This is a genomic window from Halanaerobium sp. ST460_2HS_T2 (assembly GCF_003337665.1).
Taxonomy (GTDB): domain Bacteria; phylum Bacillota; class Halanaerobiia; order Halanaerobiales; family Halanaerobiaceae; genus Halanaerobium; species Halanaerobium kushneri.
The window spans coordinates 1-57,671 of record NZ_QPJF01000022.1 but is presented as its reverse complement, the minus strand read 5'-3'; the positions used below and the strand labels follow the sequence as shown (position 1 = coordinate 57,671).

General features: G+C 30.5%; 60 protein-coding genes and 1 pseudogene (1 of these 61 running past the window's edge). 55 read left to right on the top strand and 6 right to left on the bottom strand.

Annotated features, from left to right (window positions below; genetic code table 11):
- The 4 genes and pseudogenes from DFR80_RS11370 to ahpC form a co-directional block, all read left to right on the top strand.
- Positions 1 to 262: pseudogene (locus DFR80_RS11370) on the top strand (AAA family ATPase); its annotated part reaches 74 nt to the left of the window's first position; the annotation flags it as partial.
- Between the two features lie 34 nt (positions 263 to 296).
- The gene (locus DFR80_RS15220) at positions 297 to 440 is read left to right on the top strand and encodes a hypothetical protein (RefSeq protein ID WP_158537711.1); all 144 of its coding nucleotides are present in this window, start codon (positions 297 to 299) and stop codon (positions 438 to 440) included.
- 182 nt (positions 441 to 622) lie between these two features.
- Positions 623 to 859 carry a hypothetical protein gene (locus DFR80_RS11365; protein ID WP_114490024.1) on the top strand — a complete coding sequence of 79 codons (237 nt, stop codon included), beginning with the start codon at positions 623 to 625 and terminating at the stop codon, positions 857 to 859.
- A 157-nt stretch (positions 860 to 1,016) separates the two neighbouring features.
- Positions 1,017 to 1,580, top strand: coding sequence for an alkyl hydroperoxide reductase subunit C (ahpC, locus tag DFR80_RS11360; RefSeq protein ID WP_114490023.1), 564 nt, complete (start codon positions 1,017 to 1,019; stop codon positions 1,578 to 1,580).
- Between the two features lie 185 nt (positions 1,581 to 1,765).
- Here ahpC and DFR80_RS11355 read toward each other — a convergent pair whose 3' ends face one another.
- A complete protein-coding gene (locus tag DFR80_RS11355) occupies positions 1,766 to 2,416 on the bottom strand; it encodes a hypothetical protein (protein WP_114490022.1) in 651 nt (216 codons plus the stop codon).
- Between the two features lie 259 nt (positions 2,417 to 2,675).
- Between DFR80_RS11355 and DFR80_RS11350 the strand changes: the two genes are divergently transcribed.
- The 13 genes from DFR80_RS11350 to DFR80_RS11290 all read left to right on the top strand — a co-directional run bounded on the left by DFR80_RS11350 (position 2,676) and on the right by DFR80_RS11290 (position 12,977).
- Positions 2,676 to 3,617: a 5'-nucleotidase C-terminal domain-containing protein gene (locus DFR80_RS11350; RefSeq protein ID WP_114490021.1), complete on the top strand. Its 942-nt coding sequence runs from the start codon at positions 2,676 to 2,678 to the stop codon at positions 3,615 to 3,617.
- Between the two features lie 7 nt (positions 3,618 to 3,624).
- A complete protein-coding gene (locus DFR80_RS11345) occupies positions 3,625 to 5,406 on the top strand; it encodes an ATP-binding protein (RefSeq protein WP_114490020.1) in 1,782 nt (593 codons plus the stop codon).
- 75 nt (positions 5,407 to 5,481) lie between these two features.
- Complete coding sequence (locus DFR80_RS11340) at positions 5,482 to 6,042, top strand: response regulator transcription factor (RefSeq protein ID WP_369862753.1); 561 nt, start codon at positions 5,482 to 5,484, stop codon at positions 6,040 to 6,042.
- A 268-nt stretch (positions 6,043 to 6,310) separates the two neighbouring features.
- On the top strand, positions 6,311 to 6,856 hold the full coding sequence (locus DFR80_RS11335) for a site-specific integrase (RefSeq protein WP_114490019.1): 546 nt from the start codon (positions 6,311 to 6,313) through the stop codon (positions 6,854 to 6,856).
- A 104-nt stretch (positions 6,857 to 6,960) separates the two neighbouring features.
- Positions 6,961 to 7,209, top strand: a complete 249-nt coding sequence (locus DFR80_RS11330; protein ID WP_114490018.1) for a ribbon-helix-helix protein, CopG family — start codon at positions 6,961 to 6,963, stop codon at positions 7,207 to 7,209.
- Positions 7,190 to 7,606 carry a type II toxin-antitoxin system VapC family toxin gene (locus DFR80_RS11325; protein WP_114490017.1) on the top strand — a complete coding sequence of 139 codons (417 nt, stop codon included), beginning with the start codon at positions 7,190 to 7,192 and terminating at the stop codon, positions 7,604 to 7,606. Before DFR80_RS11330 ends, DFR80_RS11325 begins: the two co-directional genes overlap by 20 nt.
- A 41-nt stretch (positions 7,607 to 7,647) precedes the next feature.
- Positions 7,648 to 8,070, top strand: coding sequence for a nucleotidyltransferase domain-containing protein (locus tag DFR80_RS11320; RefSeq protein WP_114490016.1), 423 nt, complete (start codon positions 7,648 to 7,650; stop codon positions 8,068 to 8,070).
- Between the two features lie 2 nt (positions 8,071 to 8,072).
- Complete coding sequence (locus DFR80_RS11315) at positions 8,073 to 8,486, top strand: DUF86 domain-containing protein (RefSeq protein ID WP_114490015.1); 414 nt, start codon at positions 8,073 to 8,075, stop codon at positions 8,484 to 8,486.
- Between the two features lie 26 nt (positions 8,487 to 8,512).
- Positions 8,513 to 9,355 (top strand): HepT-like ribonuclease domain-containing protein, encoded by an 843-nt coding sequence (locus DFR80_RS11310; RefSeq protein WP_158537710.1) that lies wholly within the window; start codon positions 8,513 to 8,515, stop codon positions 9,353 to 9,355.
- A gap of 268 nt (positions 9,356 to 9,623) precedes the next feature.
- Entirely contained in the window at positions 9,624 to 9,848 is a 225-nt protein-coding gene (locus tag DFR80_RS11305) for a hypothetical protein (RefSeq protein WP_114490014.1), read from the top strand.
- A complete protein-coding gene (locus tag DFR80_RS11300; protein ID WP_199505812.1) occupies positions 9,848 to 10,231 on the top strand; it encodes a type II toxin-antitoxin system VapC family toxin in 384 nt (127 codons plus the stop codon). The genes DFR80_RS11305 and DFR80_RS11300 overlap by 1 nt, the downstream gene beginning before the upstream one ends.
- 146 nt (positions 10,232 to 10,377) lie before the next feature.
- The gene (locus DFR80_RS11295; RefSeq protein WP_114490012.1) at positions 10,378 to 11,448 is read left to right on the top strand and encodes a glycerol dehydrogenase; all 1,071 of its coding nucleotides are present in this window, start codon (positions 10,378 to 10,380) and stop codon (positions 11,446 to 11,448) included.
- Between the two features lie 272 nt (positions 11,449 to 11,720).
- The gene (locus tag DFR80_RS11290) at positions 11,721 to 12,977 is read left to right on the top strand and encodes a hypothetical protein (RefSeq protein ID WP_114490011.1); all 1,257 of its coding nucleotides are present in this window, start codon (positions 11,721 to 11,723) and stop codon (positions 12,975 to 12,977) included.
- A 30-nt stretch (positions 12,978 to 13,007) separates the two neighbouring features.
- On the opposite strand, the gene DFR80_RS11285 is transcribed toward DFR80_RS11290, so the two are convergent.
- Positions 13,008 to 14,531, bottom strand: coding sequence for an AAA family ATPase (locus DFR80_RS11285; protein WP_114490010.1), 1,524 nt, complete (start codon positions 14,529 to 14,531; stop codon positions 13,008 to 13,010).
- 234 nt (positions 14,532 to 14,765) lie between these two features.
- Here DFR80_RS11285 and DFR80_RS11280 point away from each other — a divergent pair, with 234 nt between their 5' ends.
- The 3 genes from DFR80_RS11280 to DFR80_RS11270 are packed head-to-tail and all read left to right on the top strand — an operon-like array spanning position 14,766 to position 15,953.
- Positions 14,766 to 15,065 carry a nucleotidyltransferase family protein gene (locus tag DFR80_RS11280; protein WP_114490009.1) on the top strand — a complete coding sequence of 100 codons (300 nt, stop codon included), beginning with the start codon at positions 14,766 to 14,768 and terminating at the stop codon, positions 15,063 to 15,065.
- Complete coding sequence (locus tag DFR80_RS11275; RefSeq protein ID WP_114490008.1) at positions 15,062 to 15,397, top strand: DUF86 domain-containing protein; 336 nt, start codon at positions 15,062 to 15,064, stop codon at positions 15,395 to 15,397. The genes DFR80_RS11280 and DFR80_RS11275 overlap by 4 nt, the downstream gene beginning before the upstream one ends.
- Positions 15,398 to 15,443: 46 nt before the next feature.
- A complete protein-coding gene (locus DFR80_RS11270; RefSeq protein ID WP_114490007.1) occupies positions 15,444 to 15,953 on the top strand; it encodes a winged helix-turn-helix transcriptional regulator in 510 nt (169 codons plus the stop codon).
- Positions 15,954 to 16,021: 68 nt separating this feature from the next.
- Here the strand turns inward: DFR80_RS11270 and DFR80_RS11265 are convergent, their stop codons facing one another.
- The gene (locus DFR80_RS11265) at positions 16,022 to 17,068 is read right to left on the bottom strand and encodes a Fic family protein (RefSeq protein WP_114490006.1); all 1,047 of its coding nucleotides are present in this window, start codon (positions 17,066 to 17,068) and stop codon (positions 16,022 to 16,024) included.
- Positions 17,069 to 17,429: 361 nt separating this feature from the next.
- On the opposite strand from DFR80_RS11265, the gene DFR80_RS11260 reads away from it, so the two are divergent.
- Genes DFR80_RS11260 through DFR80_RS11240 form a run of 5 tightly spaced genes read left to right on the top strand, consistent with a single transcriptional unit; the run spans position 17,430 to position 21,782 of the window.
- A complete protein-coding gene (locus tag DFR80_RS11260) occupies positions 17,430 to 18,050 on the top strand; it encodes a nucleotide exchange factor GrpE (RefSeq protein WP_114490005.1) in 621 nt (206 codons plus the stop codon).
- Positions 18,050 to 19,918 (top strand): Hsp70 family protein, encoded by a 1,869-nt coding sequence (locus DFR80_RS11255; RefSeq protein WP_114490004.1) that lies wholly within the window; start codon positions 18,050 to 18,052, stop codon positions 19,916 to 19,918. Before DFR80_RS11260 ends, DFR80_RS11255 begins: the two co-directional genes overlap by 1 nt.
- A 6-nt stretch (positions 19,919 to 19,924) precedes the next feature.
- A complete protein-coding gene (locus DFR80_RS11250; protein WP_114490003.1) occupies positions 19,925 to 21,301 on the top strand; it encodes a DnaJ domain-containing protein in 1,377 nt (458 codons plus the stop codon).
- Positions 21,302 to 21,354: 53 nt separating this feature from the next.
- A complete protein-coding gene (locus tag DFR80_RS11245) occupies positions 21,355 to 21,561 on the top strand; it encodes an antitoxin (RefSeq protein ID WP_114490002.1) in 207 nt (68 codons plus the stop codon).
- A gap of 17 nt (positions 21,562 to 21,578) precedes the next feature.
- Positions 21,579 to 21,782 carry a PIN domain-containing protein gene (locus DFR80_RS11240; protein WP_114490001.1) on the top strand — a complete coding sequence of 68 codons (204 nt, stop codon included), beginning with the start codon at positions 21,579 to 21,581 and terminating at the stop codon, positions 21,780 to 21,782.
- A 290-nt stretch (positions 21,783 to 22,072) separates the two neighbouring features.
- Here the strand turns inward: DFR80_RS11240 and DFR80_RS11235 are convergent, their stop codons facing one another.
- Complete coding sequence (locus tag DFR80_RS11235) at positions 22,073 to 22,288, bottom strand: antitoxin VbhA family protein (protein WP_147270188.1); 216 nt, start codon at positions 22,286 to 22,288, stop codon at positions 22,073 to 22,075.
- Between the two features lie 67 nt (positions 22,289 to 22,355).
- On the opposite strand from DFR80_RS11235, the gene DFR80_RS11230 reads away from it, so the two are divergent.
- Entirely contained in the window at positions 22,356 to 22,835 is a 480-nt protein-coding gene (locus DFR80_RS11230; protein WP_114489999.1) for a UPF0175 family protein, read from the top strand.
- 56 nt (positions 22,836 to 22,891) lie between these two features.
- Here DFR80_RS11230 and DFR80_RS11225 read toward each other — a convergent pair whose 3' ends face one another.
- The gene (locus DFR80_RS11225) at positions 22,892 to 24,466 is read right to left on the bottom strand and encodes an AAA family ATPase (RefSeq protein WP_114489998.1); all 1,575 of its coding nucleotides are present in this window, start codon (positions 24,464 to 24,466) and stop codon (positions 22,892 to 22,894) included.
- A gap of 155 nt (positions 24,467 to 24,621) precedes the next feature.
- Positions 24,622 to 25,620 (bottom strand): Rpn family recombination-promoting nuclease/putative transposase, encoded by a 999-nt coding sequence (locus tag DFR80_RS11220; RefSeq protein ID WP_114489997.1) that lies wholly within the window; start codon positions 25,618 to 25,620, stop codon positions 24,622 to 24,624.
- Between the two features lie 750 nt (positions 25,621 to 26,370).
- Here DFR80_RS11220 and DFR80_RS11215 point away from each other — a divergent pair.
- From DFR80_RS11215 to DFR80_RS11070, 29 genes are all read left to right on the top strand, one after another.
- A complete protein-coding gene (locus tag DFR80_RS11215) occupies positions 26,371 to 27,744 on the top strand; it encodes an oligosaccharide flippase family protein (protein WP_114489996.1) in 1,374 nt (457 codons plus the stop codon).
- 23 nt (positions 27,745 to 27,767) lie between these two features.
- Positions 27,768 to 28,658 (top strand): glucose-1-phosphate thymidylyltransferase RfbA, encoded by an 891-nt coding sequence (gene rfbA, locus DFR80_RS11210; RefSeq protein ID WP_114489995.1) that lies wholly within the window; start codon positions 27,768 to 27,770, stop codon positions 28,656 to 28,658.
- Positions 28,659 to 28,671: 13 nt separating this feature from the next.
- Positions 28,672 to 29,223, top strand: a complete 552-nt coding sequence (gene rfbC, locus DFR80_RS11205) for a dTDP-4-dehydrorhamnose 3,5-epimerase (RefSeq protein ID WP_114489994.1) — start codon at positions 28,672 to 28,674, stop codon at positions 29,221 to 29,223.
- Between the two features lie 20 nt (positions 29,224 to 29,243).
- A complete protein-coding gene (gene rfbB / locus DFR80_RS11200; protein ID WP_114489993.1) occupies positions 29,244 to 30,275 on the top strand; it encodes a dTDP-glucose 4,6-dehydratase in 1,032 nt (343 codons plus the stop codon).
- Positions 30,275 to 31,117: a dTDP-4-dehydrorhamnose reductase gene (gene rfbD, locus DFR80_RS11195; RefSeq protein ID WP_114489992.1), complete on the top strand. Its 843-nt coding sequence runs from the start codon at positions 30,275 to 30,277 to the stop codon at positions 31,115 to 31,117. The genes rfbB and rfbD overlap by 1 nt, the downstream gene beginning before the upstream one ends.
- Before the next feature lie 21 nt (positions 31,118 to 31,138).
- Positions 31,139 to 32,062, top strand: a complete 924-nt coding sequence (locus tag DFR80_RS11190) for a hypothetical protein (protein WP_114489991.1) — start codon at positions 31,139 to 31,141, stop codon at positions 32,060 to 32,062.
- Between the two features lie 17 nt (positions 32,063 to 32,079).
- Positions 32,080 to 33,339 (top strand): O-antigen polymerase, encoded by a 1,260-nt coding sequence (locus DFR80_RS11185; protein ID WP_114489990.1) that lies wholly within the window; start codon positions 32,080 to 32,082, stop codon positions 33,337 to 33,339.
- Complete coding sequence (locus DFR80_RS11180) at positions 33,329 to 34,216, top strand: glycosyltransferase family A protein (protein WP_114489989.1); 888 nt, start codon at positions 33,329 to 33,331, stop codon at positions 34,214 to 34,216. Before DFR80_RS11185 ends, DFR80_RS11180 begins: the two co-directional genes overlap by 11 nt.
- A gap of 25 nt (positions 34,217 to 34,241) precedes the next feature.
- Positions 34,242 to 35,621, top strand: coding sequence for a phenylacetate--CoA ligase family protein (locus DFR80_RS11175; protein WP_114489988.1), 1,380 nt, complete (start codon positions 34,242 to 34,244; stop codon positions 35,619 to 35,621).
- The gene (locus tag DFR80_RS11170; protein ID WP_114489987.1) at positions 35,611 to 36,756 is read left to right on the top strand and encodes a glycosyltransferase family 1 protein; all 1,146 of its coding nucleotides are present in this window, start codon (positions 35,611 to 35,613) and stop codon (positions 36,754 to 36,756) included. The genes DFR80_RS11175 and DFR80_RS11170 overlap by 11 nt, the downstream gene beginning before the upstream one ends.
- A 9-nt stretch (positions 36,757 to 36,765) precedes the next feature.
- Complete coding sequence (locus DFR80_RS11165; protein ID WP_114489986.1) at positions 36,766 to 38,094, top strand: nucleotide sugar dehydrogenase; 1,329 nt, start codon at positions 36,766 to 36,768, stop codon at positions 38,092 to 38,094.
- A 3-nt stretch (positions 38,095 to 38,097) separates the two neighbouring features.
- Positions 38,098 to 39,072, top strand: coding sequence for an SDR family oxidoreductase (locus DFR80_RS11160; protein WP_114489985.1), 975 nt, complete (start codon positions 38,098 to 38,100; stop codon positions 39,070 to 39,072).
- Positions 39,073 to 39,087: 15 nt separating this feature from the next.
- Positions 39,088 to 39,978, top strand: coding sequence for an SDR family oxidoreductase (locus DFR80_RS11155; protein ID WP_114489984.1), 891 nt, complete (start codon positions 39,088 to 39,090; stop codon positions 39,976 to 39,978).
- A gap of 19 nt (positions 39,979 to 39,997) precedes the next feature.
- Positions 39,998 to 41,104, top strand: a complete 1,107-nt coding sequence (locus tag DFR80_RS11150) for a glycosyltransferase family 4 protein (protein ID WP_114489983.1) — start codon at positions 39,998 to 40,000, stop codon at positions 41,102 to 41,104.
- 35 nt (positions 41,105 to 41,139) lie between these two features.
- Complete coding sequence (locus DFR80_RS11145; RefSeq protein WP_114489982.1) at positions 41,140 to 42,216, top strand: mannose-1-phosphate guanylyltransferase; 1,077 nt, start codon at positions 41,140 to 41,142, stop codon at positions 42,214 to 42,216.
- A 541-nt stretch (positions 42,217 to 42,757) separates the two neighbouring features.
- Positions 42,758 to 44,086 carry a hypothetical protein gene (locus tag DFR80_RS11135; RefSeq protein WP_114489980.1) on the top strand — a complete coding sequence of 443 codons (1,329 nt, stop codon included), beginning with the start codon at positions 42,758 to 42,760 and terminating at the stop codon, positions 44,084 to 44,086.
- The gene (locus tag DFR80_RS11130; RefSeq protein ID WP_114489979.1) at positions 44,087 to 44,653 is read left to right on the top strand and encodes an ABC-three component system middle component 1; all 567 of its coding nucleotides are present in this window, start codon (positions 44,087 to 44,089) and stop codon (positions 44,651 to 44,653) included.
- Positions 44,653 to 47,463 (top strand): AAA family ATPase, encoded by a 2,811-nt coding sequence (locus DFR80_RS11125; RefSeq protein ID WP_114489978.1) that lies wholly within the window; start codon positions 44,653 to 44,655, stop codon positions 47,461 to 47,463. Before DFR80_RS11130 ends, DFR80_RS11125 begins: the two co-directional genes overlap by 1 nt.
- 370 nt (positions 47,464 to 47,833) lie before the next feature.
- Positions 47,834 to 48,859: a hypothetical protein gene (locus DFR80_RS11120; protein WP_114489977.1), complete on the top strand. Its 1,026-nt coding sequence runs from the start codon at positions 47,834 to 47,836 to the stop codon at positions 48,857 to 48,859.
- A gap of 106 nt (positions 48,860 to 48,965) precedes the next feature.
- Positions 48,966 to 49,541 carry a sugar transferase gene (locus DFR80_RS11115; protein ID WP_114489976.1) on the top strand — a complete coding sequence of 192 codons (576 nt, stop codon included), beginning with the start codon at positions 48,966 to 48,968 and terminating at the stop codon, positions 49,539 to 49,541.
- A 210-nt stretch (positions 49,542 to 49,751) separates the two neighbouring features.
- A complete protein-coding gene (locus DFR80_RS11110; protein WP_114489975.1) occupies positions 49,752 to 51,626 on the top strand; it encodes a nucleoside-diphosphate sugar epimerase/dehydratase in 1,875 nt (624 codons plus the stop codon).
- 18 nt (positions 51,627 to 51,644) lie between these two features.
- On the top strand, positions 51,645 to 52,415 hold the full coding sequence (locus DFR80_RS11105; RefSeq protein ID WP_158537709.1) for a hypothetical protein: 771 nt from the start codon (positions 51,645 to 51,647) through the stop codon (positions 52,413 to 52,415).
- Positions 52,416 to 52,744: 329 nt separating this feature from the next.
- Positions 52,745 to 52,924: a hypothetical protein gene (locus DFR80_RS11100; RefSeq protein ID WP_114489973.1), complete on the top strand. Its 180-nt coding sequence runs from the start codon at positions 52,745 to 52,747 to the stop codon at positions 52,922 to 52,924.
- A gap of 53 nt (positions 52,925 to 52,977) precedes the next feature.
- Positions 52,978 to 53,595 (top strand): hypothetical protein, encoded by a 618-nt coding sequence (locus DFR80_RS11095; RefSeq protein WP_114489972.1) that lies wholly within the window; start codon positions 52,978 to 52,980, stop codon positions 53,593 to 53,595.
- Between the two features lie 258 nt (positions 53,596 to 53,853).
- Entirely contained in the window at positions 53,854 to 54,555 is a 702-nt protein-coding gene (locus tag DFR80_RS11090; protein WP_114489971.1) for an HIRAN domain-containing protein, read from the top strand.
- A gap of 247 nt (positions 54,556 to 54,802) precedes the next feature.
- Positions 54,803 to 55,111: a hypothetical protein gene (locus DFR80_RS11085; protein WP_114489970.1), complete on the top strand. Its 309-nt coding sequence runs from the start codon at positions 54,803 to 54,805 to the stop codon at positions 55,109 to 55,111.
- Between the two features lie 240 nt (positions 55,112 to 55,351).
- Positions 55,352 to 56,509, top strand: coding sequence for a DUF6765 family protein (locus DFR80_RS11080; RefSeq protein WP_114489969.1), 1,158 nt, complete (start codon positions 55,352 to 55,354; stop codon positions 56,507 to 56,509).
- A gap of 21 nt (positions 56,510 to 56,530) precedes the next feature.
- The gene (locus DFR80_RS11075) at positions 56,531 to 56,947 is read left to right on the top strand and encodes a hypothetical protein (RefSeq protein ID WP_147270187.1); all 417 of its coding nucleotides are present in this window, start codon (positions 56,531 to 56,533) and stop codon (positions 56,945 to 56,947) included.
- Positions 56,947 to 57,612 carry a hypothetical protein gene (locus tag DFR80_RS11070; protein ID WP_114489967.1) on the top strand — a complete coding sequence of 222 codons (666 nt, stop codon included), beginning with the start codon at positions 56,947 to 56,949 and terminating at the stop codon, positions 57,610 to 57,612. The genes DFR80_RS11075 and DFR80_RS11070 overlap by 1 nt, the downstream gene beginning before the upstream one ends.
- The last annotated feature ends 59 nt before the right edge of the window (positions 57,613 to 57,671 follow it).

The window sequence follows — 57,671 nt, the reverse complement described above, 5'->3', positions numbered from 1 at the left end:
CAGAAAACTTTCAATTTTTTCAACTTTAAATAATCTGATCAAGCTGGATATGCATCCAGAATTTTCGCATATGCTGGGTTACACCGAAAAAGAGCTGCAATATAATTTTGATCCCTATTTTGCAGAAATTGAGGAGAACAAAGAAGAATTATATGCAGAATTTAAAAGGATGTATAAAGGCTTCCGCTTTAGTGATGAAGATATCAGAGTTTACAATCCCTATTCAATTGCTAAAGCTTTAGAAGCCAAAAAAAATAGATAACTACTGGTTTGAAAGTGGAACTCCAGGTTTTTTAATGAAACTAATAAAAGACAGCAATTTTGATATTCCTAAACTGTTTGGGCTTGAGGTTTCAAAAAGCAGTCTTAAAGCTTATGATATTACAAAACTGCAGCTTCTTCAGAACGAGAAAGTTATTATCATACGATGTTTTATTTAACAGCGGAGCTTTTAGCAGACAGAGATCTTAAAATTGATAGTGATATCTGAAAAATATGAAATTAATGATTTAAGATTTTGATGATTTAAGGCATGTAATATAAGATATTAGTGGATTTTCAACCTCTTATTTGTTAAAATATAAATATACTACTAATAATTACAACATCTGGAGGATAAAATATGGTATCAAATTGCTATATCTGCGGTTCGCTTACCAAAAACAGCTCCGGTCTCTGTGATGACTGTCAGGAAGAAAATCAGCATAAGTTGCGCAAAATAAAAGATTTTCTCTGGGATCACCCTAATTCAACAGTGCAGAAGATTCATAAAGAGACAGGAGTCGACGAAAAGCTGATTCGCAAATATATTAGAGAAGATAAATTTATAATTTCTAATGTAATAGAATATGATGATTAAAATTGCCGTTACCTTTTTACTGGGTAGCGGTTTTTATTATTATTGATTTTTTAAAAATAACTTGACATACATAAATTAATATGGCATAATGTTATCAGTAACAATTATTAATATCAATTAATGTTATTGAACTAAAAATATATAGGAGGTACATATTATGTCATTAGTAGGAAAAGAAGTATTACCATTTAAGGCTGACGCCTATCAGAATGGAGAATTTTTGCAGGTTACTCATGAGGATTTAAAAGATCAGTGGAGTGTTGTAGTTTTTTATCCAGCTGACTTTACATTTGTCTGCCCAACAGAATTGGAAGATTTGCAGAGTGAATATGCCAACTTAAAGGAGCTGGGAGTTGAGGTTTATTCGGTTTCTACAGATACCCATTATACTCATAAAGCCTGGCATGATAACTCACCAACGATTTCCAATATAGAATTTGTAATGGTTGGAGATCCTTCCCATACTTTATCTAAAAACTTTAATGTTTTAATTGAGGAAGAGGGACTTGCAGATCGAGCTACATTTATCATTGATCCCGATGGAGTTGTGCAGGGAGTAGAAATCAATGCCGGCAACCTGGGACGAGATGCCAGTGCAATTGTGAGCAAGATTAAGGCGGCTCAGTATGTGCGTAATAATCCTGAGGAAGTCTGCCCTGCAAAATGGAAAGAGGGCAGTAAAACATTAAAGCCGGGTCTGGATTTAGTTGGTAAAATATAAGCTAATAATTTTTTGGAAAAAGATAAGTTTATTAAGATTTTATAATTAAATAAGTGGATTATTCAGAGGCAGCTGCAGATAAATGTGGTTGTCTTTTTTATTTAGTAAAAAACGACCCTACCTTAAATTTTAAGGCAGGGTCAGTATATAGGATAGGAGTAGTTAGTTATATGGTAAAATTTATTTTATTTATTTAAGAAATTTTTAAATTCTTGACTCTTATCTTTAAGTTCTGGCAATTCTTCTTCCTTATCTTTTTCGCCAACAACAATCTGATTATTAACTACCAGTAAATTAAGATTTTTAGCTTCAGCAAATTCTTTTAAATCAGACCCTGTCTTTTTTAAAACCAGAGAAGTGTAAGTGTCTTTAAGTTTTGCCAGGTTTTCAGTTTTGTTTTCTCCATCTTTAAGCTGTTCTTTTTCAGTTTTATATTCCTGATAAATTTTCTGGGTTTCCGGATGGGAAGAAATAAGTTCCTCAAATTTAATCATTCCAGCATTTTCATCAGCAGTGTCAGCATCAGAATCTTCAGTATTAGATTCAATTTTATTATCCTGATTTTCTTCTGCTAGGGGACTTGCTGTTTCAATCTTATCTTCAACTTCTGGTGCAGACTCGACATCACTTTCAATTTTAAAATCTTGTTCAAGATCTTCCTGTTCCGGTGTCTCTTTTTTGTCAGTTACTTCACTTTTTAGCTCCTCATTATTTTCAGTGATTTCAAATTTGTCACCTGTCTCTTCAGCAGATTTTTGATTTTGAGCATAAATAACTCCTGTAAATATAATCAGTACAATCAGGCCAAAGGTCAAAATTTTACTTCTGTTATTCATAAATTATCATCCTTTCGTTTTTAATAATATTATTTAAGTGAGTGATTTATTAAGCTAACATTTTTTTAATTTGTTTCTATCACCTCCTGCAACTACTATAATAGCAGTAGAATTTAATGAAAGTATGAGCATAGTTTGAATTATTATTTAAGTTTCAAAATTTTACTAACAAGATTTTGATTCTATTTTATCAGTTGTGGTTTTGTTTTTTGAAGCACAATTGACTAAGAGGAGTAAATAATATAGTATTATAATTGAAATGATCGAAAAAAGGGGACTGATAGTTATGCGGAAATTACCGTGGTTGTTAGCACTTTTGCTAATTTTTATTTCACCACTGCTGCTGGCAGCAGATGATTCGGCGATTCAGCTGAAGGATCAATCAATAAATTTAGAAAATGATGAACAAATCATGGAACTTAAAAAGGAAATTGAAAAAAAGAGTGAACTGGAAAAAGATATGACAGTAGGTAGTACTATAGTTTTTCTAGATGGCAGAGAGGATCAGATTAGAAGCCAGGAGAGCAATCTCGGTAATTTAATTACAGATGCAATATTAGACCGAGTTGAAGCAGATCTGGCATTAATTAATAGCCGAACAATTAGCACTTCAATTGATAAAGGTTTAATTAGTGTTAGGGATGTCAGGGAGTGTGTTCCGGCAAAGGACGAAGTAATTATTAAAAAAATTAGCGGATCAGCTCTGCTTAAGTCGCTTCAGCATGCAGTTTCCAAATATCCAGAAACAGCAGGTTTTTTTCCGCAGTTAAGTGGAGGTAGAATTATTTTTGCCTGGACTTCAGATTCGGAAAATGAAATTATCCAGGTGGAGGTTAATTCTCAACCTTTAAATCCAGACAAGTTTTACCTGCTGGCAACAAATGACTCCCTGGCTGCTGGAGGAGATGGCTTTGAAGAAATTGAAAAAGCTGAAGCAGTCAAAAATGCAGGCCGTCTTGATCAAATGCTGATAAATTATTTACAGCAGCAGGAAATTATAGAAGAGGTGGAGACTGGACGCATCACTGCTGTTCGAAAAGAGGGAGAATATTATTATTATCGAGTTCAGAAAGGAGATTACCTCTATTCAATTGCGCAAAGATTTTCAACTTCAATTGCTGAACTAATGAAAATTAACGGAATTAAAAATAGGAACTTAATCTATCGGGGTCAGGAACTAATTATACCCGCTTTAAGGTGAATTTAAGATGAAATTAAATTTTGAAAAAAACACATTTTTTACTAAATTGATTTTTAGATTTCTGGTGACTACTATGATTGTAATATTAATTTTTGGCTTTTCGGTGATCACCTATTTTAAAACTTTTTTTGTTGAACAGAAAGAGGCTCAGATTAATAAAAACAGCTCAGCAGTTATTGAATACCTTGCCGATTCGAAGGCTGAGGATAATAAACAGGAAATTGTAAACTGGCTGAGCATAATTGGCGAATTAAATGAAGGTCATGCCTGGCTGATTAACCAGGAGGGAGTTTTAGAATTCAGCTATCCTTATTCATTTGATGAAGAAAGAACTTTTTCTGGTTATGAAACTATTTTTAAAGGTAATACAATTTCCCGGGAAGTTGATACGGAAGACTTTGAGCTAACCATGCTCTTTGTAGGGATGCCGGTGGAGTATCAGGGTGAGGTTATTGCTGCCCTGCTGGTTTTTACTCCGATCGATGAGATCAATTCGATAATTGAACATATAGTCAGGATTATGATTTACATTTCTCTGGTGGCTTTAATTTTTATTCTCTTTATTTCCTATTACTTTTCCCGCTCTTTAGCTAATCCACTGCACAGCATGGGGCTGGTCGCAGCCAGGATCAGTCAGGGAGAATACGGTAAAAAAGTAGAAATTAAGGAAAAGGGAGCGAGTAAGGAAATCAAACTGCTTTCGGAAAGTATCAATCTGATGTCAGAAAAACTGGAGAGGACGATTAAAAGTCTGGCTGAAGAAAAAAATAAGTTAAAACATGTATTATCAGGAATGGAAGAGGGGATTATTGCTGTTAACAGCTCGGGCCGAATTATCCTCACCAATCAGTCGGCAGCCAGCTTATTTAATTTTGAAAATGATATCAGAGGCGAAAAAATCAGTGAAATTGAATTATATCCGGAGATAGTGGAAGTATTTCAGGAAATTATCAGGCAGAAAGACAGCTCTCAGCAGCAGCTAATTATTAATAAGGAAGATACCAACCAGTATTATCTTGTTCATTTTACTGCTATTAAGCTGGAAGAACAGAATTTTTGGGGAGGAGTGGCAATCTTCCACGATATCAGTGAGCGCTATCGTTTTGAACAGCTGCAGCGGGAGTTTGTAGCAAATGTCTCACATGAGCTGAAGAGTCCTCTATCCTCAATTAAGGGTTCAGTCGAAATTCTGCTTGATGGAATAATTGAAGACCCAGCCGAAAAAAGAGAATATTTAAAGATGATTTTAAAGGAGAGCAACAGTCTTTCTCACCTGATCGATGAGACTCTCACTCTGGCAGAAATTGATGCCGGGGGAGTTGAATTAAATAAAGATCAGATTCTGCTTCAAGAACTCTTTGCAAATCTGCAGGTCTTTTTTAAAAATATCAAAAAGGAAGAGCAGAGTTTAGAAATTAAAGTAGATCCGGATTTAAAAGTGACTGCTAATCAGGAAAAAATCAGACAGGTTTTGATCAATCTCCTGAGCAATAGTGTTAAATATTCAGACTGTGATGGGAAAATAAGCTTAAAAGCCGAGCGGCAAGCAGGACAGATTAAAATTTCAGTAGCTGATAATGGGATTGGAATTCCTCAAGCTGAACAGCAAAATATCTGGGAGAGATTTTATAAAGTGGATAAAGCCAGAACCCCCGGTGAGCGGAGCAGTGGCCTGGGGCTTGCCATAGTCAACCAAATTGTAAATGAGCATCAGGGTCAGGTTGCTGTGGAGAGTTCTGAGGGAGAGGGTTCTACTTTCAGTTTTACAATTCCAGTAGCTGAAAATTAAATCAATGTTTTTTTGCTTTCATCATATTTTCATCACATAAATTTGATAAATTAGGAGTTGAGGTGGTGAAGTGTTATGGCAAAAGATAGAATTTTAATTATAGATGATGATCAGCAGATCTGTAAAATTCTCAGGGATTATTTTAACTATGAAGAATTTGAGGTTTTTGTAGCCCACGATGGTCAGGACGGTCTGGAAAAAATTAAGGAATTAGCTCCTGATATTATTATTCTGGATTTGATGCTGCCTGAGAAAAATGGATTGGATATCTGTCGAGAATTGAAACCGCATAATCAGATACCAATTATTATTTTGAGTGCAAAAAATAGAGAAAATGATCGGATCAAGGGGCTGGAGCTTGGTGCAGATGACTATGTAACCAAACCCTTCAGTCCGCGAGAAGTTGTACTGAGAACGAAAAATCTCCTGCGCAGAATTAATAGAGAAGATAATAAGGAAGAACTTGAATTTGCTGGTTTGATTATTAATAGAGAACAGAGAATGGTAAAAGTCAAGGGGGAAGAGATTTCTCTGGCCCCGAAAGAATTTGATCTACTCTGGCAGCTTGCTTCTTCTCCGAAAACAGTATTCAGTCGCGAAAAATTGCTGGAACTGGTCTGGGATTTTGATTACTAAGGTGGTATTAGAACTGTGGACACCCATATTAAATCTATCCGCAGTAAACTGGGAGCACAGAAGTGGGAGAGTATATTCAGACTGTCTGGGGGATCGGCTATAAGTTTGTAGATTGACTAAATAGGCTGCCTGATAATAAAGGTGGCTATATTTTTTATTAAAATTAGATAAATTTGTAAATAATGCTTAAAATTACAAACCAAAAGTGTTATAATAAATTGAAGGCAACTTAAAATTGAGGAAATCCGAACTTAGAGAGGAGCAGCAGATGAATAAGGTTGAGCCAATCAGAGATAAAGCTAAAATTGCTGAGCTGAAAAGAATTCTAAGAGAGCAGAGTTACCGCAACTACATTCTTTTTGTGCTGGGGATTAATACCGGCCTGAGAATCAGTGACATGCTGAAGCTTAAAGTCAAAGATGTGCGGAATAAAACGCATATTGTCCTTAAGGAGCAGAAAACATCGAAAAACAAGCGCTTTTTGATCAATTCCAACCTGCGTCAGGAGTTAAAGGACTACATTAAGGGAATGGAAGCAGAGGAACATCTATTTCAGAGCCGGATTGGGAAGAATAAGCCTTTAACCCGCTTTCAGGCCTACAGAATTTTCAGTGAAGCAGGGCGCAAGGCCGGGCTGGAAAGTATCGCCTGCCATTCCACTCGAAAGACTTTTGGCTATCACCACTACAAAAAGAATAAGGATGTGGCTCTGCTGCAGAAATTGTTTAACCATTCTTCTCCCAGTATTACCTTAGATTATATTGGGATAACCCAGGATATTATGGATGAGTCGATCGAAAAGTTTTCGCTTTAGATTTAAAGAATAAAGAATTCATCTGGCTGAGCTAAATAAAATATTTAGGGACTATTGTAAAAAAGATAAATATGTAATACAATAGTATTACGGAGGTGGGGCTGATGATTAGTGTAAGACTTCCAGAAGAATTAGAAAAAAAGTTAAATCAATTAGCAGAGTCCGAAAATGTCACCAAGACTTATCTGGTTAAAGAGGCCTTAAATAAATACATTGCCGAAAAAGAAGTAAAGAAGGATTCCTATCAACTGGGCAAAGACCTATTTGGTAAACATGGAAGTGGTAAAGGTGACCTATCAACAACCTACAGGAAGAGAGTGAGTGATAAAATTCATGAAAAATACTCTCGTTGATGCTGGCCCATTGATTGCTCTTTTTGATAAAGATGATATTTATCATCAGCAAATTTTAGAATTTTTAAAGTCATATAATTGCCATTTATATACAACCTGGCCTGTAATAACAGAAACTCTTCATATGCTCAGTTTTTCAACAGAAGTACAGCTAGATTTTTTAAACTGGCTGGACCGAGGTGGATTAAATGTTTTGAACTTTGATCAAAGTATTTTAAAGCGGGTAATAGATTTAACTAAAAAATATAATGATTTACCTGTTGATTTTGCTGATGCTTCGCTGTTAGCAGTAGCAGAAAAAGAAGATATTAAAGACATTATTTCCATTGATTCTGATTTTAATGTTTATAAAACAGAAAAGGGTACTTTTTTAAAGAATATTTTCATCAGTAATTAAATTCAGATTATAATCAGCTTTAGATAAAGAGGGTGAAAATTATGCTGGCTGAAGACAGAGAAACAAATAAAAAGGAGATTGAAAATAAAATCAAAGAGTATTTTACTAAGCGAAATGATATCTCAGCTGTCTATATTTTTGGTTCTTTTAATACTGAAAGATTTAATCAAAATAGTGACCTGGATCTGGCTGTGATTTATTTAGAAGGGTTGGATAAATTTAAGCGGTTTGATTTAAAATTAGAACTAATGGCCGCTCTGGAGAAATTAATTGAGCTTGAAGTAGATATTGTTGATTTTGAGAATGTTGATTTAAAACTTAAACATCAGATTCTGGATGGGAAATTGATTTACTGCAGTGATCAGAGCCGCAGAGTTGAACTGGAAAAGCGAGCAATTTTAAATTATATAGATATGCGTAAATTTTATAAAATTAATGATCAGAACCTGGGAAAGGGGTTTTAGCTATGGTAGATGCAGAAGTAGTCAGAAATAAGCTTGAACACCTGGAAGAATATATCAATGATCTGGAGGAATATCAGGATTTAAGCCTTGAAAAATTGCATGGAGATAAAGTGATATTTCGTTATTTAGAAAGAACAATTCATTTAGCAGTAGAGAGTGTCCTGGATATTGGCAGCCATATTATAAGTGATGAGCGGTTTGGGAATCCTAAATTTAACAGTCAAATTATAGAGATCCTGGCTGAAAATAATATTATTAAAGAAAATGTTGAGAGTTATATAAAAATGGCTAAATTCAGGAATATAATTGTTCATGATTATGCAGAGATAGATCCTGAGATTTTACTGATGATCATTAAAGAAAATTTAAGTGACTTAAAAGCTATTTTCAGGTGGTATAAGGAATATATTGATTAAAGCCTTCAATCCAGGACGGTGAGATCATGGAAAAGTTAAAGAGAAAACTTGAACCTGAGCTTAAAGAAAATATAGCTAATTTTTTAAAAAGAGAAGCAAATGTTAAGCTGGCCTATATTTTTGGCTCTTATGGCACGAAGTATCAAAATACCGGTAGTGATCTTGATTTAGCTGTGTTTTTTGATGATCCACCGGAGATCCTTGAGCAGATGGAGCTGGCAGCAAGCCTGGAATTGGAATTAGGAAAATATGATATTGATTTAATCAATTTGAATAATGTTAAGCTAGATTTTAAGTATGAAGTAGTTAAAGGTGGAGATTTAATTTACAGCAGAGATGAAATTGAGACTGCTGAGTTTAAAGAAGAGGTTTTAAGACTTGGTCCTGAAGCTGAAGAAATTAAATATAAATTTCAGCAGGAGTATATTACAGCAATAAAGGAAAAAACATCAGGAATAAATCATAAACGGATAGCAGAAAAGCTAAGATTCATCAGAGCTAATCTGAAAAAGTTGAAAGAACTAGCTGAACTTGAAAAGAAAGATTTTTTGAGTGATTACAGAAACTTTGATTCTGCTAAATATAATCTGCAGGCAGCAGTAGAAGCTATGCTGGATATAGCAGCCCATATTATTTCTCGAGAAGGATATACAAGTCCTAATACAAGTGCTGATTCTTTTAGAATACTTGCTGATGAGGGAATTATTGCAGAAGATTTGTTGTTAAAGTTTGTTAAAATGACTAAATTTAGAAATAGAATTGTTCATCTCTATGATCAAATTGATGAGGAATATATTTATAAAATCATAAATAATAATCTGGAAGATATAGAAAGTTTTGTTGATTTAATTGCCAATAGATATTTCTAATTTGCTTCTAATATTCTTTTAAAGTATTTTTAATCCAGGGCTGCTATTATATAATTAAGCTAAAAGAAATACAGTTTTCCCCTTTTTTGAAGCTGCTGCAGAGAGCAGCTATAACATAGATTTAAAGTACTAGATACTTTTCTCCTTGTTTTTACCGCCCTTTTCCCGGGGCGGTTTTTTAGTTTTTATTTATAATTTTTGTATTAGGTGATATAATAGAAGTAGAAATAATTTGTCAGTTATCTAAAAATTTTGAGGAGGGGTAAAAGTGGAATTTGTTAGAAAAATAATTAATAGTGATGATATAGAGTCTATTGTTAAACTGCCGACTGAATTAAAAAATAAAAGAGTTGAAATCTTAATCTTACCTGTTGAAGAAAATAAAAAACAGCAGGAATTTGATCCCCAGCAGTATAGAGGAATATTGAATATAGATTCAGACGAATTAGAGAAAGAATTATCTGACATGCGGGATGAATGGGATAGATTATGATGTATTTAATAGATACGAATATTTTGATTTACTACTTTAATGATAATATTCCTGAAGAGCAGACTAAAAAAGTAGAAAATATTTTTAACAACTCTTTTAATATTTCCTTGATAACTAAAATTGAATTTTTAGGTTTTCCGAGACATACAGATAACTCTTTTAAAAGAGCAGAAGAATTTTTGGGTCATGCAAAAACTTATAATTTGAGTTCTGAAATAATTGATAGAACGATTAAATTGAGAAGAGATTATAAGATTAAGCTTCCAGATGCAATTATTGCAGCAACTGCCTTAAATAATGACTTTGTTTTAGTCACCAGAAATGAACAGGATTTTATTAATATTAAAAATATCAAGATCTTTAATCCATTTAATGATAAATAAGTTATATAATATCTTTATTTAAACCGCCCTTTTCCCGGGGCGGTTTTTTCATGTTTAATAAATTTCTAATCAAAAATTAACTTGTTAAAAGCTGATTTTTGTTCTATAATTAAATTGTGAAATAAATATCAAAAGGAGTGGTAATAATGACAAAAGTAATGACATCTCCAGGAAAGTATGTTCAGGGTAAAAAGGTAATTGAGGAAATGGGAGATTATATCAAAGATTTAGGAACTAAGGCCTTAATCATTGCTGACCCAATTGTAGAAGAATTCTTTTTTGATCAATTAGAAGTGGGACTAAAAGATTTAGATTATGAAATCGAATATTTTAATGGCGAATGCTCAAAAGTAGAAATCAAAAGACTGAAAAAAAAGGCTGTAGAAAAAGGTGCAGAGATGGTAATCGGAATGGGTGGGGGAAAAACTCTAGATACAGCTAAGGCAGCTGCTCACTATGCTGATTTACCTGTAGTAATTGTGCCCACAATTGCTGCTACAGACGCACCATGTAGCGCTTTATCTGTTATTTATACTGAAGAGGGAGTTTTTGAAGAATATTTATTTTTACCCAGAAACCCTGATGTAGTAATAGTTGATACAAAAATTGTAGCTCAGGCACCGGTCAGGTTCTTAGTTTCAGGAATGGGAGATGCACTGGCGACCTATTTTGAAGCTGCTGCTTCTGCACTTACTAAAACCACTGCAATGTCAGGTGGGGCTCCGACAATGACAGCTCAAAATTTGGCTGAACTCTGCTATAATACTCTGCTTAAATACGGCGAAAGTGCTAAAAAAGCTGCTGAAGCCGGTGTAGTAACAGAAGCTTTAGAAAAAATAGTAGAAGCCAATACTTTACTAAGTGGGCTGGGTTTTGAAAGTGGAGGTTTAGCTGCGGCTCATGCAATTCATAATGGATTTACAGTTCTGGAAGAAACTCATACTAAAACTCATGGAGAAAAAGTTGCTTATTCTACTTTAGTCCAAATGGTATTGGAAGATAGAGATCCCGTAGAAATTGAAATGGTAATGAATTTCTGCAGAAGAATTGGGCTACCTACTACACTTGCTGATCTGGGGATTACAGAGGTCAGTGAAGAAAAAATTCTTCAGGTAGCCGAAGCCAGCTGTGCTGAAGATGAAACAATTCATAATATGCCTTTTGCAGTAGATGCTGAGATGGTCAAAGATGCTATTCTGGCAGTTGACGCACTTTAAATTAGTGTTTCTAAACAGCTGATTTGATATAAATTAACAGTTTAACTAGAATTAGATATTTTTAATAACTCTAATGATTTAAATAATTAATATTTATTTAAAAACGCCCTTTTGCTTATATGATCCCCTTATGGTAGACAGATTAAATAATAAAAATCTGTTTATCAGAAAGGGGATTTTTTATTTATAAATCTCTTTTTAGGTGGTATAATACTTATATACGCTAAATAATACATATAGTCTTTATTTTAGACCTTAAAAAGGGGGACAAAATGGAAAAGAAAGCACTATCTCAAAAGCTTTATTTTTTGGAAGGAATGTCAGTCGATAAGGTTTCCAGTCTGCTGGATTTAAGAAAATCAGAAGTAGAGACCTATGTTAGTCAGCAGGATAATTTTCAGATTAAGAGTGGGCAGGGAAACTATGAATTTAGAGTATTGAAAGGAGGTTCAATTTCCAAATACAGTGCGGCTAATTATAAACCATTTTTTGATTCTATACTTGATCAGTCGAATATTATAAGTGATTTTGAAAGATATTACAGAAAATATGATATTCTGGGCATACCAGAAATCAGAACTTTTCTGAAATATTTTTTTGGAGATGCTTTAAGTACTGATAATTATAAGGGTAGTTTTAGATATATTTTTGAAATTAAACCCAAAGAGATAGATGAGTATCAGGATGAGATTTTTTTGTTTTCAATTCTTGATATTAAAGGTGGTTTGAATTTTCATATTTTTAACAGGCAAGAACAGGATAATCCAGCAGAATTATCAGAGTTTGAGATTGAAATCATTGAGTTTTTCTTTATAGCCTTAATTAAAAATGCTAATAATTTTGTTAGAGAAAATGAGCTTCAGATTAAGGAGTTTTACGATACAATTTACGATCCACCATGTATTTATGGATACCGGAACAATGAAGCCTTTTTTAAAAGTTTTGATGATAGGGATGATTTTAATCTTGAGAGCCGAGAATTAGAAAAAGAGCTGAACAAAGAAATAGAAATTATGGGTGAGAAAAATATTCCAGCAGCTCAAATGATTGCTCAAGCCAATCGGGAAGTTCAAAACTATGAGCTGACAAAATTGTATGAGAAAGTCTATATTAACATTGGAGATGTGATACTGGATAATAGATTTATCCTCAGAAAATATCCTGAGATCTATAAAGTTCTGCATGATCTGACAAAATACTGTCTTCTGGTTAATTTATTTTTAGATTCAGACAAAGATTTAGCTGAACAGAGGGTTAACAGATATTTTAAAGTAGATACTGTCGAAACAATTTCTGATGATGTAATTATTTTACTGGCTGAAGCAACTAAAGATTTTTTAGAGGCCAATTATTCTCCCGCAGCTCTTGATTATATTTTCTCCAACTATAGAGCGGAAGTCAAAAAACTGCTGGAAGCAGACGACTATCAGGATATTAAAAAGATTAATGATGCTGTGATTGATGAAAGAATCTACCCTGAATTTTTTGGCTACAAAGTAGTCGGTTTCTGGGAGAAATTAACGAATTAACTTTTAATCTCAACCTCAGCCAGTTTTTTTTTAAAGATCAAAACTCATTGAAATATAAGTAGAGTCTTTTTCAGTCTCCAATTCTGCTTTAAGTTGCTTAAATATTTCTTCCTTCTGCCCATAGTTAAAAGAAAGCAGAAAATTATTATCCTCCGTTTTTACTTTAAATTCTACTGTTTCTTCCGTGTTTAATACTTCAGAAGATATTTTTAGATAAAGACTGCTTAGAGCTTTTGCAATTAAATAGAAAATTTGCTGGTAGAATTCTTTAACTGACTCTGACTGATCAATTGCTACTTTTTTTAGATCATCAATTATTGAATTGAGATATTTTCTAAACTGCTGCTCATCATTTTTAACAAGAGAGTTTCTTAAATAGTAGATGTCTACACGATTAATTTTGTCGTCAGTCAGAAAATCCAGCAGATTAATTAAAAAATTGCTCTCCACCTCAAAGTTGGGGAAATCCAATTTTACTAAACCCTCAGCTGAAATTTCCTTAATCGTTAAATATCCGGTCTGATACATAAAAGGAATAACTGTTAACTCTTTGATGCTGGCCGGGTTCAGTTTGCTTTTTTCCACTTTTAAATCTTCGAATCTTGCAATATTAAAATCTTCTCTCTGAATAAGATGGAACAATAATTTAGGTGAGCCGCTGTTAAACCAGTGGTTATCAAAAGACCCAAAATCTAAAACTCTGGCTGCTGCAAAAGGATTATAGACCTTAATATCTTTTTCCGTAAAGCGGTAGCCGAAGTAATGCTCTTTAAAAGCTTTTTTTGCTTCTGCTGTAGTAAGTTCATATTTGGCTTTAAGTTTGGAGAAATAAGGAGTTAAATACTGAGCTAATTCTGCTTCCGTAAATCCGGTCAGCTCTGCAAATTCAGGCTTCTGATCCAGTTCAACTAAGTTAATTGACTTCGAAAAAATTGAACTACTGCCAAATTTAATAATACCTGTCAGATAGACTTTTTCCAGATGATCTGCAAGCTCTTCTAAAATCTTATAAAAAGATTTCAGTGCTTTTTGAAACCTCTCATATTTTTCAAAATCAAACTGATAGCTGTGAGAATCGATTAGACTTGCAAATACGGGCTTATCATATTCATCAATTAGAATCACAACTTTTTTCTCAAATTTTTGATATAATTTTAGGATTAAATTTTTTAACATCCTGGGAGCTGTATCGGTTTCAAGTTTCAGATCATATTCTCCTGCCGCTCTCTCCAGAGCATAACCCAGCGATTTATCCAGACTTTCTGTGCTTTCTGCAACAACCGCACAAAAATCAAGGTGAATAACTGGATATTCTTCCCACTGCCAGTCCTGATTATAGAGATCTAAGCTGGTAAAAAGCTCCTTTTCTCCCTGATAAAAACTTTTTAGAGTATTAACAAATAATGACTTACCAAAACGCCGGGGACGGTTGAGCAGAAAAAACTTTTCCTCACTGCGAGCGATTTTGTAGACAAATTCTGTTTTGTCTATATATAAAGAATTGCTTTCTATAATTGATTTAAAATGGGCCCGACCAGTTACTAAATCCTGCATTGTTTTCCCCCCTACTTTATGTTCGTGCTGTAGTAACAATTAAATTATATATCGATGATAATTTTTGGTCAAGGTAACTTTTATAAAGTTTTCATCAAGTAGCTTTAAATAAGTTAGGGTGTTCATTAATGATCTTTGAAACTGGCTTAAATTCAATTTTTATATTTATAATCTTCACAGTAGGTGATATAATATAATTAGAGTTAAGTTTTCACTTTAGGAGGGATATCAATTATGAATCTTTCACAGGAGCAGAGAAAAAAAATTAAAGATATATTAAATAAACACAATATTAAAAGAGCTGGAATATTTGGTTCCTATGCTCGCGGTGAAGCTGTTAATGATAAAAGTGATCTTGATTTAATCGTGGAACTTTCTCAAAATGATTTGTTTGAACTTACCGCTGTAAAATTGGATATTGAAGAAGCTCTGGGTTTATCAGTTGATATTATCACTTATAGTGGATTGAAAAAATTTGCAAAAAAAGAAGACTTTAAAAAAGAAGTAATAAAAGATCAGGTGTCATTAATATGATTTCTAAAAAAGATCGAGATTATTTGAATGATATTTTATATAGTATTGAAATGATATATGAATATTCAGATGGCATTTCTAAACAAGATTTTTATGAAAGTCAGGAAAAACAAGATTTAATAGTGCATCGACTTGAGATTATTGGGGAAGCAGCTAAAAGATTATCTGATGAAGTTATAAATAATTATCCTAGAGTTCCTTGGAGAGAAATAAAGGGAATGAGAGATGTTTTAATTCATCAATATGATAGTATTCTATTAGAAATAGTATGGGAAACATTTAAAAATAAAATACCAGAACTTGAAATTGAAATAAAAAATATTTTAGATTAGTTTTGTATTGAAAGAAATAATAATTGAACATCTTGAAGGAGTTAATATGGAACAAAAAATAACAGATATTTTAAATATATTAAACAGCAAAGATAGTCCTTCCCAGCGGGAAATAGCAAAAGAGGCCGGTATTTCTTTAGGTCTGGTTAATACCCTGCTTAAAAAGTGTGCTAAAAAGGGTCTGATTAAAATTGAAAGGCTTAATTCCCGGAATATTAAATACATCTTAACCCCGGCTGGTATTAAAGAAAAAACTAAAAAGACTATTAGATATGTTAAAAAATCTTATCAGGCAATTAAAGAAATTGAGGCTGAGGTGTTAAAATTGGCAGCCCGGGCTGAAAAAGAGGATAAAGATCTTTATCTCTACAGTGATGAAGAGGAAGATGAGATCCTTGATCTGGTTTCTTTAGTCTTAAGGGAAAACAATTTGGAATTTGAAGTGTTTACTGCAGAGGAAGAACTGGCCAGGATAAATAAAGAGGAGAGCCTGCTTCTGCACTGGGATCCGGATTTAAAAGTAGAGCACCTGGAGCCGGTAAATATCTTTATTTAAATTTTATATTTTTTTGGAAATTAAAGCTGCTCTTAGTTGGGCGGCTTTTTTGGTCTGGATTAAATATATTATTTCAACCTTTTCCATTTGGCATTTCTGCCTTTACCAAGAACTTCAATTACATTATCCTTTTTTAACTGTCTTAAGACTCTATCAATAGTTGAATCTGAAACGTCAGGACAGGCATTTCTAATATCATCTTTGGAAAAAGTACCGATAATATTTTTTACAGCCTGTTCAACCCTATAGCTTTTATTACCTTTTTTTGCTTTCACCATACCTACACGTTCTTCAAATTCTTTATAGGCTGCTAAAAGTGTTCCGAGAAAGTATTCTAACCAAAAAAATAAGTTATGTTTTCCTTCATGCCAGCCTATGGAAGATTTATTTAATGTCTTATAATAACTTGATTTACTATTTTCTATAATTTTTTCTAAACTTATATATCTTCCTACTTTATGATCATATTTATATAATAATAGTAATGTTAATAACCTTGATATTCTTCCGTTTCCATCATTAAAAGGGTGAATACAAAGAAAATCTAAGACAAAACTTCCAATTAGGATTAATGGTTCTATGTTCTCTTCTTGCATTTCGTTATTCAAAAAGTTACAGAGAGAATCCATAGCGGCAGCAGTATTTGATGCAGCAACCGGTTTAAACCTAACAAATTTTTCACCATTAGGTAGGATTTCACCAATAATATTGTCCTGACTTTTCCAACTTCCACCTTTTTCAGATATATATTTATACAGATCACGGTGTAACTGTAAAATTATATTTGAAGTTACAGGTATTGCCTCATAAGAAGTATGAATAGTATTTAAAACATCTCTATAACCTGCTATTTCTCCTTCTGATCTTTCTCTAAGATTGGTATCATCTTTCATTATCTCTTTTAGTCTTTTATCAGTAATTACAATTCCTTCAATACTGTTTGAAGCTTTTGTACTCTTTATAACAGCGACTTCTTGAAGTTTTTCTAATATTTGTGGAGATTGTTCTATATATAAATCCTGTTTCCCCTTATATTCGTTTATTTTCCCAATTAACTTAACAATATTCATTGGTATATCTAACTTTTTTAATCTATCATCTTTAAATGACATCATAATATACTCATCCTTCCTAAAACATATTCATTAAACAACAAATGACTATGTTTATTATAACATAAATATGTTCATAAGTATATAAACATACTTAAATGACTTCTAAATGAGTATATTTAAGAGATTAATGACTATATTAAATTTAAGCTTTTTTACCTGGATTTCGAATAATATAAATGCTATAATATAGCTGAGCTGATCGACTATTAAAACTGTAAAACTAAGAAAAGTTGGTGACAGCTACGTTTTTACTATTTCAAAAGAGCTTAAAGAAAAATATGATTTTTTAGAAGATAGAAATCAACCGGAAACACAAAATCGAGAGGAACTATAATTATGAGTCTAAGTTGGGGGCTGAGATATGAATTGGAAATTCTGGCAGAATGATGACCAAAAAAAACTTTTAGAGAAAATAGAAAAATTAACTGAAAAAGTAAATTCCATGGAAGAAAAAATTAATGATTTAGATAAGTCAGAGAAAAAAATGAACCGCCTGCAGTATAAACAGAATCAAGATCTTTTCAAAAAAATTGATGAGCTTTCACAGCTGGTTGATCAACAGAGCCTTGATCAGGAATTAATCTCTGAATTAAAAAGCAGAGTTGATAGTTACAGCTTAAATGTCGAAAACAGCAGCAAAAAAATAATTGAGCTCATTGATGAGTTTGATCTGCTTAAAAGAGGTCTGGATAGTGATGAAAATAGCTGGAGTAATTTACTGAAAAACTGGAGTCAGAGACTGCTTAAGATTTTAGAGCAAAATGATATCTACCAGTTGAATTTAAAAGATAAAGAATTTGATCCCCGCCGGGCGGAAGCCTTAACCACTGTAAATTCGGAAACTCTAACAGAATATTCGCAGCAGCAGGATTCAAATTATAATAATAATCAGATTGTTGAAGTTATCAAACGAGGTTATCAGGATCAGGAAGATAATATATTACGCAAATCACAGGTAGTTGTCTATAAGGAGGCCAAATAATGACTAAAGATCGTTTTAGACCGGTGGTAGGGATTGATCTGGGGACCACTAACTCGTCACTTGCAGCTATTATTGAGGGAGAAGCAACCGTTATAACTCTGATGAAAGAAAGCAGTCCGCTGCTTCCTTCGGTTGTTTATATTGATCAGAGGGGTGAGGTTATTGTAGGTAATGATGCTAAATCAGCTCTGGTGGCCCTGCCGGAGCGCACAGTAGCAGAGGTAAAAAGAAAAATGGGAGAAGAGGTTATGATTGAGCTGGCAGATCAAAAGCTGCTGCCGGAGGAGATATCAGCCTTAATCTTAAAGGAACTAAAAAAATATGTTGATCAAATTTATGGTGATGAAGTAGAAAAAGAAGCAGTGATTACAGTCCCTGCCTATTTTACCGACCAGCAGCGTCAGGCTACCAAAAAAGCTGGTGAACTTGCAGGTTTTGTAGTTGAAAGAATAATTAATGAACCAACAGCAGCTGCTATGGCCTATGGTCTTGATAAACTTGATGATGACCACCAGTTTCTGGTCTATGATCTGGGTGGAGGGACCTTTGATGTCTCTATTCTGGAATTAATGGGCGGAATCCTGGAAGTTAAAGCCTCGGCAGGTAATAAAGAACTGGGCGGCTCCGATTTTGACAGACTGCTTTTGGATTATTTTTCTGAAAAAATTATTGAAGAAAGTGGTCTGGATCCAAGAGAAGATCTCAGCGCCTGTGCCCGTCTAAAAGAAGAAGCGGAAAAAACAAAAATAAAATTATCAGATCGAAAACAGGTTCAGGTTTCTATACTGGCTCTGATGGTAAAAAATAACCAGCCGGTTGCCTTTGAGATGGAAATAAGCAGAAAAGAATTTATCGATTTAATTGATAATTTACTTATGGAGACTTTAAATAGTGTTGAGAATGTACTGGAAGATGCGGAACTGCTTCCGGATGAGATTGAACAGGTGATTTTAGTTGGTGGTTCAACCAGAATCCCGAGGGTCAGAGAACTTCTGCGTGACTTTTTTGATCAGGAACCCCATAGTGAGATAGATCCCGATCAGGCGGTAGCAAAAGGAGCAGGTGTGCAGGCGGGGATAAAAGCAGGTCTGCTTTCTGATAGTGGGATGATAGTTACAGATGTTGCTCCTTATTCGCTGGGAATAGAGGTGCTTAAAGACCAGGGGGTTCTGGGCTTTAAACCGGGCGGTTTTGAAAGTATTATTGACAGAAACACAACGATACCAACCAGTAAAACAAAAGTATTTACTACAACTTTTGACAATCAGGAAGAGGTTAAGATTAAAATTTACCAGGGTGAAGGTGACTGGGTAGATGAAAATCATTATCTGGGAGAATTTATTCTGGACGGAATTCCAGCTAAAAGAGCCGGGGAAGAAAAAATTGCAGTTAGCTTAAATTATAATATTAACGGGATCCTTGATGTAACTGCCAGATCGCTCTCTACAGATAAGGAAATGCAGCTTACTGTCCAGGATGCTGTTGACCGAAAATCAGAAGAATCTTATCAGGAAAGCCTGGAGCGGCTGGAAAACTTTCAGAAAGAGCTTGCAGGAATGACAGGGGATGCTGAAAACAACCTGCAAAAAATTGAATATAACCCGGCTCTGTCTGGAGATATTGAGGAGTCAGAACTTGATGATTTTGCAGCAGAGGGTGAGGGTTTTGAGGGACTGGCTTTAGAAGCAGAACATTTAAAAGAGCGGGCCGGAGAATTATTTGTAGAAAATGAGAATATCAGCCGCTCAGAATTTAAGTCTATGATTAAAAGACTTGATCAGGCACTTGAGAGCGGGGAAAAAGACAAATTACGGCAGGCTCTGGAAGAAGTTTTCGAAGAAATTCTGGATCTGGAAATGGGGGAATAATCTTTTATGAAATTAAAAAATAGTGTATTTAAGAGTTCAAATCTCTACCGCATTCTGGGTACAAATTCCAATGCGGGGGAGGAATTAATTAAGCAGAGATATCTGGAAAAGGTTCGAGAATTTCCACCGGAAGAAAATCCGGAGGAGTTTAAAGTAATTAGAGAGGCCTATGATACCCTAAAAGATCCCTTTAAAAGAAGTGGCTATGATTTAGAAACTAAATATCAGGGTCAGGCGTCAAAATTTTTGCAGGAAGCATTAGATTATATGGATTGGGGGAAGATTGAAGAGGCAGAATTTCTTTTAAACAAAGCAGCGGAACTTGCTGCTGATAATTTATATATTTTAAGATTCAAGGCAGAAATTGCTGTAATGAAAGAGGATATAAATCTTTTTAATGATATTTTTGCACAGCTGGAAGAACTTTTTCCAAAAAAGAAGGAGTATTTACTGTTGTTGAATAAAATTGTTCTGCTTCTGGAATCAGAACAATACACAAAATATGCCCATAAAGTTCTAAAAGAAATGGAAAAGAAATTTCCAGATAAAAAATCAGAAATGACAGATGTCTATCTCGGTGTTTATGATCAGCAGGGAAAGTTTAATAAAATATGGAATTTTTTATCAAATGAATTAAAAACTTTTTCGGAGCCTGATGAAGATAATATCCGACATTTTTTAACAGCAATTTTTTTGATAAATAAATACGAAAAATGGAATAAAAAAGACAGCCTGATTGCTTTAACAGAATCTTTTATAGAAAAGATAAATCAAGATCAGGAATTAAGAAATTATATTATTTATGTTCTTGATGAAAATTACTATGAAGCAGAAGAACATGGTGCTATTAAGGCTCAATTGTATTTTACAGAACTGCTTATGTTATTTGAAGATGATTCAAATCTTGAGCTTGAATATAAGAAATTACAGCTGACAGAGAAGATTTTAAATGAAGTTGACAGAATGTCTGCAGATCCTAAGTTATCCCCCTATATTTTCTATACAGGCAGCAGGTTATTTTTTGACTGGGCCTATGAAGAGCTGGATCCGGAAAATTTTGTAGATTTTCCAGACAAATATGCTATGCAGAACTTTAAAGAAGAATACTCAGCAAATTTACAGGCGGTAAAAAGATTAAAAAAGAAGTATCCCAGGCTCTATGATACTTTTAAAAATGAGTGGGATAAGATCACCGCTAACTGTCGGGAAAAACTTAATAACAGGCAGCTTTCTCTATTTGAAAAGCAGAAAAAAACAGAACAGGACTCTGATTACAGGGAGCTGGCATCAGGGCAGATTGTTAGCAAAAATAAGGTGGGCCGCAATGATCCCTGTCCCTGCGGCAGTGGTAAAAAATATAAAAAATGCTGTCTTAATAAATAACCTCACAATGCTATATAGGTAAGTATATATCAAACTGGAAGGAGATGGTTATCATGGATGTTGCAAAAATATTTAAAAATGGTAGAAGCCCGGCGGTTCGTCTTCCTAAAAAATATCGTTTTAATGATGAATCTGAAGTTTTTGTAAATAAAATTGGTGATTTTGTTATATTGATTCCAAAAGACAGCAAATGGGAAACTCTTACTAAGAGATTAGATAGTTTTTCTGATGATTTTTTAGAAAATAGAAATCAACTTTAGCAAGTTTTCTTGGTCCAATTGAAATATTACCTTTTGAACAGAATGTAGCTATAAAATATGGAAGTATTAGAGCAGATCTAGAAAATCAAGGCAGGATTATAGGAGCTTATGATTTAATGATAGGTGCTCATGCTATAGCAGAAAACTTGATTTTAGTTACAAATAATACAAAAGAATTTAAAAGAATTACAGATCTTTCTCTTGAAAATTGGGCTAAATAAATATAATTACATTTTTTATAATGCATCTAGAATTTTAACTTGTTCTTGTTTCCGCTTGCTGGAATCATTGATATAGTCAAATTTAAGATATATAATTAGTATATAAGGTAGTTTCCCGAAAGTAGCGGAAAACTGAAAAACAGAGAATACTACTCAATTGTATTCCTCTATTCAGGAGGATTTTTTTTAGGAGTTGAATTATATGTTTCTGGCATCAGTTTCAGATGTCAAAATGGATATAAGCATAGATTTGCCACTAATATTGATAGAATTTATTTAACAATTACTTCTTAACCTGACTGTTTGCCTTTTATATATTGAGTAATAATATCGATTGCTTCCTCGCTTGATATTTCTCCCTTTAAATATTTTTCTCCGATGATCACACTAAGTTCATCCATTTCAATATTTTCTACAGCCAGTGATGCCCTGACATTTTCTATTGCCTCTTTAATTTCTTTGCTGATCATTCTTTTCATTGAGATTATCCTTTCTTTATCAATCATATTTAAAATGATATAATATCAGTATAATAGCTTTGACTTAAAATATCCATTAAAAGGAGAAATTATTATGAGCATCAAAAAAGAAATAGAGTTGCCAGAAGAAATACTTTTGAGTTTACGCCTGGATGAAGATGAAGTCATTAAAGAAATGAAAAGAACTCTGGCAGTTAAATATTTTAAAGATAGAAAATTGTCCATAGGTCAAAGTGCTGAACTTGCCGAAATGATAGAAGAGGATTTCATTAAACACTTAGGAAGTCAGAATATTTCTATTTTTAATATTGATGATCTGGATGAACTGAAAAAAGATTTGGGGAATTGTTCAATCTGCAAAGGTGATTTAGAAAAAGGAAATGTAAATCATATTGTTGATCTTGATAATTTTATTATTATTATTATTAAAAATGTTCCTGTTAATGTGTGTAAACAATGTGGCGAATATTATTTAGAGCATAAAGTTGCCTTAGAAATTGAAAAAATTATTGATAGTTATAGAGAAAATGCTGCGGAAGTAATAATTATTAATTATTTTGATTTAGTTGCTTAAAATTTAATGTGACAGATGACTGAGAGCGGTGATTATAAGAAGTATACTGCTCTAATTTAATCTATTTCTTCAATTTTAGTATCTTTTATATTTCTTTTTTCAGTGTCGAAATTGATACCAATTAAAACTAATTTCTTGTCTTTAATTTTAAATCTCTCAGCATAATTTTTATCTTTTATTTGCTGTAAAGCTATCTCAGCATTTTGATTTGCCTTAAATTCTATAATATAAATATCAGTTTCAGTTTCAACTGTGCAATCTATTCTTCCTTCAGATGTTAGTACTTCGGAATAAACATTTAAATTGTTATCTGTTAATAAAGTGGTAATCAGATAAAAAATGCTGTTATAATAAGCCTCTCTATCCTGAAGAGATTTTGGGATATTAATATTAGCCAGACTTGCAAATATTGACATCATTTGTTCAATAAATTCTTCAAGATTTTTATTGATAAGTAACTTTTTAAGTCGGTGTACAACTGGAACCGTAATTTTATTTTGAGAAAATGATTTAGCCAGATTTATAGTAAAACCATTTTCCACTTCAAAATTTGGATAATCTAATTTATAAATCAAGTCATCATCAATTTGTTTAATTGTTAAATATCCTGTTTGGAATAGTAAAGGAATAAGTTCCAAGTTTTCTAAATCATAAGCTTTTAAATCTTCTTTCCCGACTTCTATATTTTCTAAATTACTAATATCAAAATTACTTTTTTTTATTAAATCCACTAAAAATTTAGGAGTTCCACTTTCAAACCAATAATTATCTATTTTTTTTACTTCTAGTGCGCTTGCAATTGAGTAGGGATTATAAACTTTAATATCTTCATCACTGAATCGAAATCCATTATACATTTCTTTAAACTTTTTATACACAGCTTCTTTTTTAATGTCATTTTCGGCTGCAAATTTTTCAAAATATGGATCAAAATTATCATGTAATTCTTTTTCTGTATAGCCCAGCATAAAAGAGAATCCTGGACGCATATCAAGAATTTTTAAATTATTTAAAGCAGAAAAAATTGAGAGTTTGCTGAATTTAGAGATTCCAGTTATAAAAACGAGTTCAAGATGTGATATATGGGATTTTAAGTTATCATATAGAATTTTAAGATAGGCTTGATTTTCCAGGGCAATATCGTTTGAACTATGATGATTTAAATTTGAGACTATAGCCTTGTCATACTCATCAATTAAAACTACGACATTTTTATTATATTTAGAAGCAAGTTTTTCTATTAATTCAGAAAACATATAATAAGCTTTTTCAATTTCCAGCTGGATTCCATATTTATCTGCTATTTTACTTAAAGATTTTTGGAGGCTTTTTTCTAAGATTTCTTTATTTTCTGCAGGGATATTATTGAAATCAAGGTGTATGATGGGATATTCTTCCCACTTCCAGTCATAATCGTAGATATATAATCCCTGGAAAAGATCTTTTTTACCTTCATAAAATCTTTTGATTGTATTTAAAAATAATGATTTACCAAAACGTCGTGGACGTGAGAGAAAATAATATGTTCCAGCTTCAATCATTTTGGTTATGAATTTTGTTTTATCAACATAAAGAAAACCTTCTTTTATTATTTTCTCAAAATCATCGATATCAGTTGCTATTTTCTTCATTATCTCACCTCCAAGTTAAATTAATTATACTTTAAAATTTACTGATTATCAATTAAACTGCAGAAGAAAAAATCAATAAGGATCTGTCTTTTTTAGCAGAGGTAGATGTCGATGAAGAATAATTTAAAAAAAGAAAGAGCAGAAAAGTCTGCTCTTTAGTTTAAATATTCTTCTAAATCCTCAAGTGATTCAATAGTTATAATATCCTTTAATAAATCAGTTCGAATTTCTCTTAAAACAATTAAATCTAATTTATTAAGTTTACTCTCAAGATTGTCCGGAAGCTTATCTATTGGGAGTTTATCCTTTATTAAGATTGAAATAGTTTCAATTAATTCCTGTTTTCTACCTTCTTTCATCCCTTCTTTCATTCCTTCTTTAATACCATCTAATTTACCTTCTTCACGCAACTTATTAGCTGTAGACATGAAAGTCTCACTCCTTTCGGGGATGATTAAATTAACTTTATCATGCATAATATCAAAATCATAATCCTTAATTTCCAGTATATATTTCATTCCTGTTGTGAAGTATTCTAAAATAGTCTTAGTATCATTCAATTTTTTGATTAACTTTAATATGTCAGCAAATATTTTATCATAATCATTATCAATAAAGCTGGTGTGAAGTATTTTTAAAACTATTTGTAACTGTATACTTCCTATAATCTCCAGATCACTATACTTAGAAAAGTCAAAAAGCAAATGTTCAAAGTCTGGAATAAATTTTTCTGTATTTGCTTGAATATTAAACTTAGCGCTGAATCTCTTATCTATATTATACCTCTTTCCCCCATGGTAAATCAAGAGGGGAATTACCAGCGGCAGTTTTTCTTCATCATAATGATCCTGGTGATGCTCCCAGATCCGGACCATATATTGAAGAAGTTGAAAAGAAACATCTTTGTCGGGGTAACTCTTGTGTTCAAAAAGCCAGTAGATATAGGCATTTTGTTTATTTAATTCGACTCGATAAACAACATCAGAAAAATATTTTTTTAGGCATTTATTAACAAATGATTTCTTAGAAATTTGTAACTTGTCGAGATTAATTAAATCCAACAATTCCTGAGGTAAGTAGTTTTTAAGAAAATCTTCTGCGACCACCTTCTTTTCAAACATTTCTTGAAAAAATCTATCATGGGGAGTCTGCATTTTTCCAACCTCTTTCTCTTAGAATTTTACCTTAAATTAAGATAAGACCTGAGGACTAATCTTTAAGTAAATTATATCACAAAACGAACTTGTGTTCAATTAAATTCAAGCTAATTCGACAAAAAAACAGAGAAATATTAATTGATTTTAAAGCAAGAGTGTATTATAATAAAAGTTGTTAAGAAATTGAACACATTAAGAAAGATTAAAAATAGTTTATTGAGTGTCTGCAGCATTAAATCCATATATAAATTGAGATCGATTAAAGAAAAAGCACAAAAATGACAACCGATGTCACAAAGATTGTTAACTGAAAAGTTTTACTTTGTCATTCGACAAAATTAGATACTCTATTTATTTGATGTATATTAAATAATGTTATAAAATAGAACTTGTGAGCGACATAGAAGTATTATTCAATATATGACATCCGATGTCACGAAATAAAATCTTAACTCAGGTACGTTGACAACTGAATATGTATGGGAATCTTTGGAACCGGGGTTTTCATATGGGAAGATGAACTGGGTTAGAGGTTTAAAAAACTATGATATAAGTTCAAGGATCAGGTTATTTTTTTAGCAATACACTTTGATCTCAACAAAGTGGACATAGTGTTGAGGTGGGGCAAGTAAAAACAAATAATAGATAGAGAGTATAAGAGTTTTTTGTATATGAATTTAGGGAGTGAGTTTATATATGAAAAACTATTTTTTTATTTGTAGAGAATTAATTTTGGAGGATACATAATTGGATTTAAGAAAAGATTTAATAAAGGTTTTTGGCTCTAATGTAATAACTTTAGCAGTTGGAATAGTTTCAGGATTAGTTATACCTTCTTTTTTATCGCTAGATCAGTATGCCTATTTTAAAACATTCACCTTATATTTAGGATATGTGGGGATTTTACATTTTGGATTAGCTGATGGGTTGTTTATAAAATATGGTGGTTCTTATGAAGATGAAGTGGATAAGTCTTTATTAAAAGGAGAACACCACTTTTTTTTAATTTTTCAATTTATAATTACAATTTTAATAGTTTTAGTCTCATTATTTTTAGATGATAAAATATTATTAGCGTTTGCATTATGCATCATTCCATTTAATTTACTCACTTTTTATAGATTTTTCTATCAGGCAATCGGGAAATTTGACATTTACTCTAAAATATTAATTTTCCCTCCTATTGTAATGTTAATTGCTAATCTGGCAGTAATTTTCATTTTTGAAATTGAAAACTATTGGCTTTTTATTATAATAAGGTTGTTTGCCTATACATCTATCTTTCTTATTTTAGAATATAATTTTTATAAATTAACAAAACCAGTTGATACAACTATAGATTTTGAGGAAATAAAAAGTATATTTAATATTGGTTTTTTTATTATGTTGGGTAATTTATCATCTATTTTATTTTATTCTATTGATAGATGGTTTGTTAAGTTTTCGTTCACATCTTCAGATTTTGCTTTTTATTCATTTGCAATTTCAATGATGGCAATGATAAATATTTTCATTAATTCAATCACTACAGTCTTTTATCCTTATTTATCCCGTAATAGTAATGATAAGATTTTACAGAAATTAAAAAGTTATTTTATTATTATAGCTTCTTTTGCTAGCGGCTCTTATTTTCTTTTTGCGTTTATAGTTGAAAATTTTATACCAAAACATATTCCAGCATTAAATATTATCGCTATTATATTTGCCGGTTTCCCTGCTTTAATTACAATTAAAGCTTTGTATGTCAATTTATATAAAGTTAGGAAAAGTGATAAATTATATGTAAAAACAGTACTTATTATGCTGACTGTTTCAATAGCTCTAAATTTTGTTGCATTAATAACTTATGGTAATAATACTGCAATTGCTGTAGCAACAACTATTTCTTTTTATATCTGGTTTTATTTTTCATCTAGACACTTTGAGACATTATTTGTTAGTTCAAAGGAAGTTTTATATCTAGGAGTTTTTGTAGTTTTATTTTTATACACGAGTAATTTCATTTCTCTTTTAGCTGGAGCCATAATTTTTAGTGTTGGAATATTAATATTAATATTTAGTTTTTACAGATTAGAATTTATAGCCTTAGTTAATGAATTTAAAGACAAAGGGAAATCATAATTTATTCAGGAGAGGATATTGAGATGTCTAAAAAAACAAAGGGAATAATACTTGCCGGTGGATCAGGGACACGATTATATCCCTTAACCTTAGTAACAAGCAAACAACTATTACCCGTCTACGACAAACCAATGATATATTATCCATTATCAATATTAATGTTAGCTGGAATCCAGGAAATACTTATAATTTCAACTCCAGAAGACTTACCGCGTTTTGAAGAATTATTAGGAGATGGAAGTCAGTGTGGTATAGAACTTAGTTATGAAATTCAGCCTTCTCCAGATGGACTTGCTCAGGCCTTTATAATAGGTGAAGAATTTATTGGTAATGATAATGTCGCTATGATTTTGGGAGATAATATTTTTTATGGCAACCACTTAACTTCTTTACTCAAAGAAGCAGTTAATAATAAAGATCGAGCTACAGTTTTTGGTTACTATGTTGATGATCCAGAACGCTTTGGTATAGTGGATTTTGATGAAGATGGAAAAGTGACATCAATAGAAGAAAAACCTGATAATCCTAAATCCAACTATGCAGTAACTGGATTATATTTTTATGACAATAGAGTAGTTGATTATGCTAAGAATTTAGATCCAAGTGATCGGGGAGAACTAGAGATTACAGATTTAAATAAAATTTATTTAGAAAAAGGAGACCTTGATGTTCAGTTATTAGGTAGAGGCTTTGCCTGGTTAGATACTGGTAAAATGGATACCCTTTTAGAAGCAGCAGAATTTGTAAGAACAATAGAACATCGTCAGGGAATAAAGATCTCTGCTTTAGAAGAAATAGCTTATAGAAATGAATGGATAGATAAAGATACTTTATTAGAATCAGCTGAGAAATATGGTAATTCTCCGTATGGACAGTTTCTCAAAAAAGTAGCTGAAGGTAAAATAAGATATTAATTAGAGGTGTAGTATGGAAATAATAAAAACATACATTGAAGATGTATACATAATAGAGACTAAAGTTTTTAAAGATAATAGAGGCTGGTTTACAGAAAGTTATTCAGCTAAAAAATTTAGAGATAATGGTCTTGATATAGAATTTATTCAGGATAATCATTCTCTATCAAAAGAAAAGGGAGTATTAAGAGGTCTTCATTTTCAGCTTGAACCAAAAGCACAAACGAAATTGGTTAGATGTATTAGAGGTAGCATTTATGATGTAGCAGTTGACTTAAGAGAAGGTTCACCGACATATAAAAAGTGGTTTGGTGTAGAATTGAGTGCTGAAAACAAAAAGCAGTTTTTAATACCCAGAGGATTTGCTCATGGATTTTTAACTTTAAGTGATAATACTGAAGTTCAGTATAAAATTGATGAATATTATGCTCCTGAATATGATAGAAGTATTAGATTTGATGACCCTGAAATAAACGTCGACTGGGGAATAAATAATCCTATTTTATCAGAAAAAGACCAAAAAGCATCTTTGTTAAAAAATAGTGATTGCAACTTTAAATATTAAATTAAGTGAGGTTTAAATAGATGAATATTTTAGTAACTGGTGGAGCTGGTTTTATCGGCAGTAATTTTATATTCTATATGTTAGATCAGCATCCTGATTACAGAATTGTCTGTCTTGACGCTTTAACTTATGCAGGAAATCTAAAAACTTTAGAATCTGTAATAAAAAATGATAATTTTAGATTTGTAAAAGGTGATATTAGAGATAGAGACTTTGTTTTTAATCTTTTTGCCGAAGAAAATTTTGATATGATAGTTAACTTTGCTGCTGAATCTCATGTTGATCGCTCAATTAAAGATCCAGGAGTATTTTTAGAAACTAATATTTTGGGAACTCAAGTTTTAATGGACGCTGGCAGAGAATATGGGATTGAAAGGTTTCATCAAGTTTCAACTGATGAAGTTTATGGTGATCTCCCATTAGATAAACCAGAATTAATGTTTACTGAAGATACACCAATTAAAACATCTTCACCTTATTCAGCTTCTAAAGCTTCAGCAGATTTATTGGTAGAAGCCTATCATAGAACTTTTGCTCTACCGGTGACTATTTCTCGTTGCTCTAATAATTATGGACCATTTCAATTTCCAGAAAAATTAATACCTTTAATGATTTCTAAGGCTTTAGCAGAAGAAGTGTTACCTGTTTATGGTAAAGGAGAGAATGTTAGAGACTGGTTATATGTTGAGGACCACTGCAGAGCTATTGACTTAATCTTACATCAAGGTCAAAAAGGAGAAGTCTATAATATAGGTGGACATAATGAGAGAAGTAATTTGGAAGTAGTTAAAACTATTTTAAAAGAACTTGATAAACCTGAATCTTTAATTACTTTTGTTGAAGATAGAGCCGGTCATGATCTAAGATATGCTATTGACCCTAATAAAATAAGTAATGAACTTGACTGGGAACCGACCATTTTATTTGATGAAGGAATCAAAAAAACTATTAAATGGTATCTTGATAATGAAGAATGGTGGAAAAACATCATTAGTGGTGATTATAAAGACTACTACGAAAGAATGTATAAGAAAAAGCAGGTGAATAACTAATGAAAGTTTTAGTTACTGGTGCTGATGGGCAGCTTGGCTATGATGTTGTTAAAAAATTAGAAGAACTTGATATAGAGCATATTGGTGTGGATAAAGAAGATTTTGATTTAACAAATGAAAAAGAGACTAAAGAATTCATTTTAGATTATCAACCAGATGTAATTATTCACTGTGCAGCTTATACTGATGTTGATCAGGCTGAAGTTGAGAGAGAGTTATGTTATCAGGTTAATGTTAATGGAACTAGATATGTAGCTGAAGCTACTAAAGAGTTGGATGCTAAAATGCTTTATATAAGTACAGACTATGTTTTCGATGGCCAGGGTGAAGAACCTTTTGAAGTAACTGATGAGCCTAATCCAATTAATTATTATGGTGAAACTAAATATCAGGGGGAGCAGGAAGTACAAAAGTTATTAGATAAATTTTTTATTGTTAGAACTTCCTGGGTTTTTGGAGAACATGGTGATAACTTTGTTAAAACTATGCTTAAATTAGGGAAAGAAAGAGATGAAATATTAGTAGTTGCTGATCAATATGGTTCACCTACTTATACAGGTGATTTAGCAAAGTTTATTATTGAGATGATAAAAACTGATAAATTTGGTATTTACCATGCAACAAATGATGGTTTTTGTAGCTGGTATGTGTTTGCTAAAATGATTTTTAAATCTGCAAATATGGATGTTAATGTCAAGCCTGTTAGTAGTGATGAATTTGAAACTAAAGCTAAAAGGCCTAATAATTCTAGACTTTCTAAAGAGAAATTGAATAATAAAAAGTTTAATAAATTGAGAGAAATTGATGTATTTATTGATCATTATGTAAAATCAATTAATTAATTATGTTGGAGAATGAATAAAATGAATATAAATAAAAGGAAAAAATCAACACTATTGTTAGTTCAGACAATAAAAGATGATTATGCATATTTAGAATGGCAAAAAAATAATTTTAATGCCGATATAATTATGAAACCTTTCCCGAAATTAATACGAGGTATTCGTAGAGGATGGATATATTTACATTTGCCATATGAAAATGTTTGGTATAATAATTGGAAAAATGAAATAAGTAATTATGATACTATATTAATCCATGCATCATCAATCACAATGCATTTACCAGAATGGATAAAATCTAAAAACTCAGATATAAAGGTTATTTTGTGGTATTGGAACCCGGTTACTAAAAGGACTGTCCCTACAGAAAAAATCAGAAAATATTGTGAGGTGTGGTCTTTTAATTATAAAGACTGTGAAAAATATAATATGAATTATAATTCTCAATATTATTTTAAAAGTATGACTTTGCCTGAAAACAAAATTGATTATGAAATATTTTTTATAGGATCAGATAAAGGGAGAGCTAAAATAATTGATGGATTACATGAAAATATTGATAAAAATATTTCTACTAACTTTAATGTAGTTACTAATAATTCAAATAATATTAAGAATAAAAATATTATTTCAGATAAAATGTCATATGATGAAATTTTATATAATATTTCAAAATCAAAGTCAATTTTAGAAATATTGCAATCAACTCAAAGTAGTCCTTCATTAAGAACTTTTGAAGCATTATTTTTCTCTAAAAAATTAATTACTAATAATAAAAATATTATAAATTATGATTTTTATCATCCCAATAATATTTTTATTATAGGAGAAAATAAACTACAAAATCTTAAGGGGTTTTTATCATTACCTTATAAAAATATAAGTCAAGAAATAATTGATAGTTATGATATAAATTTGTGGTTTAAAAGATTTTTTAATAATTAAACTTAAGGGAGAATTATATGTCTGTAATAGGATTATTTATTTGTATTATTATAGGTTTAATATCATGGAAATTATGGAGAGATTTTTTGAATCCAGTTTTTATTTTATCTATTGAATGGATATTAATGTATATAATTATCTTATTTAGTTTTGGATATCATTATACCAATGATTTTTATTATATAGTATTTTCAGTGGGTTTTGTTTTTTTCTTTATGGGTTTTTTTGTTTTTAATTATAAACAAATTAGAAAAAGCCCTACTGTTAACAATAAAATTAGTTATAGTGTAACATTTAATCCTTATAGTTTTAGTTTTCTTTTAGGAATACAAGTGATTATAGTTTCAATAATTGTATATAAATTATATAGGTCATTACAGGTTTATTATGTAAATAATCTGTGGTATTCAATAATGAATGCATCAAAATATGGCACATATGAATCGAATATTATTATTGAACGACTTAGATTTTTTGTTATTATTTTTCCAATTGTTTCATTTGCTATATATATGTTAAATAAAAATCAAAAAAATAAGTTTTACTTTTTCTTAAATTTACTTATTTCTATTCCAGTTATATTTACAATGTCTAGATCTGGAATGATAATGATTATTATGACAATGATGTTTTTATTTTTGATTATAAATAATTATAACAATAAGAAAATAGCTAAATGGGGAATTGTTTTATTCTTTTTAATTATTGTTATTTTTTCTATAACTTCTATATGGAAGTTTTTTAATATAAGTGCTTTAGAAAATAACCCAATTAAAATTTTGCAATTCTCTTTTATGAATTATTTTGCACCTCCTATGGTCGTTTTTGTTAAATTTCTTAAAGAATCTAATTCGCTGTTGTTTGGTAAGAATACATTTAGATTTATTTATGCAATATTAGATTTTTTAGGTTCAGATGTTGAAGTTGTAAGTAATATTCAGGAATTTACAAAAATGGAAATTAACAACTTAAATATTGTTTCAAATGTATATACTGTTTTACATTATTATACTAGAGATTTTGGCTTGTTGTTTGCTTTTGTTATTCAATTTATATTAGGCATGATACATGGATTTTTGTTTCATAAAGTTAGAATTTCTAAAAAGAATAATATCTTTTTAATTATATTGTTTTCTATTATGATGTTTCCGTTATTTATGCAATTTTTTGATGATAAATATTTTTCAATTTTATCAACATGGGTACAATATATTTTTTGGATTTGGTTTCTGACTAGAAAAAAATTAATCTTAAAGGTTGATTTTTATGAATATTAATAATAAAAGACTTACAGTATTTACTCCAACATATAATAGGGCTTACATATTAGAACAAGCATACAACAGCCTTTTAAATCAAACCAATAAATCTTTTGTTTGGTTAATAATTGATGATGGTTCAACAGATAATACTGAATCTTTAGTTAAAAAATGGATAAAAGAAGATAAAATAGAAATTAAATATTATAAACAGAAAAATGGTGGGAAACAAAGAGCGCATAATAAAGCAGTTAAGATAACAGATACTGAACTTTTTATTTGCTTAGATTCAGATGATTATTTTACTCATGATGCCGTTGAACTTTTGATTTCAAAATGGGATAAAATACAAGATAAAAATAAAATTAGCGGAATTGTTGCATTGAGGGGATTGGACAAACAAACTCCTATTGGTACCTGGTTACCCACAAAAATTAAATATTCTCCTTTAAATAAATTATATTCAAAATATAATTTTAGAGGAGATACCGCTTTATTATTTAGAACAAATATTTTAGAAAAATATCCTTTTTGGGTAGCAAAGGATGAGCAATTTATAGGAGAAGGTTATGTTTATAATCAAATTGATCAAAAATATCAGATGTATTTATTAAACGAGGTTATATATATTTGCAAATATCTTGATGATGGGTATACAAATAATGTACGAAAATTAATAAAAGATAATCCTAAAGGTTATATGGAGTTAAATAAGCAAGCGGCAATATATTCTACATCTTTAAAAGAAAGATATATGAAAACTATTAAATATATGGTAGGTTTTATTCTGAGTAAAAAATCAGATCCTTTTGATGAGTTTCCTTATAAAGTTTTAGCTATACTAGCGTATTTCCCAGCTCTATTTTATTGGTTTTTTAAGTATAAGAATCTATAAAACTTATAAGGAAAGGATGTTAGCAATGAAGTATCAGAAAATCTATGATAATTCGCCAATATGGTTTCAAAATGTTATGGCCACTCTATATGGATTTAAAGTTATGAGAAATAGATATAAAGAAGAATATTATAAACACTTAAATTATTTAGATGATATACATAATTTGTCAAAGGAAGAATTAAAAGAACTTCAATTTCAAGAATTAATGAGTTTGCTAAAAAATACAATAGAAAAAAGCAATTTTTATAAAGAGTTATATAAAAATATTGATATAACTTCTTTTCAAAGTTTAGAAGATTTAAAAAAACTGCCAATAGTAACAAAAGAGATGTTACGTAAAAATATAGATAATGTTATCACTATATCAAAAAAAAATGCTGTAGAAGGGCACACTGGCGGAACTACTGGTAAGTCATTGGTTGTGTATTTTACCCCTGAAGATATGCAGAAACGAATGGCTACTTTAGATTTTTTTAAATTTAAAAACGGATTTAAAAATTTGAAAATGAAGAGAGCTACTTTCATGGGTAAACATATAGTACCTCCTGGACAAAAAAAGAAAATTTTTTGGCGTTATAATGCTGCTGCAAAACAAATGGTTTATTCTTCATTTCATATTACAGAAGAAAATATCCCTTACTATATTGAAAGTTTGAATAAATTCAAACCAGCTGCTATTGATGGTTTTGTCTCTTCGATTTATGATATTGCTTCTTATATATTAAGAAATAATATTTCTATCAATTTTGATCTTGAAGCAGTTTTTCCTACTTCTGAAACAGTTACTTCAGAGCATAGAGAAGTTATAGAAAAAGCATTTAACACAAAAGTAAGAGATCAATATGCTTCTTCAGAAGGAGCTCCATTCGTTTGGGAATGTGAAGAAGGGAATTATCATTATGATATTACATCAGGAGTTATAGAAACTATGGAAAATTCTAATGAAATTCTTGTTACTAGTTTTACTACTTATGGAACTCCCCTTATCAGATATAAAATTGGGGATAAGATGATTTTTGAAGATGAAGATAAGAGTTGTGGTTGTGGTTTTAATACTCCTTTAGTTAAATCGATAGAGGGTAGAGTAGTTGATTTTTTGTATACAACTGAAGGTGCTAAAGTTAATCTTGGCAATATAGCAAACATCTTTAAAAATATGCCTAATATTATTGTTAAATCTCAATTAATTCAGGATTCTTTAAATCATATGTTAGTCAAATTAGTTTTAGAAGAAGAATTCACAGATAACTATAGGCAAATGTTAATTGATGAAATTAGACATAAATTTGGAAGTGATATGCAGATTGATTTTAAAATAGTTGATAGAATTAAAAGAGAAAAAAGTGGAAAATATAAATTAGTAAAGAATAAAGTTGCGCAGGAGGATTTAAATGCTCAATAAACCTGTTAGAGTTTTACATATAGTAAGTGTTATGGATCATGGAGGTATAGAGAATTTATTAATGAATATTTATCGTAATATGGATAAAGAAAAGGTTCAATTTGATTTTTTAGTAACGAGAAAAGATAAAGGAATATTTGATGAAGAGATTAAAAAAATGGGTGGCAAAATATATAATATTTCGCATATAAGCCAAAAAGGTTATTTTAAATACAGAAAAAAGGTAGACGAATTTTTTAAAGAAAAAAAAGATGAATATAAAATAATACACTGTCATATGAATACCTGGGCTGGTTTTTTTATTCCTATAGCTAAAAAAAATAATATTCCTATAAGAATAGCACATAGTCATACTGCAGATTATAAAGTTACTTTAAAAAATTTATTTAAATTTTTAATTAAAAAGTATCATTCTTTTTTTATTAATAATAATACAACTCACTTTTTTGCCTGCAGCAAACAGGCAGGAAAGTGGCTATTTGGAAAAAGAATTGCTGATACCAAGTTGAAAATAGTTAGAAATGCAATAAAAACTAAGAAATTTAGATATAATAAAAATTTAGCTTTAAAAAAAAGAAAACAATTAGATATAGATTCTTCAGCTTTTGTCATTGGTCATGTTGGTCGCTTTACTTATCAAAAAAACCATGAATTCTTAATAGATATTTTTAAAAAGATTTCTATCCAAGATCCTTCAGCAATTTTAATTTTAGTTGGAGCTGGGGAATTAGAAGATAAAATTAAAAGAAAAGTTAAAGAAATAAACTTACAGGATAAAGTTAAATTTTTGGGTTTGCGAAATGATGTTAATGAATTAATGATGATGTTTGATATATTTCTTTTCCCTTCGAGATATGAAGGGTTTGGAATTGTAGCATTAGAATCACAAGCTGCTGGTGCTAAAACTATTATTTCAGATGAAGTACCAGAAGAAATTAACATAACTGATTTAGTAAAAAGAATTTCTTTAGATAAATCTACAAAACATTGGGCGGATATAGTTCTGAAATTTAAAGATTATAATAATAATAGAGATTATTATAAACAAATTGTTGATGCTGGATACGATATCCAAAATACAGCGGAAGAACTTCAGAATTTCTATCTTAACCAACACAAAAAATTATATAGTTAGGTGGTATATATGACTTTATCAAATAGAGTAATAAACAAAGAAGAAAAAGTATCAATAGTAGGACTTGGTTATGTGGGTTTACCTTTAGCAGTTGCTTTTGCTGAAAAAGCAGATGTAATTGCTTTTGATATTAATCAGAAAAAGGTAGAAAAATATAAAAATGGTATAGATGTAACAAAAGAGGCAGGAGATCAGGCAGTAAAAGATTCTACTGCTTTTTTTACTGCAGATGAAAGCAAACTAAAAGAAGCTAAATTTCATATAGTTGCTGTACCAACACCAATTACTAAAGATAAAAAACCTGATCTATCAATAGTTAAATCAGCCAGTAGAAGTGTTGGTAAAAATTTAACTAAAGGTTCTATAGTAGTTTATGAATCAACAGTCTATCCAGGAGTAACAGAAGAAATCTGTATACCTATTTTAGAGGAAGAATCAGGTTTAAAATGTGGTCAAGACTTTAAAGTAGGATATTCACCAGAAAGAATAAATCCTGGAGATAAAGTACATAGGTTAAATACTATTGTTAAAGTAGTTTCAGGGATGGATCAGGAATCTTTAGATGAAATTGCTGCAGTTTACGAGATGGTAATTGATGCTGGTGTTCATAAAGCAGAGAGCATTAAAGTAGCGGAAGCAGCTAAAGTAATAGAAAATTCACAGCGAGATATAAATATTGCGTTTATGAATGAACTTTCTGTGATTTTTGATAAATTAGGTATTGATACCAAATCAGTTTTAAAAGCAGCAGGTACTAAATGGAACTTTTTAAACTTCACTCCCGGTTTAGTAGGAGGACACTGTATAGGAGTAGACCCCTATTATTTAACCTATAAAGCAGAACAGATAGGTTATCATTCTCAGATTATATTATCAGGTAGAAAAATAAATGATAATATGGGGAAGTATACAGCAGAACAGACTGTCAAAAAAATGATCAACGCTAATAAACAGATAAAAGGTTCAAAAGTAGCTATCTTTGGTATAACCTTTAAAGAAAACTGTCCGGATGTTAGAAATACTAAAGTAGTTGATGTAATAAAGGAATTAAAAGAATATGGGGTAGAAGTAGAAATAGTTGATACGGTAGCAGACAAAGAAGATCTTAAAGAAGTATATGATATAGAAACAATTACAAAAAATGAAGTCAAAGATGCAGATGCTGTAATATTTGCAGTTGCCCATGATGAATTTGCAGAATTTAATTTAGATAACATAAAAGACTTATATTATCAGGATGCTGAGACAGATAATGATGGTTATGTATTGATGGATGTTAAAGGATTATTTGATAAAGAAGAAGCAGAAGCTGAAAACTATATATACTGGAGGCTTTAATTAATGGGATATCGGGATTTAGAATTTGCAGATGGATCAGTATTTTTAATCACAGGTGCAGCAGGATTTATAGGGTCTAATTTAGTTGAAGCTGTACTTGATTTAGGTTATGAAGTTCGAGGAATTGATAACTTTTCTAATGGCAGAAAAGAAAATATTGAAGAGTTTATAAATAATGAAAACTTTAATTTTATTGAAGGAGATATTAGAGAATATGATACCTGTTTAAAAGCTGCAGAGGGTGTTGATTATATTTTACATCAGGCAGCATTAGGTTCTGTACCCCGATCAATGAGAGAACCTCTAATCTATGAAGATAATAATATTAAAGGGACTTCCAATATGATGGAAGCAGCCAGACAAAATAATGTTAAAAAATTTGTTTATGCTTCTTCATCTTCTGTCTATGGTGATTCTAAGGAATTACCAAAAGAAGAAGGTAAAGAAGGACAGGTTTTATCTCCTTATGCTCTAACAAAATCAGTTAAGGAAGAGTATTCTAAACTTTATACTAAAAGCTATAATTTAGAATGTATAGGTTTAAGATATTTTAATGTATTTGGCAGAAGACAGGATCCATTTTCTGAATATGCTGCTGTAATACCCAAGTTTATTAAAATCTTAAAAGATGGTAACCAGGTTGAAATCTATGGTGACGGTGAACAGTCAAGAGACTTCACCTATATAGAGAATGTAATTGAAGCTAACCTTAAAGCCTGTGCAGCAGACAGTAAAGCAGCTGGAGAAGCATTTAATATTGCTTATGGCGAAAGATTTACAATCAATCAGATTTATGATCTAATGTGTGAAAAGCTGGAAATTGAGAGAGAACCAATTTATGCTCCAGAACGACCTGGGGACATAAAGCACAGTTTGGCTAATATTTCAAAGGCAGAAGAATTATTGAACTATGATCCGGATTGGGATTTCAAATCAGGTTTTGCTGAAGCTATAGAGTGGTATAAAGAGAATATATAGCAAAGAGGTGCATTAATGTTATTAGTTACAGGAATAACAGGTCACAGCGGTAGATATTTTTTAAAAGAATTAATTAAACATAATTATCAGGAAAAAATTAAATGTATTGTTAGAGAAAGTTCGGATACATCTCTTTTGGATAATAGTGGCTTAAATATTGAAAAAATAGTTGGAGACTTAAATAATGAAGAAACAATTGCAAAAGCAATGACCGGGGTAGATAAAGTGATGCATATTTATAATATTCATCACTCTCCTGCAGTAGTTAAATATGCTTTACAAAATAAAGTCAGTAAAGTAGTACTGGTACATACTACTGGAATTTTTTCTAAATATAAAAACGCTTCCCAAGAATATGAAGAAGTTGAAGCAGAAATTAATAGTCTCTTAGAAAATAATAAAGAAAAAGAGATGAATGTTAATATATTAAGACCAACAATGATCTATGGAGATTTATGTGACAGTAATATGAGTAAATTTATTAAAATGATTGATTATCTAAGGGTAATGCCTGTTATAGATAATGGCAAAAGCCTGCTGCAGCCTGTTAATGCAAGAGATTTAGGGAAAGCTTATTATAAAGTCTTAACTACATCTGAAAAAGTAACTAAAAATAAGTCATATGTCTTATCTGGAGATCAGCCAATAAAAATGATGGAAGTTTTTAAACTAATATCAGATGGACTCGGTAAGAAAACATATTTTTTAAGTGTACCATTAAATATCGGAGTATTAATGGCAAAACTGCTTAAACTTATTTCTTTAAATAAAATTGATTATATCGAAAGAGTTCAGAGAATGGGTGAAGATAGACATTATTCTCATGCCCAGGCAGCTGAAGATTTTGATTATCAGCCGATAAAGTTTGAAGAGGGAATAAAAATTGAAATAGATCAATATAAATAAACTTAGGAGTCTATAAATAATGAAAATACTTGTTCTTTCCAGTCATACAAAATCCTTGTTTTGGTTTCGATTAGATATGATGAAATCCTTTATTAAAAATGGTCACGAGGTTGTAGCTGTAGGATCTGAAAGTATAAATGAATGGAAAGATAAATTTAAAGAACATAATATTAAATATTTAAATATCAATGTAGATCGAAATGGAACTAATCCATTAAAAGATTTAAAAACTTTAGTTGAGTTATTTAAAATTATAAAAAAAGAAAAGCCGGAAAAGATATTTGCATATCAGGCTAAAACCGTTATTTACGGCAGTATTGCAGCCAGAATAAATGGAATAAAAGATGTTTATTCTTTAATTGCTGGTCTTGGATCTATTTTTAGAGGTGAGGGATTAAAGAATCGCTTAATTAAAACTATAATGAAATTCGAGTATAAATTAGCTTCTAACTTCAATAAAAAGCTATTTTTTCAAAATAATGATGATAGAAACTTATTTATCAAAGAAGGAATAGTTGATAAAGAAAATACTGTTATTATTAATGGTTCTGGTGTTAATACAAATGAGTTCAAACCAAAACCGTTGCCTGAAGTAAATGCTTTTTTATTTATAGGCAGGTTAATCAAAGATAAAGGTATAATTGAATATTTAGAGGCAACTAAAAAAGTGAAAGAATCATATCCTGCCACAAGATTTTTATTAGTAGGACCCTTTGATAGTAATCCATCTGCACTGAAGTCTGAAGATCTGGAGCCATATATTGCAAATGATATAATAGAGTATTTTGGGTATCGGGAAGATGTAAGACCATACATTGAGCAGAGCAGTGTATTTGTACTGCCCTCTTACCATGAGGGTACTCCTAAAACGGTTTTAGAAGCAATGGCTATGGGAAGGCCTATTATTACGACTGATGCTCCAGGTTGCAGGGAAACAGTTGATAATGGAGAAAATGGATTTTTAGTAAAGTTAAAAGATGCAGATGATTTAGCAGCAAAAATGATAACTTTAATAAATGATCCGAAGCTGCAGAAACAAATGGGTAAGAAAAGTCTGCAGATAATTAAAGAGAAATATGATGTAGAAATTGTTAATAAATCAATCATGGAAGCAATGGAATTATAAAAATTAATTTATATAATAAGACTGAGGTGGCATAAATGATAACAGCATTAATAATGGCTGGAGGAGAAGGAACTAGATTCTGGCCGTTAAGCAGAAAAGACCATCCGAAACAGTTTTTAAAGCTAAATGATGATCAAAAAACAATGCTGCAGGAGACTGTAGAAAGAATTAATGAACTTGTTCCTTTAGAACAGGTTTTTATTGCAACTAATGAAGCTTATCAAAAAGCAATCAAAAAACAGTTGGATGGTATACCAGAAGAAAACATAATAGTAGAACCAATGAAAAGAAATACCGCTGCCTGTATAGGCTTATCTTCAGTAGTTATTGAAGATAAATATCCTGGTTCAACAATGGTTGTTTTACCGGCTGATCATTTAATTAAAGATCAAAAAAGATTTGTAGATATTTTAAGAAAATCAATTATGACTGCAGCTACCGGTAAAAACTTAGTTACTATTGGTATTGAGCCAACTCACCCAGAAACAGGATATGGATATATTCACTTTGGTGATAAATTACATACTATAGATGGTGACCAGGTATTTGAAGTTAAGAACTTTACTGAAAAACCTGATTTGAGCACTGCTAAAGAGTTTTTAGAGGAAGGAACATATCTTTGGAACAGTGGGATGTTTATCTGGCAGTTAAGCAGTATTCTATCTAATATAGAGACTCATTTACCTGAAATGTATGAGTCTTTAAAAAGAATAAAAGGTGCTTTAGGAACAGATTTAGCTGAAAAAGTAATTAGAGATGAATTCGAAAATATGAAGAGTGTTTCCATTGACTATGGAATTATGGAAAAAGCAGATGATATCTTTGTTATTCCTGGTTCTTTTGGCTGGGATGATCTTGGTAGCTGGCCTGCCTTAGAAAGAATTAAAAAGGTGGATGATGATGGTAATATCGTTATAGGTAAGCATTATGGTATAGATACTACTAATTCTATTATTCACAGTCCTAATAAAGTAGTAACAACTATTGGACTTGATGATGTAGTGATAGTTGATACAGAAGATGCTATTTTAATCTGTGATAAAAAGCGAGCTCAAGAAGTTAAAGAGATTAGAAATATTTTGGCCGATGATGGTTTGGAGGATTGTTTATAAAGTAAAACGTGATTGTGTCTTGCATCACTCGATATATGGATAAATTTGTCGAATTGAATATTAAATGCAGTTATCATTACACTACTACTCTCACCAGAAAAATTTAGGTGGGAGTTTTTTGTTTATCTGGAGTAAGTTGATTGCTTTCATAAATTTTAACTGCGGAGTCTGCGGGGAGGTTCCGGCAAAGAAGCCGGTCATTTTTTTAGCTTGTGCTAGAAAAAGTGCCAGCAGCAGAAACCGCTGCTTTGCTAAGCAAAAAATGTACCACCTGCTAATTGAATTGTGTACCAGTTGGCAGTGATAAATAAGATTTTACTGGTTTTACTAAAATTTGTAATTGTGTTTACTGCAATAATAGGGAATTTCAGTTTGCAACTTTCTGCATTGTTACTTTGTAATTCCCAATAATTTTTAAATAACACATTATGGAGGAAGTTATAGTGAAAAAAAGTTGAGATATTAAAAAATAAAGGGGAATATAACTAGTTATTGAATATATTACTATGGAAATTAATATTTTCAAAAAGGAGTTTTTTTTATGGAGCTATCCTCAACAATAAATATTGTTATAGGTATAAGTAAGGGAATTTTAGCTTTTAAAGATAAAAATGATATGGGAGTTGCTTCAGCAATTTGGGAAACTTTTACTGAAGCAGTAGGATTTAAAGATAATAAGGATGAGCTTGAAGATTTATTTAGAGAAGCGATTTCTGAGACAATTGAAGAAGAAAAGAAAATACTTGAACAATATACTTCTCAGGATGGGGAAGTTGGGCTAGAAGTTGAAGATTTTATAGGTGCAATCAAAAGATCTGATGTTTCTTTTGCTAATAATGAATTATTAAAAATGAATGAAGAAGAATTCACAGATAATTTAGTTAACCATTTGCAAAAACATTTTTGGATTGGTGGAAATAATTTAACTAGAGATGATGTCGAGTCAATTTGTTGTAATCTTTTATGTCATTTTAGAAATAAGTTGCAAAAAAAGATTAAGGATAATGAACATAGATTTAATGATTTAATAATTGATTATTTAGAAGAAAATGTCGAAATTACAATGAAAACAAAAGAAGAATTAAATGCTTTCATAGAAGATTATAATTTAGATATGCCGCAAGTTATTAATAAGTTAGATTTATTGATTGAAAAAGTAGAAAAATTGGAGAATGAAAATAAGCTAACTTTTGACGAATTATTAGAAAAAATTTATAGAGAACATGAAACTGATGATTACGATAATTCTGAAATAAGGGGTTTATTTTTAGGAAAATTAACAGAAATATTAGAGAGAATTGATCAACAGGGAGAAAAGGAATTTCAGCTTTTAATTAATGCAATATTATTACCTTTTCCACCACCTTATAAAAAAATGAGAGAAATAAATTATTATGAGAAATATGATTACATAAAAAGAATTATTTTTACTCTGACTTTAATTTCAATTAAATTTCCTAATTTAAAGCTAAAACATGAAATTGGTTATCCTCTCAAAATTACTGAAAAGCATAGTATTTGCTATTTATATACAAAAGATAAAAAAAGGGTTGATAAGGCTATTATTGATTTTTTTACATATGAGAACTCTAAATTTTCTGATTTAAGTTCTATTAGTAAATATTTAGTTGGTAATTCAGCTGTTTTTTGTGAGAATAAACCATATGGCTATGAATTAGATTTAAATTCAGTTATTAATTGTATAGGTGAAGTTCCTTCAGCTGAGGGAAAAGAATATTCTGAGCTTGATTTATATGCAGATCAGTCTGTTATAACTCATTGTGGTAATTGCTTTATGCTCGAGATAAAACTTGATGAGACTAAAGATGATTTAATTAAAAGATTAAATAAGCTGCTGGAGGTTAAATAAATGTTAGAAAATATTTTGAAAAGTTATTATGATTTAAAAAAACACAAAAGTGATGATTTGGAATATTTTGATTCTTATTTTACAGATCTAGAAGAGAAAAAATATTTATTTGTTTATAGTATATTTAATTCTTTTAAAGAGTTGGAAGAGAATTGGGAGGATTATCAAAACGAGGACATTGCACTATATTTACAAAATGAACTATATAAAGGTATGGATTTACGCTGGGATATTTATTATTTATTATTTTATAAATCACAATCTGAAATAAATCAATCAAAAATATATGATATTGAAAGAAATAAATATATATGTCGTAAGTTAGTTATTCCAATGGGAAATGAAAAAGAGCTTATAAATAATTTGAATCTTAAACTTCCAATTAGTAAAAATTTCTACAATTTATCGCAATCAACAAAATCATTTAGCGAAAAAGATTTTTATGAAAAGTTAATTAAAAAAATGGGGATTAAAAATTCAAAGCTTTCTAAAAATGAAATATTTAATCCTTTAGAGAATAAAGATGAAATTAGAAAACTTGCTTTTGAGGAGAGTGACACCCTATAATGGAGGATTTGCAAATTTTAAAAGTTGAGATTGATCATTTCCGAGGTTTTCGAGAGCCGCGGGTATTTAAACTAGAAGAGGGTACAGATCTAACAATTTTATCAGGATCAAATGGATTTGGTAAAACTTCTTTTTATGACGCTTTAGAGTGGGGGTTTACCGGGAAATTATTTCGTTATGAAGATCCCAACGAAGAGAAAACAAAAACACATTTTATAAATCATAAGTTTGGAGCAGGTGAAAAAGTTGAAAAAGCTGCTGAAGTTAAAATATATTTTGGAAATAAGCAAGAAAAATATGTATTAAAAAGACAGGCAGATAATTATAAAAATAAAGGTAGTGATTATGGAAATTATAGAAGTGTTGTATCTTTGAAGAGAAAAGATGGTCAGGAATATTTTGAAGATGATGCAATGGAAAAACTGAATGAAATTATTTTAAGGGAGGAGTGGCAGGGTAGAATCAATTTTGCTGATATATTTAGTGATTATCATCTTTTAACCCAGGATAAACTAAATTATTTTGTAAGTAATTTAAAAGGTCCCAGGCGTTGGGAACAAATATCTAATCTGATTGGTACTCATCGTTTTCTAAATCATCAAAATGACTATCAAAAGTTATTAAATGAAATAAATTCTGACTTAGAGGTTGTTGATAATGAATATGATGATTTAATTAGTGAGAGAAAAACTTATAGTGAATTAATTGATGAACAAAAAGAACAGGAAACAGATAATAGTATTAATTTAAATGAATATTTTAAAGTGGTAAAAAATAATTTGAAAGAAATATCTAAAAAAGTTTCTTTAGAGTATAATATTCCTGACTTTAATGCTTCAAACGATCTTGGTTTTGTTAAGGATATAAAAGAAGAAATTATTAATTTTAAATCATCAGTTAAAGAAAAAGAAAATAATGCAAAAAGAAGATTAGAAAACTTAAATGAACTAAAAGTTGACTCCGCTGATTACTTAAAAAAGATTAATGAATTTGAAGAATTGAAAAAATTAGTACCTTTATTGGAAGAAAAAAGAGATCTTCAATATATCAAAAATAATTTACCTGAATATCAAGATCTTTCAAAAAGAATTGAAAAATTGAAAATAGAGAAATTAGGGAACAAAAATGATTGTAGTGAACTTGAAGAAAAAAAATCAGAAATAAAAAAAGATATAGCTAACTTAAAAGAAGCCGTTCTTTTTATTATAAATAGATTAAATGAAGAAAATAAATTAAGCCAGCAGATATCTAAATTAATAATATTCTTAAAGTCAAGAAAACTGCCAGATTATCAAATAGATAAAGATTTATTTGGGGAATTGGAAAATATAAAAAAAGAAATATCATCTAAAGAAAAAAAATTAGTGAGAAAAAAAGAAAATTTGTCAAATTTAGAAAGTGAATTATCTAAAGAAAATGCTTTGAATGATAACTTGCATCAGTTATTGACGGATAGTTTATCATTTCTTAATGGTCGGGATATAGAAGACGATCAAGAAGTAGGTTGTCCTGTTTGTGATAGCCAATTTAAGTATAAAAAAATTATTAGCAAAATAAATGATAAACTAAATTCAGGAAATGAGGCAGTGACAAAATTAAGGGCAGATATTCAAGAGTTAACTGATAAAATTAATGAAGAAGAGGAAGATGTGAAATTTTTAGAAGCTAATACCTTAAATCTGTTTAAAGACTTATTATCCGATATAGAAAAAGAAATTGATGCGAAAAACAGTCAGGCTGAGAAAATTACAAATAAAATAAATAGAAAAATCTCTAATAATAATGAGATTGATGAAAAAATTAAAGCTCTTGATCAGATGAACAAAAAGATAAGTGACTTAATTTCCAAATATAAACTAGAAGATAACAATATTCATAAAAATCTAAGTATAAGATTAAAAAAGTTAAATGAAAAAATTGATAATATTTCTATAAATACAGATAAAAATGATATTGAAAAGTTAAAAAACAATATCAATAATTTGGAAAAAAATATTGTGATTTTAAAAAACAAATTTGATAAGAATAATTTTGATACAGATAATTTGCAGAAAAATATTAAAGAAGATATTAAATATACTGATGCGAATCTTAATTTTATAGAACAGGGATTAAATCAAATTGAAAATATGTTAAGCAAAATAGATTATAAAGAAAAAGAATTAAATAGTAATGAGATAAAGCAGAAATTAGAAACCACAGAAAAGAAAATAGCTGAAGTAGAAGAACAAAAGAAGAATTTAAATCAAACTATTGCTTGGGTTAATAAACTCAAGAATTCAATAAGTTCAGTTGTTGCAGATATGAACAATGAAATTTTAACTAATCAGGAAGAATTAATTAATAAAATTTTTAAGAGAATATACCCTCATCCGTTTTTTAGAAAAATAAATTTACGTACTGATGAAAATAGTAAGGGAAATAAAACTATAGCAATAGAATGTTGGGACTCTTCGGGTTATATATCAGTTAATCCTGCTTTTACTTTTAGTGCTGCTCAGGTTAATATTGTAGCCATAAGTATTTTTCTTGCTATGGCCTTAAAACAGCAATGTACAAGGTTAAATACTATTTTACTGGATGATCCAATTCAGAGTATGGATGATCTAAATATTATTTCATTCATTGATGTTTTGAGGAGCTGCAGTAGTGAGGATGATGGTCTTAATAAGCAAATAATTTTATCAACACATGAAGATAAATTTTACCGTTTAATGATGAAAAAATTTAGATTTTTATCTGCTACAGGATTTTATTTTTATTCTTATGATGAAAATGGTCCTAAAATCAAAAATGTTGATTTTTCTTAATTAGAATTAGAACTTTTATATTTATTAATGTTAAAAATGATTTGGTTTTCAAAAGTTGAAATTCACCAGATATTAATTGAAGATGTATAATATCGCATTTAATAAATATAAATTCATTGAATTTAAAAGATATTTTTATTATAAACCAAATATTTAACTTTGACTACTGGGATTAACAAGTATCTGCCATGATTTTTATCTGCAATAATAGGGGATTTTAGTTTGCAAATTTCGATAATACGTCTTTACATTTTATAATTGAGTTATTTTCTAAAAAAATAATTTGATTAACAGCAGTTTATTTTGCCTCTTATAATTTAAAGTTGTATAATAGATAGAGAAAAAGATAAATCTAATGGGGGCTTAGTTTATGAAAGATAATTTATGGATTGAAGAACTTGATAATATTGAACCGAATGATAACTATAAAAAATTATTATCAAATTTAACAAAAAATGAACTGAATGAGATGAGAAAGCTCTGGAATTTTCATGGTATAAGTCAGCTTAATAAAGCTGAACTTACTCAAGAACTTAGCAAAAGAATTGCTGCTAATTTGGAGTCTTGGATTTTATACCTAGGTTCAGAACAGATTGAGTTTCTGAAAGAAACAATTTTTCAGTGTGAAAGTTATTCTGGGGCCTACATTGAGCTTAATGAAATTAGCTACCATATAGCGGAATATTTTCAGGCAAGGGGTGTTATCTTTTTAGGTCAGCATCAGGAGACTGCTCTTTTTTTCATCCCAGAAGAATTGAGAATTAAAATTAAATCTATTTTAAACAAAGAAAGTGTTAAAAAACAGATCAGTCTAAATGATAATTATATAAAATATGCAGTTGGCAGTGCGGTCTTTTATGGAGTTTTAAGTCCTGAGCTTTTATATAACTGTTTGGAGAGGTATCTGGATTTAAAATGGAGAATTGATCCTTTAGATGTTGTTATAGAATATGGGGAGTATTCTTTAATTGCTTATAGTGCAGGCCCCTTTTTTATTTTAACTGCTGTAGAAGATGCTCATGAGATTCTGATTGAGAGAGAAATGCGCAGAGATCTGGATTATTATATTCCTTCAAAGAAAGAAGTGGAAAATGCATTTCAGAAAGGTCATGAAAACTGGAATCTTGCTCAGCGGAGGTTTAAAAAGAAATTGACTAAAGATTATAAGCTGACGCCAGATGAAGCCGAAATGCTTATTTTTAATTTTTCTTTGCTGATCAAGAATGACATTAGCACAGCAGAAATAATTCGTATTTTAGCAGAGGATTTTGAAATTGATGTTTTTGAAAGTAAGGATGATCTAATTCAGTTGATTAATGATTTTCATAATAATACCAGGATGTGGTTATTAAAAGGTCATACACCAGCTGAAGTATATGCTGCTGGAAGTAAATAATTGATTGTTTTTGTCGATTATTTGAAAGCCCTGCAATTATAAAGTATAATTAAGTTGATAAATATTTTCAGGAGAATAACTATCTATTACGGCAGGAGGACTATCATTGTTTTTTAAAAGGCTACTTGATCTCATATTTTCATTAATTTTAATAACTTTGTTATCACCATTTTTAATTCTAATTTCTATTTTGATCAGACTGGAGTCCAAAGGAAGCCCTATATTCGCCCAGGAGCGGGTCGGAGAGGATAGCAAACCCTTTACTATTTATAAGTTTAGAACAATGCGAATTGATACTCCAGATGTTCCTACGAACGAATTTAATGACAGAGATAAGTATATAACTAAGATGGGTAAGTTTTTGCGGGTGACCAGTCTTGATGAACTACCCCAGCTTTTTAATATTCTAAAAGGAGATATGAGTTTTGTTGGGCCAAGACCTCCACTTTTTTCTCAGTCAGAGCTGGTAGCAAATCGTAAAGAGTATGGAGTAGATAAATTTAAGCCAGGGATTACCGGCTGGGCTCAAATTAATGGTAGAGATGATATAGATGATCAGCAAAAATTTGAATATGATCTTTATTATAAGAAGAATTATTCGCTGCTGCTTGATTTTAAAATAGTTCTGATAACTTTTCTGCAGGTAATTAAACAGGAAGGTTTAATTGAGAACGGGGATTAGATTGGTTTTATAACTTAAACTAACTAATTGATTTAATTTTATCAAATTAAATATTAATTACAGCACAGATTCTCCTACTACTTTGATAATAAGTCAGTAGGAGTTTTTAAATAGCTAACTTTGTCGAATTTATTGAATTAAAGTAAAAAGTGAAATATAATGTAGATAACTATTAATAGGAGAAATTTATCTTACCGGGAGTTGAATTTTATGATTGAATATTTACTTAAACTTTACAAAAAGCCGAGATTAATTGTTATTGACCTGATTTTACTCAATCTGGCAGTACTATTTTCCTTTATCCTCCGCTTTGATGACGGTTGGATGCGCTATTTTAGAATTGAATATTTACTTGCAATAACGGTTATTTCATTTTTTGTTCTTTATTTTTCATCACTTTATAACAAGATGTGGCAGTATGCCAGTATGTCAGAGCTGTACTCTATCTTTAAAGCCACAATTATTATTAATACTCTATTTGTAATCTATATTTATTTTTTTAGAGTCGGTTTCCCGCGAAGTATTATAGCAATCAATCTAATGACAGATATCTTTTTGCTCGGTGGAATGCGCTTTGGCTTAAGATTATTAAAGGACCATTTAAACCGCAACCAGAATAAGAAGTCAAAAAGCAGAGTTTTAATCATTGGTGCCGGTGATGCTGCAGAGATGATCACCAGGGAGATTCAAAAACACCCTGAAATAGGGAAAAGAATTATCGGCCTTGTTGATGATGACCCCAATAAGCAGTCCTTAGAGATTCACGGGAAGAAAGTTTTAGGAAAAAGTGAAAAAATACCGCAGCTAATTGAGGAATATTCTGTAGATGAAGTAATCATAGCAGTTCCTTCAGCTGAAGGTAAAACAATTAAAAGATTTTATGAACTGAGCAATAAAAAAGATGTTAAGGTTGAGATTGTACCCGGAGTTTATGAAATTCTAAAAGGTGATGTTTCTCTAAATCAGATTCGGGAGGTTAAAGTAGAAGATCTCTTGCGCAGGGATCAGGTTGATTTAATTTCTGACGAAATCTCCGACTATCTAGAAGCTAAAACTATTATGGTCAGCGGTGGTGGTGGTTCAATAGGATCAGAAATCTGCCGACAGGTAGCAAAATTTGCTCCCCAAAAGATCATTATCTTTGATATCAATGAAAATAACACTTACTTTTTGGAAAGAGATCTAAAAGATAAGTATCCGGACTTAGATTTAATTTCTATTATTGGAAGTATTAGAGATAAAAATAAGCTGGAAAAAGTATTTAGAGAACATTCTCCAGATGTAGTTTTCCATGCTGCTGCTCACAAACATGTGCCCTTAATGGAGACCAGTCCGGAAGAAGCTGTTAAAAATAATATCCTGGGAACCAGAAACTTAGCCGAAACTGCAGCTGAGTCTGAAATTGATCGTTTTGTCTTGATTTCAACTGATAAGGCAGTAAACCCCACCAATGTGATGGGAGCTTCCAAAAGAGCGGCTGAGATGGTTGTGCAGACTATAAATAAGAAGTCAAAGACCAAGTTTATGGCTGTTCGTTTTGGTAATGTTTTAGGCAGTCAGGGAAGTGTGATTCCCCTGTTTAAAAACCAGATTGCCAGTGGAGGTCCGCTAACAGTTACCCATAAGGATATAACCCGCTATTTTATGACCATTCCCGAAGCCTCACAGCTTGTTATTCAGGCAGGTGCCCTGGGTAAGGGAGGAGAGGTCTTTGTGCTTGATATGGGTGAGCCGGTTAAGATTATGGAGCTAGCAGAAGACTTGATCTCACTATCAGGATTGACTCCCTATGAGGATATAGATATTGATGTAATTGGACTTCGTCCGGGAGAAAAACTTTACGAAGAGCTTTTATGTGATACAGAAGATAATATTGCCACAGAACACGAGCGGATCTTTATCAATAACTTGGAAGCTGTAGACCAGGAGTTTTTAGACAAACACCTGGAGCGACTGGCAGAACTTGCTGAAAAAGCCGCCGGCAGAGATATAGTTGCGGCTTTAGTTGATTTGGTAGATACCTATCAGCCCAGAAGAGATAATGTCAAAAAGATTGATTTTAAAAAAGATAAAAAGAGTGTTTAGTCATTTATATGCTGGAGGTTGAGTACTATTAAGATAAAAGCAGAGGATAAAAAAATTATTTTAAAAAGCTTATATTTTTTTGCTGATCTTTTTAGCATAAATATCTCTTTTTTTCTTTCCGCATTAATTTTTTATGAATTTAGTTTTCAGTATTATCTTGATAATTTAAATGGGATAATATTTGTAGCTTTAGTTTTAATAATTCTTTTAATTAATATTTTTCAATTATATAAATTAGAGAATAAAATTGGAAAAAAAGATTTATTAAGTAGAATAGCAGTAATTTTAGCCATTTTTATAATGGTAATCAGTTCTTTTAATTATTTAGTTCCATCATATAATTACAGCTGGACTTTTCTTTTTGTTTTTTATTTATTTACAATAATCTTTATCATTATTTTACGTTTGTTTATTTTTAATATAGAACAAAAAATCAATAGGGTTTTAAATATAGCAGTTGTAGGCGAAGTTGGTGAAGTTAAAAAACTTATTTCAAAAATTAAATCAAAGCCATCTGAATATAATTTAACTACAGTGGTGGTTAATAAAAGTGATAACAATTTAGCAGAAAAATTAACTGATGACATTACTATATATTTTGGCTTTAAGTGGTTGGAGCCTACAGTAGCTCGTTTAGAAGATATAGATATTTTGCTTCTGGCATATAATAATCTAAATGATAAAATGAAAGCAAGACTTTTTAACTTAAAATCCCCTTTTAAAACAAGAGTTTATATATTACCTGAAAAATATGATCCAAATTTTTTTGATCCAGAGCTTATACCTTAACGTATATTTAACGTTTATTTGTTGAAATATGAGGTAATTTATAGAAATAAATATTATTTTGGACTGTTACTCTCGCTGGAGTTATAACATTCTGGTGGGAGTTTTTTATTGCAACAAAATGCAAAAAATGTTGAGGTAGGATTTTTTAGCCTGCAATAACAGGGAATTTTAGTTTGCAACTTTCGGGAATACTACTTTGCAATTCTCGGTAATTATGTATAATTCAAATAATTTTATTGGAAAATATTTGAAATAATTATTGAAAAACTAATTGATTTGATATATAATTTAATTAGTCATTAATTCAAAGATCTAAGGAGATGATATATATGGCTACAAGTTCTTTAGAAAAAGATAAGTTTATAGTGACAGATCCAGAGATGATAGAAAAAATCAATAAAGAGCTTTCTCGCGAAAAAAGTGGAGCTGAATTAAATAAAAAAAGAGATGACTTTGAACAAACTATGAAAGAGCTGAAAAGGGGTAAGGAATTATTAAAACAACTATAATTCCTTTAAGTGAATTTATAGAAACAGCTGAAGCTCAAGATAAGCTTTCTTTAATGAAAAAGGCTGTTTCTAGTTTTTCCTGCGAGAAAAATCTTGATGTTGAAAAATTTATAAGAGAAGATGCTATTAATCGAGAAAAAAGAGATTTAACAAGAACCTATTTAATTATTGATCAAAATGAATTTGAAATTAACAATCAAATTGATATTGTTGCCTATTTTTCTATTGCTTTAAAAACATTAATTATACCACAAACTTTATCTAATTCTAAGATAAAAAAAATAGATGGATTTTCTAAAGATGCTAAAGAAAGTATAGTTTATCTCATAGGTCAACTTGCTAGAGATGATAATTATAGTAGTGAGGCTATTAGGGGAGCAGATATTTTAGCCAGGGCATTAAATATAATTTCAGATATAAAAGATAAAATTGGTGGCAAGGTAGTACTGGTTGAGTGTGAGGATAAGAAGAAAATAATTGACTTTTATTTAGAAAATGAATTCGAAAGGCTTCCGGAGCATAGTGAAAATGAATTAATTAATGAAATTAAAGAAATTATTGAATTAAGGGAGGAAATAACTTCTCCTATTATAAATGCTATTAACGAAATTATTGCTATTCATGATGAAAAAAGAATAAATGATTATGCTAAATTTATAAAATTTATTTAATTTCTAATGATTTAGTCATCACTCTCACTGGATCTCTAAAATCTGGTGGGAGTTTTTTATTTCACCATAATAAAGAGTATTAATTGTTGAGTTAAATTTTTAAAACCTGCAATAATAGGGAATTTTAGTTTGCAACTTTCGGGAATACTGCTTTGCAATTCCCGGTAATTTTAGTATACAACAAATACTAGTTTTTAAGATATTAATGGAACGCAGAAATTGGATGTTTGATTTAGTCGAGAAGGAGGGTGACTGATTATGGTAATTGCTAAGCATAAAAATGAGCTTTTAGTTGTTTGGAAGGATCCAGATACCAGAGAAAGAATTGTAATCGGTAGATTATGGAAAAAAGATGGGTTTTTCCACTTTAAATATATTAGAGAAGACGAAAATGAGCATGGGAGTATTGAATATGCAATTAAGATGGGATATAAACCGATTAAGATTTTTGAAGATATTGATCAAAAATATACTTCTGAAAAATTATTTGCTCCATTCCTTAATAGGTTAAATGGTAAAGATAGAAAAAATAAGCCATTTGAGGCCCTGAAAAGAACTGGAGGTAGATTGAATACAGATACATTAGAATTCATGGCACTTATTGATGAAGAGAAGAAATGTGGAACAGTAAAATTCAACATTGCAGGTTGGAGACATTATGATGGGGATAAAGCTTTAGAAAATTTAGCATCTGGACAGGAACTTCATTTAGAAATTGAAGAGGATAATATTTACGATATGCATGCAATTGAAATCTGGACTAAAGATAAAGAGTACAAACTTGGTTATGTTCCAGCTGTTTACAGTAGGTATATTGATAAGCTAGTAGAAGAGGGAGAATATGACGCTGTAATTAATGAGGTTAATCCAAAGTCTGGCCCCTATCAAATTTTAGAAATTAGATTTAGAGGTGAGATGGTTAACCCCAAGGTGGAAGAAACCAAATTTTCTATTGCTTAGGCAATATCAAAATATAATATGGATTAACTTAATGCCGTTACTTTTATTTGTAGCGGTTATTTTTTTTGAACTAAAAAAAGTTTGTTATTTATCAAATTAATCCAGTAATATAATCTGTATTTTTTATAATTTTTTTAGAAATAATCAATATTAATCTCACTTGCATATGCTAAACGAAAATTGTACCATCTAATACAAACAGCATTCCAAACTTAATAATAAAGAAATAAATGAGTTGAGAGAGAATATGATTAAATATCAGGGAGAAATTATTGAAGACGAAGAGGTTGCATTTTTAGCTCAATCAATTTCCAGCAGATCTCTCCTGCAGAAAGAAGTAAAGAATTTAAATATAGCTGCTAAAATATCTGATAATGAGTTCAGTACTAATCTTGATCAGGTAATGGAGAGTCTGGAAAAAAGAGAAGAACAAAAATATGAAATGAAAAATAAAGAAATTGATCAAAAGGCTGAGTTGCTGCTGCAGGAGAAGGAAAAAAGAATCCGCCTGCTTAAAGACAGGTTAAAAAAGATTGGAGAAGAGCTGGAGGATTAAATTTTGGGTTTTTTTATATTGAGCTATTCGAGTAGAATTTATAAAACTTATATTTCATAAATTTTTATAGTAAAATATTGAGAATATTTTCTTGAATAAAACGAACAATTGTATTATAATTGTAAATAGATAGATTAATGAAATATTTAATAATCTAATTTTTATTCTCCCTTCAATCAACCAAATATTCCAGTCATTCCAATAGAGAATCTATCAAATAAATAATGAGGGTGATTAGAAATGAAAAAAGATGCTCACTTCTATGCTCTGCTTGCCACAGCCCGTTCTGTTGGAATTGAAAAAGAAACTGCCCATAAAATAGCTTATGCTTCCCAGTTTGTTGATGATGCAAAAGTTAATAAGATAACTCTCGCTAATGATAATCCTAAAGCTATACTTTCAGGACTTAAAAAAGACTGTGGCGACTCTGAAAAGATTATTAATGCTGCTACCTGTCATGATTATTTTATAGTTAATACTTTTAATTATGGTGCTATGATTAATAATACTACAGCTTTTCACTTTGTTCCCGGCTGTGATGGAGAAAGTTTTGTTAAAAAGATGCGCTGCAAAAAAGAGTCACCAATTATTTTGGATATACTTAACGCAGCTTTAAAAGAAGGGGACCCTATAAAACTGGGGATTACTCTTCATGCTTATGCAGATACTTTTTCTCATCAGGGTTTCTCGGGTATTTTAAGTAAGGTTAATGATGTAGAAGAACTTGCTACTTCCAATAAAATTGAAGAAGATGTTGGACTTAAAGGTTTTGCAAACAAATTATTTGATCAGGTTAAATATGAAACTAAAGATTCATATCTCCCTGCTTATGGTCACGGTCAGGTATTTAGTTATCCTGATATGCCATATTTGGACTGGAAATATTGTTTTGATAGTTCCAATGACTTTTCTGAAGAATATAAAACAACGAGAATCAGCAATAAAGAAAGATTTACTGAAGCGTTTGAAGAGATTAAAAAGCATTTAAAAACATTTTTAGATAAAAATCCAGAATATAAAGATGATTCTGTTGCTGAAGTAAATGAAAATAAGTTTTTTAGTAACTTAGTATTAAAAGAAAAAACGGATGCTCGCATTCAAAACTGGAAAGAATTTATGATAGATGAAGAACTTTTTGAAGAAAATGATGAGTTTTTAGATTATGATGAGAATCTCTGGCTTGAGGAAGCTTTTCAGTATTTTATTTCAGAAGATTTTAATGACAGAATCGTAAAAGAAGTTTATTTAGAAGATGATTTTCTGGATTCCAACTGGTATAAATATTATCAGGGAACTCAGTGGTATAAAAGATTATTTTTTGAATCTGCTTTAGATAATGATCTTGTTATTCCTAATGATTATGTTGATATTGCTGAAATTATTAGAGAAGAGAGATAAGAATAGGGAGGTACTATGACAGTGAATTATAAGACAAAAGGAAATATTCCTAGTTTAGAACTTGATGAGCAAAGAAATTTTCATTTTTTGATAAATCCAATAGATCGTTGTTCAGTAAAAATTGATGGGAATACTTTTATAGCGTTTTATAAAGCTAATGAAGAAAACCCAAAATGCAAAAAATCATATTTAGTGGATAGTTCAGTTAGGATTAAGATTCCCACTATTAATTTTCTTTGTGACACTTCTGAATTAAAAAACTTAGTAAAAATTGCGTTTGAACAAAATAAAGCAGTGGAAATAGAGATTGAAATAACCTGCAAGAACAACAATTCAGTCAATAATAATGATCAAAGAACAGCTGAAGAGCAGAAATCTTTTGCTAATAACTGCTGCGAAATGGTACTCAAAAAAATCAAGGTTCTAAGTGGTTTTTAATGAATAAGGAAAGCTATAATCCTATTTGGCCAGAAACTCTTATTTTTTTAGGCGCGGGAGCTACAGCATCTATAGGAATGCCTACAACTGGAAAAATTGCAGAATTATTATATAAACTAAGCAGTTCGGATGGCAATCTAGCTTCTAGAGTAGAATCAGTGTTTAAAGATAAGACCTTTCAAAAAGAAATAGGTGATTTTTTTGAGCAGTTAAATGATATTGAAAATAATAATCAAACAGGTAAGTATAGCAAAAATTTAAGAAATAATTACAGTTGGGCCACCCTGAAATCTTTAATTTCAATTTGTCCCGGTGAGAGTGAAAAAGATTTTAAACTTCTAGATTTATTTAATATTATTGATCTGCATTTAAACAATGGGCAGGGTTTCCATACGCCTAATGCTGAAGGTGAAAAAGTATTTATCGACTTAAATAGTCTTAGAAAGGCTAGAAATACTCTTAAGCTATTGATCAATTTAATATTTGCTTATAAATATCAGCTAGCGCTAAAAAATAACAGAAATACGATAGATAAATATGCTCAATTTGCTGATATTCTTGCTGAAATGATGCTGGATGAAGGGGAATATTTTAGCAGCCAAAATTATAGTTTAGATAAAAGAAAATTTGGTTGTATAATTAATGTTGTGAAGAAAAAAATGTAAATCTAAAAATATCTAAATAAAAAAGGCATTTGCCTGGCTCCGTTGAATTAAATAGTTAC

What these genes read in the sequence shown, in the direction of transcription:
- DFR80_RS15220 (WP_158537711.1), top strand. Translation starts at nt 297, where the DNA reads ATGAAACTAATAAAAGACAGCAATTTTGATATTCCTAAACTGTTTGGG.
- DFR80_RS11365 (WP_114490024.1), top strand. Translation starts at nt 623, where the DNA reads ATGGTATCAAATTGCTATATCTGCGGTTCGCTTACCAAAAACAGCTCC.
- ahpC (WP_114490023.1), top strand. Translation starts at nt 1,017, where the DNA reads ATGTCATTAGTAGGAAAAGAAGTATTACCATTTAAGGCTGACGCCTAT.
- DFR80_RS11355 (WP_114490022.1), bottom strand. Translation starts at nt 2,416, where the DNA reads ATGAATAACAGAAGTAAAATTTTGACCTTTGGCCTGATTGTACTGATT.
- DFR80_RS11350 (WP_114490021.1), top strand. Translation starts at nt 2,676, where the DNA reads ATGATCGAAAAAAGGGGACTGATAGTTATGCGGAAATTACCGTGGTTG.
- DFR80_RS11345 (WP_114490020.1), top strand. Translation starts at nt 3,625, where the DNA reads ATGAAATTAAATTTTGAAAAAAACACATTTTTTACTAAATTGATTTTT.
- DFR80_RS11340 (WP_369862753.1), top strand. Translation starts at nt 5,482, where the DNA reads ATGGCAAAAGATAGAATTTTAATTATAGATGATGATCAGCAGATCTGT.
- DFR80_RS11335 (WP_114490019.1), top strand. Translation starts at nt 6,311, where the DNA reads ATGAATAAGGTTGAGCCAATCAGAGATAAAGCTAAAATTGCTGAGCTG.
- DFR80_RS11330 (WP_114490018.1), top strand. Translation starts at nt 6,961, where the DNA reads ATGATTAGTGTAAGACTTCCAGAAGAATTAGAAAAAAAGTTAAATCAA.
- DFR80_RS11325 (WP_114490017.1), top strand. Translation starts at nt 7,190, where the DNA reads ATGAAAAATACTCTCGTTGATGCTGGCCCATTGATTGCTCTTTTTGAT.
- DFR80_RS11320 (WP_114490016.1), top strand. Translation starts at nt 7,648, where the DNA reads ATGCTGGCTGAAGACAGAGAAACAAATAAAAAGGAGATTGAAAATAAA.
- DFR80_RS11315 (WP_114490015.1), top strand. Translation starts at nt 8,073, where the DNA reads ATGGTAGATGCAGAAGTAGTCAGAAATAAGCTTGAACACCTGGAAGAA.
- DFR80_RS11310 (WP_158537710.1), top strand. Translation starts at nt 8,513, where the DNA reads ATGGAAAAGTTAAAGAGAAAACTTGAACCTGAGCTTAAAGAAAATATA.
- DFR80_RS11300 (WP_199505812.1), top strand. Translation starts at nt 9,848, where the DNA reads ATGTATTTAATAGATACGAATATTTTGATTTACTACTTTAATGATAAT.
- DFR80_RS11295 (WP_114490012.1), top strand. Translation starts at nt 10,378, where the DNA reads ATGACAAAAGTAATGACATCTCCAGGAAAGTATGTTCAGGGTAAAAAG.
- DFR80_RS11290 (WP_114490011.1), top strand. Translation starts at nt 11,721, where the DNA reads ATGGAAAAGAAAGCACTATCTCAAAAGCTTTATTTTTTGGAAGGAATG.
- DFR80_RS11285 (WP_114490010.1), bottom strand. Translation starts at nt 14,531, where the DNA reads ATGCAGGATTTAGTAACTGGTCGGGCCCATTTTAAATCAATTATAGAA.
- DFR80_RS11280 (WP_114490009.1), top strand. Translation starts at nt 14,766, where the DNA reads ATGAATCTTTCACAGGAGCAGAGAAAAAAAATTAAAGATATATTAAAT.
- DFR80_RS11275 (WP_114490008.1), top strand. Translation starts at nt 15,062, where the DNA reads ATGATTTCTAAAAAAGATCGAGATTATTTGAATGATATTTTATATAGT.
- DFR80_RS11270 (WP_114490007.1), top strand. Translation starts at nt 15,444, where the DNA reads ATGGAACAAAAAATAACAGATATTTTAAATATATTAAACAGCAAAGAT.
- DFR80_RS11265 (WP_114490006.1), bottom strand. Translation starts at nt 17,068, where the DNA reads ATGATGTCATTTAAAGATGATAGATTAAAAAAGTTAGATATACCAATG.
- DFR80_RS11260 (WP_114490005.1), top strand. Translation starts at nt 17,430, where the DNA reads ATGAATTGGAAATTCTGGCAGAATGATGACCAAAAAAAACTTTTAGAG.
- DFR80_RS11255 (WP_114490004.1), top strand. Translation starts at nt 18,050, where the DNA reads ATGACTAAAGATCGTTTTAGACCGGTGGTAGGGATTGATCTGGGGACC.
- DFR80_RS11250 (WP_114490003.1), top strand. Translation starts at nt 19,925, where the DNA reads ATGAAATTAAAAAATAGTGTATTTAAGAGTTCAAATCTCTACCGCATT.
- DFR80_RS11245 (WP_114490002.1), top strand. Translation starts at nt 21,355, where the DNA reads ATGGATGTTGCAAAAATATTTAAAAATGGTAGAAGCCCGGCGGTTCGT.
- DFR80_RS11235 (WP_147270188.1), bottom strand. Translation starts at nt 22,288, where the DNA reads ATGATTGATAAAGAAAGGATAATCTCAATGAAAAGAATGATCAGCAAA.
- DFR80_RS11230 (WP_114489999.1), top strand. Translation starts at nt 22,356, where the DNA reads ATGAGCATCAAAAAAGAAATAGAGTTGCCAGAAGAAATACTTTTGAGT.
- DFR80_RS11225 (WP_114489998.1), bottom strand. Translation starts at nt 24,466, where the DNA reads ATGAAGAAAATAGCAACTGATATCGATGATTTTGAGAAAATAATAAAA.
- DFR80_RS11220 (WP_114489997.1), bottom strand. Translation starts at nt 25,620, where the DNA reads ATGCAGACTCCCCATGATAGATTTTTTCAAGAAATGTTTGAAAAGAAG.
- rfbA (WP_114489995.1), top strand. Translation starts at nt 27,768, where the DNA reads ATGTCTAAAAAAACAAAGGGAATAATACTTGCCGGTGGATCAGGGACA.
- rfbC (WP_114489994.1), top strand. Translation starts at nt 28,672, where the DNA reads ATGGAAATAATAAAAACATACATTGAAGATGTATACATAATAGAGACT.
- rfbB (WP_114489993.1), top strand. Translation starts at nt 29,244, where the DNA reads ATGAATATTTTAGTAACTGGTGGAGCTGGTTTTATCGGCAGTAATTTT.
- rfbD (WP_114489992.1), top strand. Translation starts at nt 30,275, where the DNA reads ATGAAAGTTTTAGTTACTGGTGCTGATGGGCAGCTTGGCTATGATGTT.
- DFR80_RS11190 (WP_114489991.1), top strand. Translation starts at nt 31,139, where the DNA reads ATGAATATAAATAAAAGGAAAAAATCAACACTATTGTTAGTTCAGACA.
- DFR80_RS11185 (WP_114489990.1), top strand. Translation starts at nt 32,080, where the DNA reads ATGTCTGTAATAGGATTATTTATTTGTATTATTATAGGTTTAATATCA.
- DFR80_RS11180 (WP_114489989.1), top strand. Translation starts at nt 33,329, where the DNA reads ATGAATATTAATAATAAAAGACTTACAGTATTTACTCCAACATATAAT.
- DFR80_RS11175 (WP_114489988.1), top strand. Translation starts at nt 34,242, where the DNA reads ATGAAGTATCAGAAAATCTATGATAATTCGCCAATATGGTTTCAAAAT.
- DFR80_RS11170 (WP_114489987.1), top strand. Translation starts at nt 35,611, where the DNA reads ATGCTCAATAAACCTGTTAGAGTTTTACATATAGTAAGTGTTATGGAT.
- DFR80_RS11165 (WP_114489986.1), top strand. Translation starts at nt 36,766, where the DNA reads ATGACTTTATCAAATAGAGTAATAAACAAAGAAGAAAAAGTATCAATA.
- DFR80_RS11160 (WP_114489985.1), top strand. Translation starts at nt 38,098, where the DNA reads ATGGGATATCGGGATTTAGAATTTGCAGATGGATCAGTATTTTTAATC.
- DFR80_RS11155 (WP_114489984.1), top strand. Translation starts at nt 39,088, where the DNA reads ATGTTATTAGTTACAGGAATAACAGGTCACAGCGGTAGATATTTTTTA.
- DFR80_RS11150 (WP_114489983.1), top strand. Translation starts at nt 39,998, where the DNA reads ATGAAAATACTTGTTCTTTCCAGTCATACAAAATCCTTGTTTTGGTTT.
- DFR80_RS11145 (WP_114489982.1), top strand. Translation starts at nt 41,140, where the DNA reads ATGATAACAGCATTAATAATGGCTGGAGGAGAAGGAACTAGATTCTGG.
- DFR80_RS11135 (WP_114489980.1), top strand. Translation starts at nt 42,758, where the DNA reads ATGGAGCTATCCTCAACAATAAATATTGTTATAGGTATAAGTAAGGGA.
- DFR80_RS11130 (WP_114489979.1), top strand. Translation starts at nt 44,087, where the DNA reads ATGTTAGAAAATATTTTGAAAAGTTATTATGATTTAAAAAAACACAAA.
- DFR80_RS11125 (WP_114489978.1), top strand. Translation starts at nt 44,653, where the DNA reads ATGGAGGATTTGCAAATTTTAAAAGTTGAGATTGATCATTTCCGAGGT.
- DFR80_RS11120 (WP_114489977.1), top strand. Translation starts at nt 47,834, where the DNA reads ATGAAAGATAATTTATGGATTGAAGAACTTGATAATATTGAACCGAAT.
- DFR80_RS11110 (WP_114489975.1), top strand. Translation starts at nt 49,752, where the DNA reads ATGATTGAATATTTACTTAAACTTTACAAAAAGCCGAGATTAATTGTT.
- DFR80_RS11100 (WP_114489973.1), top strand. Translation starts at nt 52,745, where the DNA reads ATGGCTACAAGTTCTTTAGAAAAAGATAAGTTTATAGTGACAGATCCA.
- DFR80_RS11095 (WP_114489972.1), top strand. Translation starts at nt 52,978, where the DNA reads ATGAAAAAGGCTGTTTCTAGTTTTTCCTGCGAGAAAAATCTTGATGTT.
- DFR80_RS11090 (WP_114489971.1), top strand. Translation starts at nt 53,854, where the DNA reads ATGGTAATTGCTAAGCATAAAAATGAGCTTTTAGTTGTTTGGAAGGAT.
- DFR80_RS11085 (WP_114489970.1), top strand. Translation starts at nt 54,803, where the DNA reads ATGATTAAATATCAGGGAGAAATTATTGAAGACGAAGAGGTTGCATTT.
- DFR80_RS11080 (WP_114489969.1), top strand. Translation starts at nt 55,352, where the DNA reads ATGAAAAAAGATGCTCACTTCTATGCTCTGCTTGCCACAGCCCGTTCT.
- DFR80_RS11070 (WP_114489967.1), top strand. Translation starts at nt 56,947, where the DNA reads ATGAATAAGGAAAGCTATAATCCTATTTGGCCAGAAACTCTTATTTTT.